Raw genomic sequence first — 57,671 nt, 5'->3', positions numbered from 1 at the left:
ATAGGAAAAATATCTTTGATGCTAGCTGGTGGAATCTTGTCAGATATATTTGGTCGTAAACTTTTTATCTATTTAGGTATGGCATGTTATGTAATCTTTTTTGTAGGCATGACTTTTTGCACTGACATTCATATCGCCTTTTGTCTTGCTATTGCTATTGGTGCTGGAAACTCATGTTTAGATACTGGCTCTATGCCTACATTAACTGAGTGTTTTCCTCGATCAGCAGGTTCTGCTAGTGTATTGATTAAAGCGTTCATTTCAATTGGAACATTAATATTACCTTTTATCGTTACCTTTTTTGGTGAATATCATATCTGGTATGGTTGGGCATTTCTTTCTTTTGCTGCATTTTTAATAATCAATGGAATATTGCTTGCACCAACCCAATTTCCTTCTAAAAAGATTGCTATTACGGGGTGTGAAGGAACTGATAATTATTTTAAAGATACCCCAAAATTTGCTATTGAAGGTGTGCTATTAATCATCATGGGGTTTACCACCACAGCAACATTTTTGGTCATCTCACAATGGTTGCCAACCATAGCGGTTCAAGGTGTGAATATGGATGAATTTGAAGCTAACCAGTTGATTAGCTATTATAGCGGAGCATCAATTATTTCTGTGTTTGTTACTGCATTTATAGTCAAATATTTTTTAAAGCCAATAGATTGCATCATTATTCTTCCTGCTCTATCCGCTCTTGTGCTCATTCTTTTCTATTTCAATATCTCTTCGGAGATGTGTTTTTTTGTTGCTATTGGAATGGGGTTTACTGCTGCAGGTGGCGTACTTCAATTAACGTTAGTTGTCATGCAACAATTATTTCCAACACGTAAAGGTATTGCCGTTGGTTGTATGTATACTTTTAGCGGATTCTCTTTTACTGTTATTCCATTGATAGTGCCTAAATTAGCGAAAATTGATGTACGTTATGCCATTTTAACCGATTTTGTTATTGCGCTGACTAGTGTGGTATTAGCGCTGATTGTCTATTTCCGTTTTAACAAAGTGATAGATATGAAAAAAATTTAAAACTCAATGTTATTTACATGATGAGTAAAATTTATTTTAGTGTTTTGAAAATTAATTTATACAGGAAATAATAAATGAAAAATAGATATTTAGGCACTTCGATCTGTTTATATATAAACTACTTTGTGCATGGAATGGGGGCAATAATACTTGGTTTGAATATTGATTATTTAGCTGCTCAGTTTAATCCTGAAATTGCTTACTTATTTAATATTGCGCAAGATGCACTTACTCCTGAACAAACTGACTTAATAGGCAAGGCAAAAAAGAGCGTTTATGATGTCATGATGGGGTTAGGCGTGGGGCGCTTGTTAGTCCTATTTGTTATGGGAACGTTATCCGATAAGTATGGGCGAAAACCTTTCATTGCGTTAGGCGGATTATTTTATATTGGTTTTTTAGTTGGTATTTTGGTTAGCCCAAGTTTTGAAATTGCCTTTATGTTTGCGGTGTTAGGCGGTATTGCTAATTCAACACTTGATGCTGGTACTTATCCTGCATTAATGGAAGCTTTTCCAAAATCGCCTGGTTCTGCATCGATATTAACTAAAGCAGCGATTGCCGCAGGTCAATCGGTACTACCTATCATTATGGGTATTATTATGGCGAGTGAAGGATATTACGGTTGGTCATTTATCTTATGTTGTATTATTCTCGCATTAAATGCATTAGTTGTACTGAAAATGCCATTCCCAAATCATAAAATCACACCAGAACAAGAAGAAAAAGATTTACAAACGATTACTGAAGAAGCGCCAACTTTAAAACATAAATCAAATTTTTGGATTGAAGGTATTTGTTTTATTGTGATTGGTTTTACCTCTACCGCAACATTTTATCTGGTTTCTTCATGTTTAAAGGATTTCTCTCAAACTGTCGCTGGTATGGATGCAGCAGGAGCGGTTAAGGCATTCTCTTCGTATGGTCTAGGTACCCTTGCTAGTGTCTTTTTAACTTCAATATTAGTCAAAAGTTTAATTAAACCTGTATATATTGTGGTTGTCTATCCGCTGTTATCTATGTTAATGCTTATCGGATTGTATCTCAATCCAACACCAACAATGTGTATTGTCGGAGGATTTGTGCTTGGTTTCACTGCTGCAGGCGGTGTATTACAACTTGCATTAACGACCATGGCTGAATTTTTTCCATCTGGAAAAGGTAAAGTATTGGGCATTTTCTTCACTTCATCGAGCGTTGCAACGACAGTCATTCCCTTTTTAATTGGCTGGATATCTACAAATTTTGGTTTAAGATATATCATGTTAAGTGATGCAATCATTGCAGGTTTAGGTACATTACTAGCGGTTGTCGTATTAATGCGCTATCGCATGATCTTTAATATTAATAAATAACCGATTTAATAAAAATTTAAGGGATGTTGATATTAATTATGACAAAAAACGATGAATAAATAATACTCGTTTTTTAGTGCATTACTTAAATTTATTCTCAGTTTAAAAAGCATACAATAATGGTATGCTTTTTTTATACGTTGATTTTGTTTGTTGTTACCACTTTTAATAAAATTTTGATAAACAACACACTGTTGAATACAGGTTTTTCTTTTGGTACTTAACTTGTGATTTTATCTTGTCAAAATTTTATCAAATATTGCTTGCTTATTGTTCGCAAATAAATAAAAATACAAAAAATATGAATAAATATTCAATTTGGGTGATTGCGAAAATGAAAGAGCGAACAACCGAGTTAGTTGAAGGATTAAGGCATTCCGTACCTTATATCAATGCTCATCATGGAAAAACTTTTGTTATCCTATTAACAGGAGCTGTGCTAAAAAGTAATAATTATTCAAGTATTATTAGTGATATTGGATTACTGTATAGTCTTGGAATCAAATTGGTTATTGTCAATGGAGCACGCAATCAAATTGATGAATCACTTAAAAATCACAATATTGAGCCGAAATACCACAAAAACACCCGAATTACAGATGCCGTTACTTTGGATATTATTAAGCAAGTAACAGGCATGTTACAACTGAATATTACTGCCAGTTTATCAATGAGTTTGAATAATACCCCATTACAAGGTGCTCATATTAATGTTGTCAGCGGTAATTTTGTTATTGCTCAACCCTTAGGAATAGACGAGGGAATTGATTATTGCCATACGGGTAAAATTCGTCGTATTAATAGTGAGGCAATTGATGAGCAACTCAATCGTGGTTCGATTGTGCTATTAGGGCCGGTTGGTGTATCGGTGACAGGAGAAAGCTTCAATTTAGCTTCAGAAGATGTTGCTGCCGAAGTGGCGATTCGAATCAAAGCTGATAAGTTAATCAGCTTTTGTGCTGAGCAAGGTGTGCTTGATGAGCAAGGTAAAGTCATTACGGATCTTTTTCCAATCGATGCTGACAACTATGTCAATTGTAAACAGCAATTAGGTAAATATCTATCCAGTGAAGCTCGCTTTTTGAAAGCTGCTTCAAAAGCCTGTCGAAATGGCGTTAGGCGTAGTCATTTAGTTAGCTATCTAATTGATGGTGCTATTTTACAAGAACTATTTTCACGTGATGGTATTGGTACCCAAGTTGCTAAAGAGCATTCTGAACAAATTCGCTTAGCGACCATTAACGATATTGGTGGTATTTTAGAATTGATTCGTCCGTTAGAAGAACAAGGTATTTTAGTTAAGCGTTCACGAGAGCAGTTGGAAATGGAAATTGATAAATTCACGATTATTGAGCGTGACAATATGACTATCGGTTGTGCAGCGCTTTATCCCTATCAAGAAGAAAAAATGGGTGAAATGGCGTGTGTTGCCATTCATCCTGATTATCGCAATTCATCCAGAGGTGATTTGTTGATTAGCACGGTTGCAAGTAGAGCACAAAATTTAGGACTTAATAAAATCTTTGTGTTAACAACGCGTAGTATTCATTGGTTTAGAGAAAAGGGATTTAACCCAGCTGAAGTTAATGATTTACCGATTAAAAAAAAGCAACTTTATAATTATCAACGTAACTCCAAAATTTTAATGCTTGATATTATTTAAATTCTTTTCTTAGAATCAGGATGATAGTATTAGTAAGTAGCGTTGTGTAAAATTTGCTTGGTGAAAGACTTTTTAAGATAGAAGCCACGTGGACGTGTTAAAATAGTTTGACCATTTTCTCCTACCGCTTCGGTTAAAGCTTTACCGTTTGCTGCTTTAGGTCTTATTTGTAAATATGTGCCATAATGTGCTGTAATTTTTTCAACATGACCTAATGCAATCATATCCATCAGTTCTTGCCAATCTTGTTTGAGTTGCTGTTCTTGTTCTTTTGTGGGTATCCATAAAATAGGACTGCCAACTTTACGATTGGCAAGTGGGATAGATCTTTCCCCTTCGATTGGGATCCAAAGTACTTTAGATAATTTATATTTCACATGGCTTGTTTCCCAAATCACACCATGATTTGCCATTAATGGTGCTACACTGACAAAGGTCGTTTCTAATGGTTTACCATGCATATCAATTGGAATTGTTTTTAGTTCGATGCCCAAATTACTAAAATCTCGTTCAGCTTTACTACCGGCATTGGCTCCCAAAAACGTTTCAATAAGATTGCCAACCCATCCTTTTTGTTTAGTCAAATTGTCAGGAATTGGCATGCCTAAATATTGAGCAATTTCACCAAATGTATATCCAGCAACAAGTTTTGCTCGATCTAATAACTCTTGTTCGTTGCTTGGAAAAAATATTGCCATTTATAAACGCTATCATCTAATAATTATGCCTACCTAAAATGATAAAGGATTAGCTTAATTTTTCAACCCATACTGCGTAAGCTTGAATAATTGATGAAAGAAATTCTCGGGTTTTTTCTGAAATATTGCCATTCGCATCGAAAGCGGCACTGATACCACCAATATAAGCTTCAGGCTGTTGTAAGGTTGGCATATCTAGAAAAACTAGTGACTGACGTAGTTGATGATTAGCACCAAAACCGCCAATTGCACCTTGTGATACCGAAATCACTGCGGCTGGTTTTTTTGCCCAGACATTTTTACCATAAGGACGTGAGCCGACATCAATTGCATTTTTGATCACAGCAGGCAAACCTCGGTTATATTCAGGTGTGACAAAAATCACGCCTTGGCAATCCGCTATTTCGTTGCGAAACAAAGTGTAAGATGCTGGTGGGGTATCGGTATCAATATCTTCATTATAAAAGGGAAGATCGCCAATTTCGATTAAATATAAGGAAAGTGAAGAAGGGGCAATTTCTTTAAGGATTTTGGCTACTTTTAAATTATATGAACCTTTACGTAAACTACCAACGAGTACTGCAATTTTTTTACTCATTTTGGGTCCCCTTAAATTGAAATTAAGAGACACATTAAGTGTCTCTTAATTATAATACCAAAAAATTATTACAGTTCTTTAATGTCCTGATGAATCCAATTTACGTCCTGTCTCAAATAGGAACCAAGCTCGTCTTTCTGATTGGTCAATCCATTCTTCAATTAAGCTTGCTGTTGCTGAATCATTGTATTTATCACAAATATCATGAGCAACACGCATTCGTTCTGTTAATCTAATATTATCTTGACAAAGTTCAGCAAGCATATCAGACGGCTCAACAAAATCTGCATTATTGTCAGAAATACTTTGTAATTTAGAGATGTGACTAATTGAACGCAAAGTTGTTCCGCCCAATTTACGTACACGTTCAGCAATAGGATCAGTCATTGCAAATAGTTGATCACCATGATCGTCTAACATTAAATGGTAATCACGAAAATGTGGACCACTGACATGCCAATGGAAGTTTTTAGTTTTTAAATACAAAGCAAAGACATCGGCTAATACAGAATTCATTGCTCCAGAGATATCTTTAGATGCTTTTTGACCTAAATCAGTTGGAAATAAAATAGCAGATTGTTGTAGTTTTTTTGCTGCAGCCGTATTTTTAGCAGATAACGGTTTTTTTGTAGTCGTTTTTTTGGAAGTAGTACTTTTAGCCATCTAATATTCTCCTATAGGTGAATTGTAAAATTGCTTAACTTTCCTATACCAAATTACGCCAAGTCTTAACTAAAGTCCAATCAAAATGAGCTGTTTTTGGCTATTACTGCTATTTCAGCAGTCTATGGTTCATTTTTTTATTATAAATATCGTTTCTTTTGAAATATTTTCTTTCACAATAAAAGAAAATATTTCAAATTGTGACTTGGTTAAAAGTTTTGCGCTTTTGAAATTGATAATCTTTGTTTGAAGTTTAATTAATGAGGAGAAATTATGATTGATACAATTTCATATGGTGCCGAATGGTTTATCGGTTTATTTCAAGAGGGTGGGAAAGTGTTTATCGGTATGGTCACGGGAATACTGCCCCTGTTAATTTCACTGTTAGTGGTCATGAATGCCGTAATCAAATTTATTGGGCAAGACCGTATTGAGCGCTTAGCACAAGCCTGCGCTGGCAATCCTATCTCACGTTATTTATTGTTACCTTTAATTGGTACATTTGTTTTTTGTAATCCGATGACACTAAGTTTAGGGCGTTTTATGCCCGAGTTTTATAAACCTAGTTATTATGCGGCATCTTCTTACAGTTGCCATTCAATGAATGGGCTATTTCCTCATGTTAATCCCGGTGAACTTTTTGTTTATTTAGGTATCGCAGCTGGATTAACAACCTTAAATCTTCCTTTAGGGCCATTGGCAGTAAGTTATTTTTTAGTTGGCTTATTCACCAACTTTTTTAGAGGTTGGATTACTGATTTTTGTACTGCCATTTTTGAAAGAAAAATGGGCATTAAATTAGATCGAAAGGTACATCTATAACAAAAATAAATAAACAAGGAAATGAATATGATGAAATTTATTCGAATTGAAAAAGGTGAAGCCGGTTGGGGTGGGCCTTTAGAACTGCCAATTATAGCAGGTAAAAAAATCGTCTACATTGCAGCAGGCACTCGACCAGCAATTGTTGATACTTTAGAAAAATTAACGGGTTGGAAAGCTATTGATGGTTTTAAAGAAGGGGAACCGCCTAAAGATGAAATTGGTGTTGCTGTCATTGATTGTGGTGGCACATTACGATGTGGTATCTATCCTAAAAATAGAGTGCCTACGATTAATATTCATGCGACAGGTAAATCTGGGCCACTTGCTCAATATATTTTAGAAGACATTTATGTGTCAGCGGTAAAACCCAATAATATTAGAGTGATTGAAAAAGAGATGGATACTGACATTCAGGAAGCATCTGTTACAAACAATTCATATCAAAAAGCGCCAGCAAATAATTTTAAAGAGTATGACAGCAGTAAAAAAATTACCGAACAAAGTGATGGTTTATTAGCAAAAATCGGTATCGGTATGGGCTCAGGTGTTGCCGTGTTCTTTCAGGCAGGTCGTGACACGATTGATACTGTGCTTAAAACTATTTTACCGTTTATGGCATTTGTATCGGCCTTAATTGGTATTATCATTGCGTCAGGATTAGGTGATTTAATTGCTCATGGCTTAGTTCCATTAGCCGATAATCCACTTGGTCTGGTTATTTTAGCGCTTATTTGTTCTTTCCCATTACTTTCACCATTTTTAGGGCCTGGTGCGGTTATTGCACAAGTCATCGGGACATTAGTTGGAGTTCAAATTGGACTTGGTAATATTCCACCGCACTTAGCTTTGCCTGCTTTGTTTGCCATTAATGCACAGGCTGCCTGTGATTTCATTCCTGTCGGTTTGTCACTTGCCGAGGCAAAACAAGATACCGTGCGTGTCGGTGTTCCCGCTGTTTTAGTTAGTCGTTTCTTAACTGGCGCGCCAACTGTTTTAATTGCGTGGGCAGTATCGTTATTTATTTATCAATAAGCAAACGAATAGAGAAGGTTAATGATGTCGAAAATTATCTATTATTCAAAAATTAGACAAATTGGTGATTTTGCCAAAGAAGCATTGGCAGATGGTATGTTAATCCTGTTTAACGAAGGGGCGCCATCTGATTTAGCGGATTATTGCTTTATACATAGCCATGGTGAGTTAAGGCAAAATCTTAAAATAGGGCAATGCATTCAATTGGGCAAGCACGCTTTTCAAATTACTTCAGTCGGTGATGTCGCAACGACTAATTTTAAAGAATTAGGTCATATCACATTAAAATTTGATGGGAATTGTGATGCAGAATTACCAGGGACTGTCCATGTTGTAGGTGAAATACCCAATCAACTTAATATCGATGACGAAATTATAATTTTGACTATTTAAGGAGCTGAAGATGAAACAAGTAGCAGTCATTATAGGTGGAGGACAAACCTTAGGGGCTTTTTTATCTGAAGGTATTGCCGATGCTGGATATAAAGTTGCCGTTGCAGATTTAAATATTGATAATGCAAATAAAGTAGCTGAAACAATAAACAACAAGCATGGTGTGGGAACTGCAAAAGGTTTTAGGGTGGATGCAACCGATGAAGAAAGTGTGCGGCAGTTGGCTGACGAAATTGATAATACATTTAAACGAATGGATTTAATGGTCTATAGTGCTGGCGTCGCTAAAGCTGCTCCAATTACTCATTTTGTATTGAAAGACTTTCAATTATCCGTCAATGTTAATCTTACCGGTTATTTTTTATGTGCACGTGAATTCGCTAATTTGATGATTAAATATAAAACTGCCGGTCGAATTATACAAATTAACTCTAAATCCGGCAAAGTGGGTAGCAAACACAATTCAGGGTATAGCGCCGCAAAATTTGGTGGTGTTGGATTAACACAATCTTTAGCACTCGATCTTGCTGACTATGGAATTACGGTTAATTCATTGATGCTGGGTAACTTATTAAAATCGCCAATGTTTCAATCATTGATTCCACAATATGCTAAAAAACTTGGTATACCAGAAAACCAAGTTGAACAACTTTATATTGATAAGGTGCCACTCAAACGAGGCTGTGAATATCAGGATGTGCTTAATGTATTGTTATTTTATGCAAGCGATAAAGCATCATATTGTACAGGACAATCAATTAATATTACGGGTGGACAAGTTATGTTTTAACTCAATTTGGTGCGAAGGTATAGCGATGCCTTTCGCACATCTCTTTTCTGGTCTGGTAAAAAGGAGATAATAATGAATATGACCACTAATTTAGCCATATTCGCTCTAATTGCTTGGAGTTTACAAATAATACTTGGCTGGTTTCAAATTCGTCGTTTTAATCGAGCATTTTTATCGATGAAGAAAGGCACTTACTTAGGTATTGGTCGTAGCCAAACTCAACGTTTTAAACCGAAAGTTTTAATCGCGCTATCATTAGATCACGATAAAAAAGTGATTGATTCAGTATGGATGAAAGGGGTGACCGTTTTTGCATTGCCAAAATCGATACCACAATTATACGGACTAAATATTACTGATATTATGCCTGAAACAATTTTCCCGAATGATATTGCTTCACAAAGCGCCTTGATTCTTGCATTAAAAGCAAATAAATAATCACTATCTTTTATTTTGAAAAGTATTTTCTTTCATGATGAAGTATAATATTTTATACAATAAATTAATTCTATTAATGAACAGTAATAGTGGACTTCAATCATGAAAGTAAGGCAACGACAAACAGCGATCTTAGAATATCTGCAAAAAAATGGGCAAGTGAGTGTTGATGAGTTAGCTACCCATTTTCAAACAACCGGTACCACTATTCGAAAAGATCTTTCTCAGCTCTATGAGAGTGGACTTGTGCTACGGACTTATGGTGGTGCAATGTTAAATCGAGAAATTGGTGACCGAGCAATCGATCACAAAACTTATATTAATACGGCACAAAAAAAAGCAATAGCCCAAGAGGCCGCAAAACTAATTCATGATGGTGATTCTGTTATTTTTGATGCAGGTAGTACCGTTGCACAAATGATTCCTATGTTAGCTCAATTTAATAATTTAACTATCATGACCAACAGTTTATATATGGTGAATGAACTCGTTGCTAACGATAATGATCAAAATATTATATTAACGGGTGGCACATTTCGCCGTAAATCTGCCTCGTTTCATAGTAATAATGCTTCAGCAATTGCAGCATTTGAATCCTATTCATTTGATAAGCTGTTTATGGGGGCTGATGGTGTTGATCTGGTAGGTGGAGTAACCACCTTTAATGAAAGTTATCATGGTAGTGTGGCAATGAGTAAAGCAGCTGCGAAACTGGTTTTATTAGCGGATTCTTCAAAATTTGGACGACGAAGCCCAAATGTGGTTTGCGATTTAAATGCAGTCGATACTATCATTACCGATGATAATTTAGACGATAAATATTATGATGCTTTGATACAACGGGGTATCAATGTAATTAAAGTGAAAGTAGTCGATAATTAAACTAATATAAAATTTGATAGCATTTGAAACTTAATTCAATAAATATTTGGCTTCTTTTGTAATCTTAATGCACATTGCCATATTTAAATACATTAGAAACCAAATCTAATTACCAATTAGCTTATCATAGATTATTTTCTTTAATAATTAAAATAACAATCTAGCTCTAATAGTCCCTGCGACATTTTTGAGTTTAATTAATAACTCTTCAGCTTTACTTTGTTCAACTCTATCGATATCAATGACTACATAGCCAATTTTAGGATCCGTTTGTAGGTATTGAGACGAAATATTTAGACCTTGTTCGGCAAAAAGAGTATTGATTGCGGTTAATACACCTGGTTGATTATGGTGAATATTGATAAATCGACTCGAACCTTTAGCCGGAATAGGTAAAGAGGCTTCAGGAAAATTGACAGCTGACAAGGTCGCACCTGTGTCGGAATATTTAGCCAATTTAGTTGCCACCTCGATACCAATGTTTTCTTGAGCTTCGCTGGTAGAACCACCTATATGTGGAGTGATAATGACATTATCGAATTCACATAATGGCGATTCAAATGGATCATTATTACTTGCTGGTTCGGTCGGAAATACATCAATGGCGGCACCACTAATTTTATTGGCTTTTAAAGCATCAGTTAATGCATCAAGATCGATAACTTTACCGCGTGATGCATTAATTAATATCGCACCTGATTTCATTTGATTGATCTCATTTTTGCTGATCATTCTGATTGTCGTCGGGTTTTCAGGGACATGCATACTGACAATATCACTCATTGCGAGTAATTCATTCATGGTTGCTATCTGTTTTGCATTACCTAAAGGTAATTTAGTCTCAATGTCATAAAAATAGACATTCATTCCCAATGATTCTGCTAATATACTTAATTGGCTACCAATGTGACCATAGCCAATAATACCCAAGTTTTTACCTCTAGCTTCATGGGATCCGGTGGCTATTTTATTCCATTTACCTTGGTGAGCTTGAGCATTAGCTTCAGGTACCCGTCTAAGCAATAATATGGCTTCGGCTAAAACAAGCTCAGCAACAGATCGGGTATTGGAAAATGGAGCATTAAAAACAGGAATACCTTTAACAGTTGCAGCATCTAGATCAACTTGATTGGTTCCAATACAGAAACAACCAATACCGGCTAATTTAGGTGCTGAGTTAATAATATCTTCGGTTAAATGAGTTCTTGAGCGAATTCCAATGAAGCGGACATCTTTTAAGGCTGTTTTAAGTTCGGTAGGCGATAAGGCGCTTTTAAGATATTCTATATTTGTAAAACCAGCGGATTTGAGTACCTCAACTGCACTAGGGTGAACACCTTCAAGTAATAAAAACTTATTTTCATCTTTGGTTAAAGCCTGAACGACCATCTTTTCCTCTCTTTCCATATACCACATCAATGCATAAAACTTTAATAATAACACTCAATTTAATTTGAACAACGGTTTAATGTTAACTCTTTAACACCTGAACTTGAACCGACTAATGCAATGTTTGCACCTCGGTTAGCAAACAAACCAACTGTGACGACACCCGGAATGTTATTAATATAATTTTCTAATTCAATTGGGTTTGTGATGACTAAATCATGAATGTCTAAAATTACATTGCCATTATCAGTCACAACGCCTTGACGGTAAATAGGTTTTCCACCCAATTTAAATAACTCTCGAGCAACGTAAGATCTAGCCATTGGGATGACTTCAATAGGTAAAGGAAATTTACCTAATACATTGACTACTTTAGATTCATCAACAATACAAACAAACTGTTTAGCTAATGCTGAAACAATTTTTTCGCGCGTGAGTGCAGCTCCACCACCTTTTATCATCTGCATCTGATAATTAATTTCATCTGCGCCATCAACATAAACATCCAAACTATCGACTTCATTACAATCAAGTACGGGAATACCATAGCTGAGTAGTTTTTGGGTAGAAGCTTCAGAACTTGAAACCGTTCCTTTAATTTGACCTTTAATCGTTGCTAAAGCATCAATAAAATGTGCGGCTGTTGACCCGGTTCCAACTCCGACTAAAGAGTTGGGTTTTACAAACTTTAAAGCAGACCAGCCGACCGCTTTTTTTAATTCATCTTGCGTCATGATATCACCGTAGTTTTAGATAATTTTTATTCAAAAAAATAAAATTTTGAAAGCAAAATTACTGAAGATATGGCATAGTAACCGTTTGGAAGGCAAAAATCATTAGTATTTTGATAAAATATATTAAGTTTTAGATCTATTTAATAAATTAGCCTGATCTAAAAGGTTTGAGAATTCAAGCAAAGATTCAATTATTCGTAAAGAGATTATGAAGCGTCCAGATTATAGAGCATTACAAGCATTAGATGCAGTAATAAAAGAGCGAGGTTTTGAAAGAGCAGCCGATAAATTGTGTATTACACAACCGGCGGTTTCACAACGCATCAAGCAACTTGAAAGTTTTTTTGGTCAACAGCTTTTAGTCAGAACCATTCCTCCAAAAGCGACCAAGCAAGGCGAACATCTTTTAGGATTATTGCATCAAGTAGAATTACTTGAACAGCAATGGTTAGGCGATAACGATCAAAATCCGACACCATTGTCGTTATCGATTGCAATCAACGCGGATTCGCTTGCAACCTGGCTTTTACCAGCGCTAAAACCTGTGTTAGATAAAAATATTTTACGTTTTGATATACAAGTTAAAGATGAAGAACATACATTAGAATTATTGCGACTTGGTACGGTTGTGGCTGCAATCAGTATTCAAGCCAATCCATTACCGGGTTGTTTGTCAGATATGTTAGGTGCCTTAGACTATATTTTTGTTGCGTCGCCTGATTTTGCAAAAAAATATTTTCCTAATGGCGTTACTCGTTCTTCTTTGTTGAAGGCGCCTGCGGTAGCGTTTGACCATTTAGATGATATGCATCAAGCTTTTTTACAAGAGAATTTCAATCTTACGCCGGGAAGTGTCGTTTGTCATATAACCAGTTCCTCTGAAGCATTTGTTCAGTTGGCTAAACAAGGTTCGGCTTGTTGTATGTTACCAAAACTTCAAGTTGAACAAGAGTTAAAAACAGGTGAGCTTGTCAATTTGACTGAAGGTCTTTATCAAAGACGAATGCTTTATTGGCATCGATTTGCCCCAGAAAGTAGTGTAATGCAAAATATTTCTGAAACATTGATTCGTTATGCACAAAATGTGCTCTCTCAACCTCATAAATAATCGATTATATAAGCATATAAGATGCTAAAATAACATGTTAACTTTAAACGTTTGGATCAATTGTCATAACAACTAAAAGAGTCGATGCTATGTATCAACTAAAAAATGATCGTTATTTACGAGCTTTACAGTGTTTACCTGTTGATTACACGCCTGTATGGATGATGCGCCAAGCTGGGCGTTATTTACCTGAATATCGTGATTTAAGAGCTAAAGCAGGGGATTTTATGACGATGTGTCAAACTCCCGATTTAGCTTGTGAAGTGACTTTACAGCCACTGAAAAGATTTGATCTTGATGCCGCCATTATTTTTTCTGATATATTAACTATTCCTGATGCAATGGGTCTTGGTTTGTATTTTGAGACGGGAGAAGGTCCTAAATTTAAGCAATCAATTCAGTGTCTATCTGATATTCAGCGACTTCCCATTCCTGACCCAGAGCAATCATTAAGATATGTGATGGATGCCATTCGGCTAACCAAAAAAGAACTTGCCGGAAAAGTACCATTAATTGGATTTTCGGGTAGTCCGTGGACACTTGCTACTTATATGATTGAAGGTGGTAGCAGTAAAGCTTTTACTAAAATAAAAAAAATGCTATATAGTGATCCTAAAGCACTGCACCTATTACTTGAAAAACTGGCTAACAGTGTCGCTATATATTTAAATGCCCAAATTGAAGCCGGAGCGCAGTCGATAATGATATTTGATACTTGGGGTGGGGTACTGAGTCATCAAAGCTATCAAATGTTTTCATTAGATTATATGAAATTAATTCTATCGCAATTAAAACAAGGTAAAAAGAGTCAAGATATCACTTCTTATGTACCTGTAACCTTATTTACTAAAGGTGGCGGATTATGGTTAGAAAGTATTATAAACTCGGGATGTGACGCGATAGGTGTTGATTGGACGGTTGATCTAAGTAACGTGCCACAAAAAGGACAAATAGCGGTACAAGGTAATCTTGATCCTTCAGTCTTATATGCTGATAAGCCAATCATTGAAGCGAATGTAGATGCTGTGTTATCGGAATTTGGCTATCATAATGGGCATGTTTTTAATTTAGGGCATGGTATTCATCAAGATATTCCGCTAGAACATGTACAATATTTAATTGACGCGGTTCATCGTCAATCAAAAAGGTTTCATCATGATTAAAAACCCAATTCAATTAAGAATGGAAAAATTGCCTGAATGGCAACAACGATTATTTATGGTTTGTTTGTGTGAACGAATGTACCCTAATTTTGTTTACTACTGCAAACAAGTTGAAAATCAAGAAGATAGCAAAAATTACAAAAAAATACTTGATTTAATATGGGAATCCTTATTAGTCTATGATGTAAAAATAAACTTCGATTTACAGCTAGAAAAATTAGAAGCTATCATTCCGGTTTTTACTAATGAAAGCCCTTATATGGTCTATCCTGCTATTGATGCATGTCAGGCACTTAGCGAGTTGTTACACTCGTATTTAAGTGGTGATATTGCTGAACACACCGCTAAAGTAAGTAGTATATCAGCGACAACCGTTGCTGAATTTGAGATGACTAAGAACAATGTTTTACTTACTGAAAACGAACAAGAGCTTTTACCGACTGTGAAAGATGAATTTGATTTGCAATGGGACATTTTTCGTTTATTGCGTGATGAAAGTAACTCACCAGTAGATTTGATCAAAGGTCTTAAAACTGAAATTCGGATGGCAAAAATTAGTAATATTGGTGTTTTTTTGAGCGATTAAAGCGTTCAAGCCATGATTTTTTTACTTTTTAATAAATTTTTCTTTAATATTAGAGCAATATAGACTACATTTAACAATAATGTAACCTAAATGCTGTTTACAGGAGAAAAGTTAGTAAGTAGCTTTTCTTAATTATGTTAACTTTAACAATAAAATAAATATGTAAGGATATTTCCATGAATAAAACAGAACTTGTCGACGCAATTGCTAGTAAAGCAGATATTACTAAAGTTGCAGCTAAAACTGCGTTAGAAGCTACATTAGCGGCTATCACTGAATCATTAAAAGCTGGTGAACCAGTACAATTAGTGGGTTTTGGTACTTTCAAAGTTAATTCTCGTAAAGCACGCACTGGTCGTAATCCTAAAACAGGAAAAGAGATCAAAATTGCTGCAAGCAAAGTACCTGCTTTTGTATCAGGTAAAAGCTTAAAAGAAGCGATTAAATAATTCTCTTCTTTTCCTTTCTATCAATTTCATTGATGGAATTTGTCTTAAGGTCATAAAATTTTTTATGACCTTAATTGTTGGATATGCAACACAAGATTTAATCCGCCTGTAAACCTAGTATTTCCTTTAATTTTCAATTTTGTTGTATGTTAAACTGATCAAACTATAAGGTCGACTAATTTAGCATTTAATACATTGAGCAAATTTTGGGGAGTAATTTCAATTTCTAAACCGCGTTTTCCACCCGATACAAATACTGTATTGAATTGATTTGCTGTTAAATCAACAAGTGTCGGTAATAGTTTTTTTTGTCCAAAAGGACTAATTCCACCGACTAGATAGCCTGTTATTTTTTGTGCTAAATTGGGATTGGCTAAATCCACTTTCTTACAATTTAATGCCTTTGCTGCTTTTTTCAGATCCAAATGATATTTAACAGGTACAACACAAACTGCCAAAAATTTATCATTTCCATTTAAACAAACAACTAATGTTTTAAATACCTGCTCTGCTACCACATGTAAGTTAGGATCAAGTTTATTAATAGCTTCTAGTCCATATTGAGTCTCATTAGGAGCATGTTCATAATGATGAACATTAAATTTGATTTTTAACTTTTTTAGCAAACTGATAGCTGGCGTCATTATTATTATCCAAATGGTTAACCTTAGAAACTATCCCTACCAACTAAGTTGGTAGGGAAAAGTAATATTAAACAATTAAACCGTTATTACCATTTTGATTGTCATTTTGTTGTGGTGTGAATTGCTCATTTTGATTAACTGATAAAAAATAAATACGATAGAAAAAGCTAACCAAAAATATTTGTAAGAAGCAAGAATAGATGCTGAAAATGATACCTAATACTGTCATAACTATGAATGAAAATATTGATGTAGTGGCGATTTTATATAGGTATAAAGATAAAGCTAAAATAACAAAATATGATATTAAAGCAATTATGGTAATAAGTTTATTTTTAAATACTAACTTAAAGCTTATACTCATTTGTTCAAACCAACTTTTTTGTTGATTGGGATCGATAAGAGTAGTACAAAAGTAAATTATAAATATACTCAAAAAGATAAATAAAACTATAAATATAAGAGCTATTAAAAATAAAGTTAATTGTTTATTTAATATCAGGCTTAATACAAGAGATAATATTGATATAATAATAGAAGCCATTATCGTTATTACAATCATAGCTAAAAATGTCAGAAGAATTTTTATAAAGTTAGAAAAAAATTTCTCAATAAAAAATTTTGAATCAAATTTTTGTCCAAGATTAAAATTAGAAATGCCAGCACAAAATGCTGCCATCTGAATGCTAACCATTAAAAAAATAACAACGAAGAATGAACCATTGACTTGGTTAGGCTGAAAAGATATAGCATCAAAATTAAATAATGTGCTTGTAACAAAATAACTCATTAAAATAGCAAATAGCGTATATACTACTGAAAAAATTAGAAATTGTTTTAAACGATTTCGCATAAATGTAGTAGTGTCTTCTAACAAAGAAAAGAAACTTAAATTTGTTTTTAATTCCATGAAAAATACCTTATAGTTGGCTTATGTTATTAACATAATCGATATAAAATGTTAAATCCTTTTATGATTGTAAAATTGAAATATCAGCAACACGTAAAAATAACTGTTGTAGAATTTTCAATAAAGCAAGACGATTGAGTTTTACTTTTTCATCTTCAACCATGACCATCACAACCTCGAAAAAAGCATCAATTGGTGTTTTAAGTGCTGCAAGTTCAACTAAAATATCTTGATAACGACCTTCGTTGAAATATGGAGCTAACTTATCTGACAAGATTGCAATTTGTTTTGCTAATTCTCCTTCTGCACCAGCTTCAAGCAGTGAAGCATTGATCGTATCAGGAATTTCTACGTTCGCTTTAGACAGTATATTCGATACCCGTTTATTTGCTTCTGCTAATGAAGATGCTTCTGGTAGTGTTCTAAAATGTGTTACGGCTTTTACACGCGCATCAAAATCGGCTGGTTTAGTAGGATTAATAGCCAATACGGCTTGAATAGTATCAATGGTGAAACCAAGTTCTTGATACCAAGCACGAAAACGACCTTGCATAAAACTAACAATATCGGTTACAACATTTTGATTGTTTAATTTATCACCATATAGTGAAGTGGCAAATTCAGATAATGCAATAAGATCTAAAGGTAAGTTTTTTTCCACAATGATTCTTAAAACACCAATAGCCGCACGTCGCAGCGCAAAGGGGTCTTTGTCGCCTTTAGGGTGTTGTCCAATACCAAAAATACCGGCTAAAGTATCCATTTTTTCAGCGATTGATACAGCGCTTGAAACAGGCGTACTTGGTAACTCATCACCTGAAAAACGAGGTTTATACTGTTCTTCTATAGCGGTAGCTACTTCAACACTTTCACCATCTTTAAGCGCTAAATAACGTCCCATAATCCCTTGCGTTTCAGGAAACTCGAAAACAGTGTTCGTGACTAAATCGCATTTAGTCAATTTTCCTGCACGTTTTGCTTGCGCTACATCTGCACCAATTTGCTCAGCAATGAAACCTGCCAATGATTCTATACGTAATGCTTTATCTTTTACTGTACCTAATTGTTGTTGAAATAACACTGTTTCAAGGCGAGGTAAGCGATCTTCTAAACGCTGTTTTAAATCTGTTTTATAGAAAAATTCGGCATCGGCTAAACGTGGACGAACCACTTTTTCATTACCGGCAATGACCACTTGCGGATCTTTTGACTCAATATTGGCAACAAAAATAAAATTCGGTAGTAATTTTCCTTGTTTATCATAAACAGGGAAGTATTTTTGATCGCCTTTCATGGTATAAACAAGTGATTCAGCAGGGACATCTAAAAATCGTTCTTCAAATTTTGCTGTCAAAACAACTGGCCACTCAACCAATGAAGAGACTTCTTCTAATAAACTGTCTGTTAAATCCGCTTTACCATTGAGTTTTGCCGCTGCAGCTTCTGCTTGTTGTTGGATGATTAATTTACGTTTATCATAATCAGCAATAACTTTACCGCGTTGTTCTAAAATTTCAGGATATTGATCGGCATTATCGATAGTAAACTCTTGTTCACCCATAAAACGGTGTCCACGGATCACCCGTGCGGAATCAATGTCTAAAATAGTACCAGGTACCAGTTCATCACCATATAACATCGTCACAGTATGGCTTGGGCGAATAAATTCAACTTGACGGGCTGCCCAGCGCATTGGTTTTGGTATTGGTAATTTGTTTAAAGCATTTTTCACCATATCACATAACAAATTGACAACCGGCTGTCCTTTTTGATTTTGTGTATAAGAAAGCCATTCCCCTTTATCTGTTTGTATTCGTTCTGCTTGATCAACCGTGATACCACAACCACGAGCCCAACCTTCTGCGGCTTTTGTTGGATTTCCTGCTTGATCGAATGCTGCACTTACTGCCGGGCCTCGTTTAACGATTTGACTATCAGGTTGAGTATCATTCAGATTTAATACTTTTAACGCTAATCGTCTTGGTGATGCATACCAAAGGACTTCACCGTGTTCTAAATTTGCATTATCCAGTTGTTCGATAAAATTAGCCGCAAAACTTTCAGCCAAAGTGCGGAGCGATTTTGGTGGTAACTCTTCTGTACCAATTTCCACTAAAAATGTTTTTTGCATAATATATATTCCTACTTAGATGATGCACTTTCGTTTGAAGGTGAATTTTGGCACATAGGGAAACCGAGCGCTTCACGTGATGCATAATAAGCTTCGGCGACCATTTTAGTTAATGTTCGGATACGTAATATATAGCGTTGTCGCTCAGTAACCGAAATGGCTTTACGAGCATCAAGTAAATTGAAACAGTGAGCAGCTTTTAAAATACGTTCATAAGCTGGTAAAGGGAGTGGCTTATCTAACTCAAGCAAAAATTTTGCTTCCTTTTCATGTTGTTCAAAACAGTAAAATAAGAAGTCAGTATTCGCATATTCAAAATTATAAGTTGATTGCTCAACTTCGTTTTGATGAAAAACATCGCCATAGGTCGTTTTACCGAATACTCCATCACTCCAAATCAAATCGTAAACACTATCGACGCCCTGAATATACATGGCTAGTCGTTCCAAACCATACGTTATTTCACCTGTTACTGGCTTACATTCAAGTCCACCGACTTGTTGAAAATAAGTAAATTGGGTTACTTCCATGCCATTTAACCACACTTCCCAGCCAAGCCCCCAAGCACCTAAGGTTGGGTTTTCCCAATTGTCTTCAACAAAGCGAATATCATTGATTGTTGGATCCAGACCAAGCTCTTTTAATGAACCTAAATAAAGTTCTTGGATATTATCGGGTGAAGGTTTTAAAATAACTTGGAATTGATAATAATGTTGAAGCCTATTTGGATTTTCACCATAACGACCATCAGTAGGGCGACGAGAAGGCTGTACATAAGCAGCATTAATTGGCTCAGGTCCAAGCGCACGTAAACAGGTCATTGGATGTGATGTACCAGCACCCACTTCCATATCTAAGGGTTGAATCACCGTACAACCTTGATTAGCCCAGTAATCTTGTAACGTAAGTATTAAACCTTGAAAGGTTTTGACATTAAACTTTTGCATGATGTTGTCTTTATGGTTGAATTGATTTTTTCGATTTTTAAAACAGTGCTGTATTTTATACTTTTTATTGATACTTGTGAAAGCCTAATTATTTCATCTTCCAATTATGTTATTTAACTATCTTAATATAGTTTACATTTTGCATCTTTACCCATTTGTAGGTATAGTGACACTATCATTATTGCTTGGTAATAAATCAAAAATAAAACGCCATGTCTATTTATCAAAAAATCATAGTTATTATTTTTATTGCGTTAATAAATGTTAAGTTTTCATATGCCGATGATAATCAGCGGCTTGAATCTGTGCGTCGTTCTATTGAAGAACAGGAAAATCGTATAGCACAACAAAATAAACAACGTATTGAGTTAGTCAAAGCACTTAAAGATCAGGAAACTGAAATTGCCAACTTACTGGTTTCAATAGAAAAAAACGACTTAACTTTAAAAAAACTGAGTCAAGAAATTACCGAGTTGATTAAACAGATTGAGGAACTTAATCTTAAACAACAACAGCAACGTGATGTGTTAGCAAAACAGTTAGTGAATGTATTCAAAATAGGTAAAACATCCAGTTTAGAACTCGTTTTCTTGGGTGAAAAAAGTGAACGTAATGAACGTATCATAAATTATTACGGATACATTAATCGAGCAAGAGAAGAATTAATCAATGATTTAAAAAATACCCAATCACAGCTTGCCGAAAAAAAAGTTTCACTTTTGAAAAAGAAATCTTCCAAAAAAGCATTACAAGATAGACAAAAACAAGAACAAGTAGGTCTTGAGAAAAATCACCAAAATCGTAAAAAAACAATTAGTTCGCTTGAATCGTCAATGCAACAAAATCAACAAAAATTGGCACAATTACGCGAAAATGAAACAAAGTTACAAGCGAAAATTGCTCAAGCAGAAAGAGAAAGCCAACGTATTGCTGAAGAGGAAGCAAGGCAAGCAAAGGATATTCAAGAAAAACAGAAAAATGCTAATTACACGCTAAATTCTGATGAGCGAGCATTGATGGCAAGAGTCAGTGGTATAGGCAAACCACAGCATCAATTCAATTGGCCTGTAAATGGTAATGTTAAACATCGATTTGGTGAATCATTACAAGGCGAGTTATATTGGAAAGGTTTAGTCATAGATGCAAAAGAAGGCGTCAAAGTAAAAGCAATTACAGATGGAAGGGTATTGCTAGCGAGTTGGTTACAAGGATATGGTTTTGTGGTAGCACTTGAACATGGTAAGGGTGACATGAGTTTATATGGATATAATCAACGTGTTTTAGTCGAAGTTGGAGATAAAATTCAAACAGGGCAACCCATTGCTATTGTTGGTTCAAGTGGAGGACAAAATACTTCAGGGCTCTATTTTGAAATTCGTCGGGATGGTAAAGCCCTTGACCCAAGTGGATGGTTGAAATGATTAGTCGTATTATTATTTTAATAATTTTCAGTTTATTTGTTCTTAATAGCCCATTGGTTTGGGCATCAAATCTTGTAATTGTTATTGATGATTTTGGATATCGTCAACATAATGAAGAACAGATTATTTCCTTTTCACCCAATATAACGGTTGCGGTTTTACCGCATTCACCGAATGCTAAACGAATTGCTACGTTGGCTAAACAAAATGGTAATGATGTAATTATTCATTTACCAATGGCTCCCTTGGGTAAACAGCCATTAGAAAAAGATACCTTATATCCAAGTATGAATCAGGATCAAATCAGCCGAATAATTGATGATGCTGTTAAAAACGTTCCTTATGCGATAGGTGTCAATAATCATATGGGTAGTTTGATGACATCAGATTTAAAGGGCATGGAGCAGGTTATGGACGTGTTAAGCCATTATTCGTTATTTTTCTTGGATAGTAAGACTATCAGCAAAACACAAGTAAAACGAGCAGCAAGTAAGTATAACATTCCTGTCGTTGAGCGTGATGTTTTTTTAGATGATGAACAAAACGAACAAGCAATTACTCATCAACTTGATCAAGCCATTTATCTTGCTCGAAAGAATGGATTTGCAATTGCAATAGGCCATCCTTACCCTCAAACAGTTAATGTATTAAGAAAAAAATTGCTGAATTTACCTGATGATATACAGCTTATGAAACTTAGTCATTTAGTCAACGCTACAGTTTTACATGAAGGATCTCAAATAACGTTTAAAGAGCTTCTGGAAAAATATCAACGATTATTTTATGAGATATACTATTTTTATATCTTGCAAGAATAATTATCTTTTTTCTAAAGTGCGATGACGAGTTTGAACTTGTTTATTTTTAGCTCGAAAAAACTCAGCTAATTGCTCTGCAATAAATACAGAACGGTGTTGACCTCCAGTACAACCAATGGCAATAGTTAAATAACTGCGATTATTTTTTTCTAACAATGGTAACCAATTTTCTAAATATTCCGCAGTTTTATACGTAAAATTGCTCACTTCATCATGTTTTAAAAGATAGTTTTTTACTGACTCATCTAATCCAGTTAGCGGTCTTAAAGTTACATCCCAATGAGGATTAGGTAAAAAACGAACATCAAAGACAAAATCTGCATCCACCGGTAAACCATATTTAAAACCAAATGATTCAAAAATCATGGTTAATTCACGTTCTTTTTTACCTAGAATACGTGATCTCAATATATCTGTTAATTCATGCACAGAAAGATTATCAGTGTTAATCAATAAACTTGCATGGGATTTTAACGGTTCTAAATACTTTTCTTCCAGATCGATGGCTTCTTCAAGCGAAAACTGTTGATTAGCTAAGGGGTGAATGCGTCTTGTTTCACTATAACGTCGTATAAGTGTATTACGGCTGCAATCAAAAAAAAGAATTTCTGGAGAAACAGAATGCGGTAAACGTTGAAATATATCTTTATCGAAATCAAAATTGATAGGTAAATTTCGGATGTCGATACTAACAGCAACAGGGGTTTTATTATTTTTAAGTGAATCAGCTAATTGTGGTAATAAAGCAACGGGAATATTATCGACACAATAAAAGCCCATGTCTTCTAATGCTCGTAATGCAATCGATTTTCCTGAACCTGAGCGGCCACTTACTATTAGTAGGATCACAATATCAACTCCAATATAATTGATGCATTAAGTATATAACGTTTTCGTAAACTTGCAATTTAGAATACAAACAATAACGCAATAAACTAAATATTTTTTAATATTTCGCGTTTATTTCTTTAATCAATTGTTTAAGAGCTTGTCCTCGGTGTGAAATGTTGCTTTTCTGTTCTTTAGTTAGTTCTGCTGCGGTGCAATTTAATTCTGGTATGTAAAATAATGGATCATATCCAAAACCACCTTTACCTTTTAGTTCATTCAAGATTAAACCATTCCATTTACCTAAACAGATAATGGGCGTAGGATCTTTTTCATGTTGTATGAAAACCAGTGCACAATAAAAATAAGCAGAACGTTTTTCTTTAGGAATGGGTTGTAATGCTTGAAGTAATTTCTGATTATTACTTTCATCATTTCCGTGCTCACCTGCATAGCGTGCAGAATAGATACCCGGTTGACCATTGAGTGCCTCCACAACTAATCCTGAATCGTCGGCTATGGCGGGTAATCCCGTTAATTTTGCGGCATATCTTGCTTTTATTATGGCATTTTCGACAAATGTTAAACCTGTTTCATCGGCATCAGGGAGATTAAACTGACTTTGTGCAACGATATCAAAACCCGCATCAGCCAGCAAATTTTGTAGTTCATTGACTTTGCCTTGATTATTGGTTGCTAAAACTATTTTTTGCATAAAAGGTTCCTTAACCTATTGGCTTAATATTCAATCTGATTTATTAAATTTAATTTAGTGTTGTTAAATTCATTTATTAAAATTCAGGATCACAAGTAAAAGTCATGTTTTCACCTGTTTTAGGATGATTAATTGTTAATAATTGTGCATGCAATAGTAATCTTTTTGACATCGAGAATGCTTCAGGATGAGCATAAAATTTATCCCCTAAAATTGGATGACCAATAGCTTGCATATGCACACGCAGTTGGTGAGAACGCCCCGTAAATGGGAATAATTTAATGCGAGTTGTATTATCGGGGTTTCTTGTAATAACTTGATACTCTGTTAATGCATGTTTGCCATTTTCCATATCTACCATTTGTCTAGGTCGATTAGGCCAATCACAAATCAGTGGTAATTCAACGGATCCGTTGTCTTGCTCAACATGCCCATGTACAACCGCTATATAGGTTTTTTTAGGAATACGTTCTCGAAATTGTTTTTTAATTTCTCGATCGGCAAGTTTAGATAATGCAGCAACCATAATGCCACTGGTTGCCATATCTAAACGATGTACCGATTCAACATAACTAAATTTTTGCTGCAAACGATGAATGATACTATCAATAAATTGTGGTTTATTACCAGAAACCGATAAGATTCCCGGTTGTTTGTTGACAACAACGATATGATCATCTTGATATAAAATTGACAGCCAAGGATCAGTAGGGGGATGATATTCCAAAAGCATTTAAATATGACAATTAATAACTAAAATTGCCACATATTCTAACAAACTCAACAAAAAGTGCCAGTTCTATAAATAGCTTACTTATGCCATGTTGATTCTTTAGGTGTAAATAGCTGTATAAACAATATTATAAGCCCAACAATAAGATAACACGCAAAAATAATGATCATCCATTGTGACATTTCAATCGTTAAAAAAGACCAAATTTTTTCTGAACAAGAACCATAAGCATTAAATACCTCTGGTAACCAAGTATCTAAAGGTAGCCATGATGGAAATTCAGCTTTAATTGAACAAGTATCTCCAAAACTAGGTTCGAATTGTAGGTGTGCATGGAATTTAGCTAACTGGAACCCTTGAAGTGCGCTAATAAGCCAAACGAAAATGCCAACTAAGCGAAAAGAGGTTTTGCGTGGAGCCAGAAATCCAATAATACTTCCTAACATTATGCCAAAAATCGCGCAACGTTGGTAAATACATAAAGTGCAGGGTGCAAGACCTAAATTATATTGGAAATGAAGTGCTGTTAATTCAAAAATAACGGTTGAAAGAAACAGTAAAAACCAAGCAAATCTTCCACGTGAATATTGATTAAGCAGTGATAACATACTATTTTATTCCTTAAGAATCCGTTATAATTGATTATCTTTTAATATAACGAAAAAAACCATCTCTTTATCATTAAGAATAGTGTAGATTATTTAAGATTAATGTAAACGACTTTTACTCATAGTTATGATTATCCAGATTTAAAAAAGACACGAAAAAAACTGAAAAGGATAAAGAATCACTTATTTTTCAAATAGATTAGGAAAACGAATTTATCCTCCTAATTTCTGATAAAGAAGAATCAAACATCAACTTTAGCAAATTAAATTATTTTATAAAGGTAATTTTATTAAAAAAAAACATAACAGTGATTTAAAAAATAAATTAAATAGTGAAGCGCCAGAAATACTATTTAATATAGGTTTACTAAATTTTAAATTAAATTCACAAAGACAACTAATCATTTGAATAATAATTAATTAATTTCTGGTAATAGTGAAATTTGAAAGATAATATAATATTACAACTAAGTAAGTTTGTTTATATTTTCCTTCAAATGATAAAAACATGATATTAAATATTGAATTGTTCAGTTTCTATTACTATTCATTATAAAGAATTATTTCTAAATAGAAAAATGATGATAATGATAGAGCAAGTTATTTTAATGATTTTGAAAAAAATGAATAGATTAAATAATAATTATGAAAGTTTAGATTATTATTGGGAAGTAATTATAGAAGAGTTATAACTAACATGCACACAAACTCCCCTCAAAAAAAATTGAATGTTACTTTTGTGACGATATCTGAAGAAAATGCGACTCAACGTATTGATAACTTTTTAGTCACCTATTTGAAAGGTGTACCAAAAAGCATGATCTATCGTATATTACGCAAAGGTGAAGTGCGGGTAAATAAAAAACGTATTAAACCAGAGTACAAATTAAATATTGGCGATGAAGTTCGCATTCCTCCAATTCGAGTTGCTGAAAAAGCCACACCCGAAATCTCAACAAAATTAAATAAAGTGGCTGAATTAGAGAAGGCAATTATTTATGAAGATGAGGTAATTTTAGCTATCAATAAACCTTCGGGAATTGCTGTGCATGGTGGCAGTGGCTTAAGTTTTGGTGTGATTGAAGGATTACGAGCATTAAGACCTGAAGCAAAATTTTTAGAGTTAGTGCATCGAATCGATCGTGAAACATCAGGGGTGCTGCTAATTGCTAAAAAACGCTCTGCATTAAAAGCGTTGCATGAACAGCTTCGTCTTAAGCAGATGCAAAAAAACTATTTGGCATTAGTGAAAGGTAATTGGTCTTCTGACTGTAAAGTGATTCAAGCACCATTGCTGAAAAATGTGCTTAAAAGTGGTGAACGCGTTGTGAAAGTTGATAAAGAAGGGAAACCTTCAGAAACGCGTTTTAAAGTTGAAGAACGATTTGAGTTTGCCACTTTGATAAAAGCCAGTCCGGTGACAGGCCGAACCCATCAAATTCGGATTCATACCCAATATGCTAATCATCCGATTGCTTTTGATGATCGTTATGGTGATCGTCAATTTGATGCATTATTATCACATACTGCACTTAACCGTCTATTTTTACATGCGGCGAGTGTTAAATTTATTCATCCTAAAACTCAGCAAGAAATGTTATTACAAGCCCCAATGGATGCCACATTGCAAGCTTGTTTAACTCAACTTAGAAAAGATAAATTTAAATAAGCATAATTTAAAAAATAAATAAGGTAGTTAGCACCAATGAAAGATATCAATTTATATTTAATTAGACACGGTCAAACGGAATGGAATATTAAAGATCAAATGCAAGGATCACAAAATTCTCCCTTAACCGAAGAAGGAATTTTGGGTGCAAAGGTAACAGGAAATTATCTTAAAAATGTTCCTTTTATACAGGCTTATTCGAGTAACCAACAGCGTGCAATGGAAACTCGAGACTATATAATTAATGAAAATGTAAATCTTATTCCAACTGCTGAACTTCAGGATCTATGTGAAATGGATTTTGGTATTTGGGAAGGGAAACACGTGCCAACATTGAAAAAAACGTTTCCTGAATTTAACACTTATCTCACCGATCCTGCTAATTTTGATGCATCAGTGAATAAAGGTGAAAATTACCAACAAGTTTTAGCACGTATGGAGCGGGCATTAAACACAATTATCGAAAATACAAAGCAAGATACTGGTAATATTTTAGTTGTTTCACATGGAACGGTTTTAAGAATTTTGCTTTGTGTTTTAAACGGTGGAGATTGGCGTTTACATCGAAATGAAGATTACTTCCCTAGAATGTTAAATACGAGTATTAGTTTAGTAAATTATAAACAAAACGATAATCAATCAAAAGGGGAATTTACAGTCAAATTTTTCAATAATGTTGATCATTTAGCGTGAGTTGAAATAAGAGCTTAAACTAAACTAAGCTAATCTGACTAATGTAGATAATAACATTAGTCAGAAATCATTAAAATATTCTATCTTTTATAAACACTATAACGCTTTTGTAGTTGTTTTAATTGATTAATCCGTGCATTAATCTTAGCGGTCATTATTTGGTCGCCTTTTGCTTTGTTTTTAGTACTTTCAAGTAGGTTGATGGCTTCTTGAAATTTACCATCTAAAGCAATTTGCTCAGCTCGTGCACTCATTTGTTGTACTACTGATTTTAAACCGCCATAAGCTTTAATCAGCTCTTCCCAACCATTTTTATCATCGTTATGATCATGAGTGTATCGATGAAGCAAGCTAACAGCTTGTTGATAATTTCTATTCTTTATATATGCAGCGGCTAGATTTAACTGTAACGTGGTACTGTTAGGGGATTTTTTTAATGCATTTTGTAAGCGAGTAATTGCCACACTACTATTATTGAGTTCTAAATCTATATCTGTCATTAAATCGATAAACCAAATATTACTAGGATCGTTATTTAATAAAGGTTCAAGTTGCTGTTTGGCCTCTTTATAATTTCCTGTTTTATATTTGGAAAGAGCAGCGCAATAGACTAAAGCTATGTTACTCGATTCATTATTTAATTTTTTATAATCTTCGACTAACAGTTTTGCAGTATTTCCATTTTTACCAAATAAAATAGCTAATCGTGCCTTAGCAAGATAGTAACTAAGAGAAGATTTGATATTTTTTTTACTATACTGTAGTGAACGATTGCGAATATCAGTTAAACGACTATTTGGTAATGGGTGTGTCAATAAAATTTCAGGAGGCTTGCTGCTAAAACGTGTTTCGTCAGCAAGTTTTTGCAAAAATTCTGAAGATGCATAAGGATCGAATCCTGCTTTTACCAATGTTCTGAGACCAACCCGATCTGCCTCTTGTTCATTACTTTGAGTAAAGCTAATCATACTTTGTGCAGAACCGGCTATTGTACTGGTCATTGCTGCCATACCTGCTTCTGGGCTTGCTAAAGTTAATAGTATAGAACCTAAAGTTGCCCCCCAAACATAGGGACTATTTCGGTTTTGAGCTTCCATTGAACGGGCTAAATGTCTTTGTGTAACGTGACCGATTTCATGAGCCATAACTGAAGCAAGTTGACTTTCATTGTCCGTATCTAGTATTAATTTAGAGTGAACGACAACATTTCCACCAAAAAAAGCAAAAGCATTAAGAACATCGCTTCGCATAATATAAAAATGAAAAGGAGTTTGTACCGAATCTGCTTTTGAAACTAATTTATAACCTAAATCATTGATATATTGGTTTAAAACTGGATCGTCTAGAATAGGGGCATCTGCGCGTAACATTCGCATATAATAATCACCCATTTCCAATTCTTGACCTATAGTTAACGTGGACACAGCAGCTGTACCAATATCAGGTAAGCTAATGTTATCCGCATAAACGAATGATGCATTTTGCAATAATAATGATGTCGATAATAAAAATGCGATTGTTTTTTTTAACATTATTTTATTCCATAGGGATAACAAAATCGATTAACAATTATTTTAGCTGAAAAAAAAGACAATATCACTTTGTATTTTCGATTACTTATTATATAAATTAAATGTCAATAACATGATTTTATGCGATGTAAAATTTGATCTTAAATTATAATTAGCTATTGAAATACGGCAGAGCGAATTTTTTCGATATCAACCGTTTCAAGATATTTTTTGATATTGGGATAAACATTGTAGTGATGACCGAATTCAGCTTGCATTAACTCATTAATTGCTTGAGATTTAGTCCAATTTTCAAAAACCAAACGGTACATAGCAATAGTGACACCGGTACGATCACTGCCTTGCCAACAATGGATTAATATTGGTTTAGGGGAGGTATGAATTGCTTTCATTACTTGGATCATTTTCTCATCAGTAATATCACCTGCACGCATTCGAATCCAAACTTCTGACATCTGTGTATTTTCGACTAACTCTCGATCGCTGTGAAATAGCCGTAAATTTATAATGGTTTTGAAGCCAAGTTTATCAAGATATTTAAATTCAGTTATTGAAGGTTGTTCTGAGCGAAAGATATCGTTAGACACTTGATGAAAATTATCTGGTAATGGATATTCAGAATTAGGCTTAGATTGACAGCCAATGAGATTTAGACTCATACAACACAGCAGTAGTAGACTTATCACAATCGTTGTAATACGGTTATGACCCATTTTTAACTGTTGTGTTGTATTTTGCATAACTAATTATCTGAACATGTTTATTTAAACAATTTGAAGACGTTCTTTAATAAATGTCATCAATTCATCGATTTTTACTAGCGTTTTTTCACCACCAGCACGGTGTTTATATTCGACTTCACCATTTTCAAGATTGCGTTCACCGATGACAAAAGTATGCGGAATACCAATGAGTTCGGCATCAGCAAACATCACACCCGGTCGCTCTTTACGATCATCAAAGAGTACTTCAATACCTGCTGATTGTAGATCTGCATAAAGCTTTTCAGCAGTGGCTTGTACTTTTTCAGATTTATGCATATTCATTGGAATTATGGCAACAGTAAAAGGCGCAATTGCGTCAGGCCAAATAATCCCTCGATCATCATGGCATTGTTCAATTGCAGCGGCAACAATTCGGCTAACCCCAATACCATAACAGCCCATAATCATGACATGGTTTTGACCATCTTCCCCCTGAACAGTGGCTTTCATCGCTTGAGAGTATTTGGTGCCTAATTGGAAAATATGTCCTACTTCAATACCACGTTTAATCTGTAACGTTCCTTTACCATCAGGGCTAATATCGCCTTCAACCACATTACGAATATCTTCAATACGAGGTAAAGCGACATCTCTTTCCCAATTGATGTTAAAGTAATGTTTATGATCAATGTTGGCACCAGCACTAAAATCACTCATCACTGCGACATCTCGGTCAATGATGATTGGCATATTAAGGTTTACCGGTCCTAATGAGCCTGGCCCTGCATTCACTATCGCACGAATTTCATCTTCAGTTGCAAATTCAAGCGGTGATGCCACAATATCAATTTTTTCCGCTTTGATTTCGTTCAACGTATGATCACCACGGACTAATAAAGCCACCAGTTGGTGCCCACTCTCTTTAGTCGCCTTAACCATGAGTGTTTTAACTGTTTTTTCAATGGGTAAATTAAATTGTGCAACTAATTCATCAATCGTTTTGGCATTAGGTGTATTAACCAGTTCCATCGCCTTAGTTGGTGCAGATCGGCTTTGCGTAGGTGCTAATGCCTGTGCCATCTCAATATTAGCGGCGTAATCAGATTCAGTTGAAAAGACAATATCATCTTCACCACTGTCGGCTAATACTTGGAACTCATGCGACCAGTTGCCGCCAATAGAGCCCGTATCAGCTCGTACCGCTCTGAAATTTAAGCCTGCACGAGTAAACACTGCACTGTAGGCTTTATACATATCATCATAGGTTTCTTGTAAAGATTCTTGTGAAGTATGAAACGAATATGCATCTTTCATAATAAATTCACGAGAACGCATTACACCAAATCGAGGGCGGACTTCGTCACGAAATTTGGTTTGAATTTGATAAACATTAAGCGGTAACTGTTTGTAAGAACTCACTTCATTGCGTAGTAAGTCAGTGATCACTTCTTCATGGGTTGGACCTAATACAAAATCACGATCTCCCCGGTCTTTGATACGTAATAATTCCGGACCATATTGTTCCCAACGGCCACTCTCTTGCCAAATATCAGCAGGTTGCACAACAGGCATTAACACTTCAATTGCTCCTGCTTTGTTCATCTCTTCCCGAACAATATTTTCAACTTTTTTAAGTACACGATAACCAGTGGGCAGCCAAGTATATAATCCTGCGGCAACTTTACGGATCATGCCGGCACGTAACATTAATTGATGGCTTATCACTTCAGCATCTGCTGGAGTCTCTTTTAATGTAGAAAGAAGATATTTACTGGTTCGCATAAATTTATCCTGAAAAAAATAATGTACTAATGAATATACTAAAATGTGAGCTAGTTTAGCAGTCCGTCGCGTAACACTAAAGTAATTTTATGCGTAATTGTTGTAATCGACAAAAATTATTTATAAATTTAAGCAAATAAACAGAGATAAAATGAAAATTAATAACCTGACTCAGGTGCATATCTTCGTTTGGCAAAATTTTTTACGATTTAAATTGAAAGCTTGATTCTATACTTGATTATGCCATGGTTAACGCCATAATATAGCCATTATCTTTGATCAAATTGTTATTCTTACTTTAATCGACGTTAACCGTATAAAGGAAACAAATGGCTTCAGTTTTTGAGATATTTAAAATTGGTATAGGTCCTTCAAGTTCACATACTGTTGGACCAATGCGAGCAGGCAAAGCATTTATCGATGAGTTAATTGATAATGGTCAAATGCCTGTTGTAACTAAGATTATTGCCGATGTCTATGGTTCATTATCTTTGACAGGTAAAGGGCATCATACTGATATCGCTATCATTTTAGGGTTAGCGGGTGAAAAACCCGATACCGTTAATATCGATGACATTCCTATTTTGATTAAAAATATGAATCAAAATAAACGGTTGCCTATCTATAATGGTCGTTATGAAATAGCGTTTTCAAGTGAAAATATTCTATTTCATTCTACTTTTTTGCCTAAGCATGAAAATGGTATGACTTTAACGGCTTATCAAGGTGAGCAAATACTTGCTCAAACCACTTATTATTCGGTCGGTGGTGGTAAAATTGTAGAAGATACGCAGTTTGGTCAACAAGATCAAAACACGATTGCCTTTCCTTATCCTTTTTCTTCGGCAGCTCAACTTTTGCAACACTGCGATGAAAACTCACTATCGATATCAAGCATTCTGTTTAAAAATGAGTTACAACTCCATTCGCAACAGGAAATTATCAACTATTTTACGTTGGTTGGACAAACCATGTTAGATTGTATTAAGCGAGGTATCCACACCGAAGGTTTATTACCGGGTGCATTAAAAGTACCTCGTCGAGCGAATGCACTTTACCGACAATTATCAACCAGTAAAAATGATAATGATCCGATGATTATTATCGATTGGATAAATATGTTTGCTTTAGCGGTCAGTGAAGAAAACGCCGCAGGGGGGCGGGTAGTGACAGCGCCAACTAATGGGGCTTGCGGTATTATTCCTGCGGTGCTTGCTTATTATGATAAGTTTATTGATCCTGTATCTCCTGATACCTATGTTCGGTACTTTTTAACCTGTGGTGCAATTGGGCTTTTATACCAAAATAATGCTTCTATTTCGGGGGCTGAAGTAGGTTGTCAAGGCGAGGTGGGAGTAGCGTGTTCAATGGCGGCAGCTGGACTTGCGGAATTACTGGGTGGCAGTCCTGAACAGGTGTGTATGGCGGCTGAAATTGGTATGGAACATAATTTAGGTTTAACTTGTGACCCTGTTGATGGTCAAGTACAAGTCCCTTGTATTGAACGCAATGCGATTGCTGCTGTAAAAGCGATTAATGCGACTCGTATGGCATTAAGACGAACAACTGCCGCAATTGTATCTCTTGATAAAGTAATAGAAACCATGTATGAAACGGGTAAGGATATGAATGCTAAATATCGTGAAACCTCACGTGGAGGGTTAGCAATAACGGTACATTGTAGTTAATATTTAAATTCTTTATAAAGTAGAGATCTTAATTTAATGATATAACTATTAAATGTATATGTAGTAGCATGGTTACGCTAACGATGTAATAGTATTTTTGTAGCAATTCTGCAAGTAAATGCAAAGCGTAAAACTGAATTAATTAGGAGAGTGTTAAGGTAATATCGTATATAAAAACAGGGAATGTATTTTATGCTTGTTTGGTAGACAATGTGAATATCCATACCTAACAAGCATAAAAGTTTACTTAGATTAAGTCTTGATCTTCTTGCTCTTTTAATTGTTGTTTTGCTAATCTGTCCAAAATCTTTTTATGAATACCACCAAATCCACCATTGCTCATAATTAATATTGCATCTGTTGGTTTTGCTGACTTAACAATCATTTCGACTAATAAATCAATATCTCCTGACCAATAAGCGGGTTGAATACAAGCATCAACAACATCAACGACTAACCAAGGTAATTGTTCTGGTTGAAAGATGAAAACTTCATCAGCACGACCTAAGGACGGCGCTAATTCATCTTTTGATATGCCTAATTTCATCGTGTTTGAGCGTGGTTCTAAAACAGCCAAAATACGGCGATTAGCACCAATTTTACTGCGAAGTGCTTCTAACGTTGCTAAAATAGCCGTAGGATGATGAGCAAAATCATCATAAATTTCAATATTATTGAATTCACCACAAAGTTCTAAACGGCGTTTAGCATTAACAAATGAGCTTAGTGCTGAACAAGCATCAGCCGGTTGAATACCGACATTATGGGCAGCAGCAATTGACATGAGTGCATTATGCATATTGTGTTCACCAACCAAAGAATACTCTACTTCGCCGACTTTTTGACTATTGTAATAAACAGCAAAGTGACTTGCATCATGGTTAATTCTTTGGGCTAACCAACCTGTTTCTGATTCAGTAAAGGTTTGCTCACTCCAACAACCTTTGGCTAAGACTTGTTTTAAATTCACATCATCTTGTGGGGAGATAACTAGCCCTTTACTTGGCACTAAACGTACTAAATGATGAAATTGTTTTTGAATCGAATTGAGGTCATCAAATATATCAGCATGATCAAACTCTAAATTGTTCATAATAAGCGTTTTAGGGCAATAATGCATGAACTTAGAACGTTTATCAAAAAATGAACAATCATATTCATCCGCTTCAATAACGAAGAATTTGCCGTCGCCTAATCGAGCTGAAACATCAAAGTTACCGGGTACTCCACCAATAACGAAACCTTGCTGATATCCCTGTTTTTCTAAAATCCAATTGACCATCCCCGCAGTAGTCGTTTTTCCATGAGTTCCGGCTACTGCAATAACCCAGCGATCACGTAATACATTATCGTGTAACCACTGTGGCGCAGATATATAAGGAATATTATTATTAAGGATGTACTCAACACAAGGATTGCCTCTAGATAATGCATTACCCACAATGACTAAATCCGGAGTAGGGTTAGTAAGTTGTGATGGATCATAACCTTCAATGATATCAATATGCTCTTTTTGTAAAAGCGTGCTCATAGGCGGGTAAACATTTTTATCCGAACCGGTAACTTTATGACCAAGAGAACGGGCTATTAATGCAATTCCTGCCATAAATGTACCACAAATCCCAAGAATATGAATATGCATTTTTAGTCCTCAATCTCTACAAATTATGTTAATAAAATAGTTTTCAATCTTTATCACATCAAAAGGTAATTTGATGTAATTGTTAGATATTCTGTGAATTATAATCGATTTTGATCACTTATGCGATAGGCCACAAATATCTAATCAGTAATTTTGCTGCTTGATTTCCACGAAACTCATCTATATCTAAATGATATACAATTTTGGCTTGTTTAATGGAAAAATCAGGCCATTCAAGCCGATTAACATTAAAAGCAATACCATCAATGATTGGTCCACCATTTTTAGGTTCTAAAACCAATTTAAGATGTTTATCTGCTAATAAACGTTGTTGATGAATAATAAATTCACCGTCAAAAAGGGGTTCTGGAAAACCTTCGCCCCAAGGACCTGATTCTTTTAATTGTTTGGCAATAGAATAATTGAAGTCTTGCTCATTTATTTCGCCATCTGTTTCAATAATGGATTCTAATAACTCATCATTTATTCGTTTAAGTAGTAATGCTTCAACACATGCACTAAATTGTGATAAGTTTTTCTCATGTATTGTTAATCCCACCGCCATCGCATGCCCACCAAAACTTACCATCAGGTCTGGATGTGTATGGTGTAATTCATCAAGTAAATCACGTAAATGAATACCTTTTATCGAGCGTCCGGAGCCTTTCAAAAAGCCATCTTGAGTAGAAGCAAATGAAATAACTGGGCGATAATATTTATCTTTTAAACGGGAAGATAAAATCCCAATAATACCTTGATGCCACTCAGGGTGATGAACGACTAAAAAATGAGGAATTGATGTTTTTTTCTTCTCCATTTTTTCGATAAAAGACAACGCTTCTTTATGCATTGTCTGCTCAATTAACTTACGGTCATTATTTAGATTATCGAGGTCGGTAGCTAAATTAAACGCTTTATCATAATTGTCGCAAAGTAACAGATCTACACCAAGAGACATATTATCCATTCTTCCTGCTGCATTTAATCTTGGTGCAATGTAGAATGCTAGATCTGTAGCACTTAACGTACTCCCTTCTTTTTTGGCGACCTGCAATAATGCTTTAATGCCTTCACAGCAATGACCAAAGCGAATTCGACTTACTCCTTGGTGAACTAAAATACGGTTGTTATGATCCAATTTAACAACATCGGCGATGGTGCCCAACGCAACTAAATCTAGTAAATTTGCAATATTATATTCAGTTATCTGATTATCATTAAACCAGTTTTCTTGCCTTAATTTTGCTCTCAGTGCTAGCATAAAATAGAATGCGACACCGACCCCAGCCAAATGTTTAGATGGAAAGGTACAATTAGGTAAGTTAGGATTAACAATGGCATTAGCCAGAGGTAATTGTTCAGGACATAAATGATGATCGGTAATAATGACTTTTAAATTAGCTTGTTTAGCAAATTCGACTGCTTCATAAGCTGAAATGCCATTATCAACAGTAATAATCAAATCTGTTTTTAATAAAATCGCTTTTTTTACCACTTCTATGCTTAAACCATAACCATCTTCAAATCGATCTGGGATAATATAATCAACAGATTGGCATCCCATCTGCTTTAGTGCTCTGACAGTCAATGCAGTACTTGTTGCACCATCAGTATCAAAATCACCAACAACCATAATTCGTTGCTGATTTTTCATGGCAGAATAGACAATCTCAACAGCATCATCCATGCCGTTTAATTTATCATAATTATATAAATTCCGAGTGGCATAATCGATTTCTCTACTTGATGACACACCGCGTAAAGCATAGATCCGTTGCAATAATGGCGGTATATCTTTCGAAAATTCGGGAAGTAATTCGGGTAATTTACGATGTATTATTTTAGTTTTATTCATATTTTCAATGTTAGCGCCAATGCGCTAACATACTTTTCTATAATAAATTTAAGCTATAATTTTTTACGATTAGTTATCAGTTTTCTTCAAAATTTCGATTAATTTATCTGCAGGCACATAACCAGCAACAAGTTGTCCATTAGGTAAAACAATTGAAGGCGTACCACTTATACCTAATTGTCGACCAACATTAAATTGCTGAGTGACATAAGGTACTTTGCTAGCTGCTGGTGTAATTGCTTCGCCTTTATACGCTTTATCAAAAGCAGCTTTACGCTTACGATTCGTTACACTCCATATTGATTGCATGTTTTTGCCAACATCACTTTCTGCACCGGCACGAGGAAAGGCAAAATAGTGCACAGAAATGCCTTTATCTAAATATTGATTTATATTTTCGTGCAATAATTTACAATAATGGCAAGTATAGTCAGTAAATACATAAATCACATATTTTTCATTTTTGGCTTTATAAACAATAGCATCTTTTTCAATTGTTTTAATTAAATCCAAATTACTGCTATTAGCAATATTTTTAGGCTCATTTCCTTCAACATTATAGATAGGTCCTTGAGTCAAATATTTACCATCGTCAGTGATATAAAAGATTCCTTCAGGAGTCAAAACACTTTTTAATCCTTCTACTGGACTATTCGTGATTGTTATATCTTTGAATCCAAAACCGAGTTTACTCATGGTATTAGCTATTTCATTATTACCTGCTAACACCGAACTTGAAATTAACGCTAAACCTAAAACTAATTTTTTCATTTACTTACCCTTATTGATTAATTCCTATGCTCGAGGATGATGTTTGCTATGTAATTGCTTTAATCTTTCTGTTGCAACGTGAGTATAGATTTGTGTTGTCGATAGACTACTATGACCCAATAACATTTGAACAACGCGCAAATCAGCCCCATGATTAAGCAAGTGAGTAGCAAAAGCATGACGAAGTACATGAGGTGAAAGTGCTTCAATATTTATATCAGCTAGTATGGCATAATATTTTATTCGATGCCAGAATGTCTGTCGTGTCATTTTTTTTCCAAGTCTACTTGGAAAAAGCACATCGACTGGCCCCGATTTAAGTAAATCATCGCGTCCATATTTAAAATAGTATTCTAACCAATAAATAGCCTCTTCACCAAGTGGTACCAAACGTTCTTTATTCCCTTTACCTATTACCCGAATAACACCTTGTCGTAAGCTAATGTCACTAATTTCTAAACTTACTAATTCTGTTACCCGTAAACCTGTCGCATAAAGAACTTCTAACATAGCTTTGTCTCGAAGCTCTATTGGATCTTGAGCATTAGGAGATTCGAGCAAAGCTTCAACTTGTGATTCGGTTAAATCTTTAGGTAATTTTTTTGGTAATTTAGGTGAGGATAGGACAGCTGAAGGATCATCAGTGCGATAATTCTCTTGATATAAGAATTGAAAAAAACGTTTTGTTGCACTCATCAGTCGTGCGGTGCTACTTGCTTGATAACCATCGGCAACTCGTTGCATTAAAAAATCTTGCAAATGAGTTGTGTTTGCAGTAATAAAATTCACATTTTTCAATTGTAGCGATTGATTGAGTGCCAATAGATCGAGTTTATAAGATTCTATGGTATTTTCCGCTAAATTTCGTTCTAACCATATGGCGTTGAGAAATTCTTCAACAAGCTTTTCATTGTGAGGTCGAATGTGGTCTTTGGACACCAAAATTATCTCTACGTTTAAAATATAGAAAATATTATATACTAAATTAGCGATAAGTTGCAGTATCGCTCACATTGAATAATGAATATCACATTATCGATTTTAACGTAAAATAGTAGGTTACTTGATAGGTTTAATATATACTTATCGTTTTATCAAATTTTTAGATGTATTAATATGTTAAAGCGAAACATTTACCTTTTCATCGCTGTTTATACTTTATTTGTCATTGGTATTGAAACATATGTTTATTGGCATGCTCGACTTCGTCCATGGCAACCGGGTACACCGATTGGTCGAATAATATTTTATTATAGTTTTTTTACTGTTCTTTCCAATCTAATGTTAGCGATAAGTTGTCTATTTTTAACCTTTAAACCTAACTGTAATCGTTATAGCTTTAATGTTATTCGGTTAAATGGTTTGGTCGGTGTGATTATTACCGCAATAATTTATAACTCAATTTTACGCGGTATTCATCAGCCGCCAAATAGTTTATTGCGATTTACAAATGAAAGTTTACATGTTGTTATTCCTATATTAGGTATTTTGAGTTGGCTTATTTGGGGACCATTCAGACGTATCAACACCAAAGTTATTATTGGTTCGATATTATCAATGATAACGTATGCTATTTACATCTTCGTTCGAGGTTATTTTACACATCAATATCCATATCCATTTATCAATATTGATAAAATAGGTTATATAAAAGCATTATATAATGTGAGTAAAGTGCTATTATTATTTGGAGGATTAACTTTCTTATTATGGTGTATTGACCGTTTAAGGAGATAAAAATGAAACTATATATTTATGAACATTGTCCTTTCTGTGCACGAGCAAGAATGATTTTTGGTTTGAAAAATATACCAGTTGAAGAGCACATATTACTTAGTGATGATTCGAAAACACCTCAAAGTATGATCGGCGAAAAAATGGTTCCGATTTTGCAAAAAGATGACGGTAGCTATATGCCGGAAAGTCTAGATATTGTTCATTATATTGACAATAATTTTGGAGACAAACCAATTTTAGTTGGGTCACAATCTTCTGAAATATCAGCGTTAATTAAGCAATTACAACAATATGATTATAAATTAGAGTGTCCTCGCTATATTAAACTCGGTTTAGCGGAATTTGCAACACAACATGCCATTGATGATTTTGTTACTAATAAAACCAAAAAAATAGGCTCATTTGATGAGTGTCTTGAACAAACCGATGAATTAGTCATGTCCGTATCAAAGATTCTAGATAAACTAGCACCACTGATTGTTTCCTCAGTTGCTTGTAATGGTCGTTTATCGTTAGATGATATCTTATTATTTCCTGTATTACGTAATTTAACTTGTGTAAAAAGTTTGACCTTTCCATCTAACATTAAAGCTTATCTGGAATCGATGTCAAAACAGAGTAAGGTTAATCTATTTTTTGACAAAGCCGTATAATTGCTAATATTTTGAAGCAAAAAACTCATTAACCTAGGTTAATGAGTTAATAATTAGAATAATAGGAATGCCACAATTATTAATCCATGCTAACAACATGATAAATTGTTGTTAGCATGTTGAAACAGATCGATTAATTACCTAATTTAAGATCAATGATTTCAATGTGGTCTTTACCGCCGTATATGTCATACCATGGCGTAGCATATTGTTTTAAAATCTTATTGAGTTCTTCAACGTTTTCCCGTCCGATGGTATCTAACCAGCGTTTTAATCCTTCTTTGCCTTCCTTCGCATAAACGGCAACGCCTTCAAACCAAGTGGCACGACCACCTAAAATACCGCTATATTTAGCACCATTTTCACCAGCAAAGATTAACTCTTGATGGAATGTTTTGGTAGGAACACCAGCACTTAAATAAATAAAAGGACGAGTGGCGGCATCGCTAGCTTGTTTAAAATAATCCGCTGCTTGTTTTTGTGAATAAACCACAACATTATTATCGTTAAAGCCTTCAACATGTTTAAATAGTACGGGGACTTCTACTTTTAAAACATCGATGTAATAGTGATTTTTCGTGAATTCTTTAATGGTATTGATCACTTTTTGCGGTTTAATTTTGGCAAATTCAGGACTTTTATCATCTGTCACCGCGTTATCATACACGATAGGTTCAACAAAAAGGGGAATATCAGCCGCTCTTGCTTCGTCTCCAATTCGTTCTAAAAAAGCATGTTTTTTATCTAAAATATCTTGTGGATCATCTGGGTTGTAATAGACCAAAACCTTGGCAGCATCAGCCCCTTTTTTCAATAAACGTTGCAAAGAGTCTTCTGGTAATACGTCAGGTAATCGACCTGGCGTGTTAGCGTCATAGCCTGTTTTTTCATATGAAATGATTAAACCTGCATTTTGATTTTTTTTCGCCATACCTTTAAAGCCATACTCTTCATCTAACAAAATTGCACTGACATATTTTGTTAATTCTTGAGAAACAAGCTCTTTGAATTCATACACCATATCAACATGATAACGATCTTTGCCAACGGCGGTTTCCATCATTTTAACCATTGAACCTCGCTGATCGATTGCTAAAGCCGCAATAATACCGTCTTGGTTTGATAGTTGTTGCATACGGGTGAATTTGCCACGAGAAATACGTTTTATAGCCATTTTACAACTCTCCATTTTAAAAGATTTTTCATTGTAGATTTATTATGTGACGATTTATTAGTCATTTAGTGCTAGTTTTGATTAAAGCTAAAAATGATTAAATATCAGTTTATTAGTTGCCTTTCTGGATAGTCATAAAATGTGATATTTTGAAAGTATTTTTTAGAACAATCGTCAATATCTTTCAATAATATGATGCAATTGCAGCTAAATTAACGCTAATATGCATTCTTTTTTTATATTATATATTTTGTACTAATTAGTAATCCCAAAACAAATAACTCATACTTTATCAATCGTTACTATTTAAAATAAAAATGCAAATTCTCAATAGTGAGATTATTTATTGTTATATATTTCTATGCAATATCAATATATCAAATAGGATATAAAATTTTTTAAAACTTTGAAGCTGCGCATATTTTTTCATAAAAATAAGATTAAAATAAATACAAATATGAATTAAATTTTAATTATTCAGGAGAAAGAAATGAAAGCTGCTGTTATAAGAAATACGTGCGATGGTCAAGTCGACATTAAAGATATTCCAATTCGTCCATTAGAAGCAGGCGAAGCTTTAGTTGAAGTAGAATATTGCGGTCTTTGCCACACGGATCTTCATGTTGCTTCGGGCGATTTTGGAAAAAAGCCGGGGAGAGTAATTGGTCATGAAGGTGTCGGTATTGTGACTAAAATTGCACCTGATGTAAAAAGTTTAAAAGTCGGCGACAGGGTTAGTATTGCTTGGTTTCATGCAGGTTGTGGAACTTGTGAATATTGTATATCAGGTAATGAGACATTCTGTCGTAGTGCATTGAATTCGGGTTATACCGTTGACGGAGGTATGGCAGAATTTTGTATTGTTAAGGCTGATTATGCCGTTAAAGTTCCGGAAGGACTAGACCCCGCTCAAGCAACCAGTGTAACGTGTGCCGGAGTCACTACTTATAAAGGCATTAAAGTTGCGGATACAAAACCGGGGCAATGGCTTGCTGTATTTGGTATTGGTGGCTTAGGTACATTGGCAGTTGAGTATGGTAAAAAAGTATTTAATAACAAAGTGGTGGCAATTAGTAATAGTGACAGTCAATTAGAATTGTGTAAAAAACTGGGCGCAGATTTAGTGGTTAATCCTAAAAAAGTAGCGGATGTGGGGGCATATATCAAACAACATACGGGCGGTGGTGCGCATGGCGCTGTAGTAACGTCTGTGACTAAAACCGGTTTTAATCAGGCTGTTGAATCTGTTCGTCCATTAGGGCGTGTAGTCGCATTAGGTCTACCGTCTGAAACGATGGATTTAAGTATTCCTAAAACAGTATTAGATGGTATTCAAGTTTTAGGCTCGCTTGTAGGTACCCGGGAAGATCTTGCTGAAGCATTTCAATTTAGCGCAGAAGGAAAAGTTGTCCCAATCGTAGAAAAAAGACCATTAGAAGATATCAACGATATGATCGATGAAATGAAAGCAGGAAAAATTCAAGGGCGTATGGTCATTGATATGAAAATGAAGAAAAGGACGTAAATGGTTTCGACTTGTATGTTTAAGTCAGCTTAATGCTGACTTTTTTTATTCATAAAGTAAAAATCCCATAATTTGTATGAATTTAATTCTTTTTCAGATAGTTAACAGTATTCTTTCTTGTGTTTTATTCATAAACTTCTATTATAAATAAATTTTCCCAAATACATTATTATTACTCAAAGAGGACGTTTATGTCAGATCACAATTTAGAAAATAAATTGCGGAAAGATCTTGGTCTAGTTTCTGCATTATCACTGGTTGTCGGTATGGTTCTAGGAGCAGGGGCTTTTATGAAACCACCCGCAGTGTTAGAAGTCGCTGGTGATTATAATTATGCATTACTAGCGTGGATAATTGGTGGTGTTTTTTCTATTTGTGGTGGGCTAACATTATGTGAATTAGGGGTGATGTTTCCTAAAACTGGAGGAATGTTAGTCTATTTAGAAAAAATATATGGCGCAAAAGTATCTCATCTTTATGGTTGGATGATTACCGTACTTTTTGCACCTTCATTGGTCGGGGCACTTGTTGGCTATTTTAGCTCTGTTTTTTGCTTGTTATTTAATATTGATGATACTTATCGCATGGCGGTTAGTGCAGGGGTGTTAGGCTTCATCGCCTTGATTAATGCCATTGGTGTTAAAGAGGCCGGTTACTTACAAACCATAGCAACGATTTGTAAACTTGTACCTATCCTTTTATTAGCTATCTTTGGACTTTGGAAAGGTAATGGACAAGTTGCCGTATTTAGTGCAAGTGGACAAGGTATTGAAACCTACGCACCTTTTGCGGTTGCCATTCTTGCGACACTATTTGCTTATGACGGTTGGGCGCAAGTCGCCTCTGTAGCGGGCGAAATCCGAAATCCATCAAAAGTGTTACCCAAAGCCATTATCCTAGGCATTATATTTTTAGTAATAGTTTATGCATGTATTAATATTGCATTATTTAAAATATTTCCTGTAAAAGAAATGGTTACGCTTGGACATGATGCATCTGCGGTGGCTTCACAGCGCATGTTTGGAGAATTTGGTGGAAACTTGGTTGCCGTTGGTATTATGGTCTCAATTCTTGGTGGCATTAATGGTTACATCATGACGTTATCTCGAACTATTTTTAGTATGGCTGAGCGAGGCACGATTATTGGGGCGCGTTTTTTAAGTACTATTGATGAGGATAGTCGTTCTCCAGTTAATGCCATTATTGTCTTGGTTATTTTTTCATTTTTATATTCGATCTTGCTAGATGCTGATCGGTTATCTGAGATTTCGATGTTTGCGATTTGGGTATTTTATCTACTGACTTTTATCGGTGTGATGATTGCCAGAAAAAAATATGCTGACGTGCCAAGACCTTACAAAGTTATTGGATACCCTATTATTCCTATCGTGGCCATAAGTGGAGCAGCTTACGTAATTTATGGTATGTTGATTTATCAAACTGTAAATGGGATTGCTTCAATCTGTTTGACGCTGATTGGGTTACCTTTGTATTACTATTATCACAAAAAAAATCATAATAAAGAGCTTTCGCTTGGTGAAATGAAAAAATACCGTATCAAAACACAATATTTTATTGCTTGTGCATCTTTAATCATCATTGCGACATTAATAGTATATGGTTATATGATGCGTTGAAAACAAGCATTATTGGTTGATAGTTATATCATTTTTATATATACATTCAATAAACCGGCACTTGTCGGTTTATTTTTTTAAACTTAGATATAACTTGAAATTAAGCTATAAATATTTTGATCATAATAGGTGCCATTAAGATATTCTGCTTGTTTAAGTGTTCCTTCATAATCAAAACCACAACGCTTAGCGACTTGATTACTTTTTAAATTAGTGACAGAACATTTAATGACAAAACGTTTAATAAGTTTTTTTATCGCATAATAATGTGTGAGTGCTTGGATAGCTTGTGTAATAATACCCCTTCCTTGTGCTTTGCTATCTAGCCAATAGCCTATATAGGCTGTTTTATTACTTTTATCAATGTGATTAAAGGAAAGTAATCCAACTGGTATGTTATTATTTAAAATGACATAGGTTTTAGTTTCATCTTGTTGATGTTTGATAAAACAATCTGCTAAAAAGTTAGCCGTATCTGACTCACATTTGACAAAGTTTGGCCATGCCATTAATTGACTGAACAAAACACGATTTGAATCAATAATATGATATAACGCATTGGCATAATGAGTCGTTGCGGTTTTTAGATAAATATCTTCAGTGACATAAATTCCATTTTGTTGGTTATCATTCATTTTTTATTCCTTTGAAAAATAACTATTAATGACTATTTTTATGATATTGCCAGACTGAGTCGTCTGGCAAATTAGATTTTAACTATTACAAGGTTGTACATTAATCATTATGGCTATCGCTTTTTGGTTTAGCCACATAGTTATACACAACTAATAAAGCAAAGATAGCAACAATAATCATCATGATAACATCTTTATTAAACCATTTTGCCATATTACCTAGTAAAATGCCTACACCACAAAAATCGACATCAGAAAACGTGGTATTGGCAAAACCAAGTGATCCTAATACAGGTAACAATACCACGGGTAAAAATGTCACTAATAAACCGTTAGCAAATGCACCAAGCATTGCACCTCGACGTCCGCCCATTGCATTACCAAATACCCCAGCAGTTGCACCACAGAAGAAATGTGGAACCACGCCCGGTAAAATAAGTACTGCGTTAAGTTGTCCTAAAACAAATAATCCCACTAAACCACCCAAAAAGCTAAATAAAAAGCCAATCAATACCGCATTAGGGGCATAAGGAAATACGACAGGGCAATCTAAAGCGGGTTTAGCATTCGGGACTAATTTTTCTGAAAATCCTGTAAATGCAGGGACAATTTCAGCAAGTATTAAACGTACACCTTGTAGTATAATAAAGACACCTGCTGCAAAAGTAATCGCCATAATAATGGCATAAACTAAATAATTATCTTTATTGCTAAGATTGCTTTCAACATAATCTGAACCGGCAAATATGGCTAAAATTAGATAGATAATCATCATAGTTAAAGAGATCGAAATTGAGCTGTCACGTAAAAAGCTTAAGTTTTTTGGCAAACTCATCTCTTCGGTTGAACGGGAGCCTTTGCCTACGGCCTTACCAAGCCAACCAGCTAAAACATAACCTAGCGTACCAAAGTGACCGAATGCAACGTCATCGTTACCGGTAATTTTGCGCATTTGTGGTTGAGCTAAAGCAGGGAAAAACGCCATAATTAACCCTAAAACCAGTGCGCCGGTGAAGACTAATTGCCAACCTTGAAACCCTGAGACGGTTAGAATAATACTAATCATACAAGCCATATAAAAAGTATGATGACCGGTTAGAAAGATGAATTTTAATCGCGTAAATCGAGCAACAACAATATTGGCAATCATACCAAACGCCATAATTAATGCCGTTGCTGTGCCATACTCATTTAATGCCATGGATACAATAGCTTCATTATTAGGAACGATTCCTTGAAGTTTAAAAGCCTGTTCAAACATGATACCTAATGGTGTAATTGCGCTAATAAGTACTGTTGCACCACCACCTAATACCAAAAATCCTAAAATAGTCTTAATGGTTCCTTTTACCGTATCGGCAAATGATTTACGTTGAGCTAATAATCCTACCATTGCGATTAAGCCAACAAGCACCGCAGGTACTTTTAGGATATCAACAATAAATTTTACTATTTCCTGAATCATAGTAACTCCTTAAAGATTTGCTCAGCTCTTAGCAAAATGCTCAACCAGTTTTTGTTCTAAATCGTTGATATCAATGATATTATTTAATACCACTAATTTGTCGGCGGGAATCCCAGAACTGGTGGCTAAATCTTTTGTCATGACAAACAGATCAGCTTGATCGGGTGTTGCTGAAGCTAAATCTGCATGTGTAACTTCTGCATCAATATTTAATTTTTTTAGGACTTTTTTGATATTCATTTCAACCATAAAACTACTACCAAGACCTGAACCACAAACTGCCATAATTTTCATATTGTTTATCCTTTTACTAATTTTTATTTAATTTAATATTGATTAATCACAGCCAAGATTTCATCACGATGTTGTGCTTTAAAAATAGTCTGCATATCGTTTGATTCACCGAAAAGTGTTGCTAATTGCGTTAACATTTCAATGTGACTGGTACTATCATTGGCTGCTAATAGAGTGACTAAATAAACGGGGTCATTATCTTCTGAATTGAATTTTACACCTTGTTTCACTAACAGCATTGATAATCCTAATTGATTTACTCCTTGTTCAGGTCTGGCATGTGGCATAGCAATACCCGGTGCCAAAACGTAGTAAGGTCCTATTGATTCATGTAACTGAAAAATAGCATTAATATAATTTTGTGAAATGGCATTATTTTTTAATAATGGTGTGGCACAAAGTTGTATCGCTTCTTTCCAGTCTTTAGCCGAATCAATAATATTGACTGTTTGGTTGGTTAACCATTTACCTAACATTTTTCCTCCATTAAAAACCGATATCTTGATGTATGTTAAAAAATTAACACAAAGTGCAATAATGGAAATTAAAAAAATACTAGAAATGTGATAACGCTATCAAAGTTAATATAAAATTTATCTGTTTTGTGATACAGATAACATTTTTAGTGAATGGATAAAAAAATTTTTTAGAGTACGAATATTATATCGATAATAATGATTAAAAAACAGCTTAAACAATCCCCCCTCTTAATTGATAGCCATACTTAAATTCATTTCATAGTTTTGGAATAAATAACCAGTGAATAATAAGGTTAATGTTAGTAATTACTAAATGTGACATAAATCAGACTATTAAAAATCGGGTATTTTTAATTTTTGAGATTAAGATTTCTTCTTATACCAAGGTGCAGAGCTATGTAAAAAACAGGTAATGTAAATGAGTTATTGTGTTATGGTTTGGTAAATTAAAATAAATTTATTGCTATAAAAAACAGATAATTAAAGTTTTTTTAGTTTATTTTTTGATTTATATGGTATAGTATTAATTGTTAAGAATTTGTTAAGCAAAAGTGTGGTAATGAGTAAAAAAATTGCTGTAATGGGTGATGATACTACAACTGGCGGTAAAATTATTTCGTCGTCAGTTCAGGGTTTTAACTGTCTCGATGCTATAGCATGTTTAGGCGATTATGCTTCATGTCCTAAGTGTAAAGGTTCTGGAAAAATTATTGAAGCGACAGATAAACTAATTATTGAAGGCAAACCAGCTGCTTATGATGGGTGTATTATTGCTTGTGGTTGTCGACCTATAGGTGTTAATCGAATTATTGCAACCAAAAGTCTGATATTTGTTGATGTGGCAACTTCTTATCATACAAATAAGTCAAATCATATTAATAAAACATTTTCAACAATCGCGCAAAATGATATTCCCACACAAATTAATTCATTAGTCGCATCAAATGAAGATAAAACAAAGATTCGTCTTGACGCTCAAAATTTACTTGATTGTGCGCATGAAGTTTGTGAAAAACACCTTTACCATGACAATATAAAACAAGATTTTATTGATGATATTGATAATTTCGCCACGCACATTGTAAATCAAGTCGAAAGCGGAGCGATGAGTTATGAACAAGGCTCAAAAGCGATAAATTCTGAAGAAAAGAGTTTATTGGATCAAAGTATTCAATGGGCTGCTAGGGGACTAAGTGTTTTAGGTGGTGCAGGCTTGATAGTGATGGGAGGGGCAATGTGTACAACTGGTGTGGGTTGTATACTTGGCACATTTGTTGCCGCGCATGGTGTTAATAGTATTCAAGAAGGGTATACCGGCGAGGATGGTTTTTTAAAATCTGCGTATCAAGATGCGGCGGTAGGATTAGGAATGTCTAAAGAGACCGGTTCTTTAGCTTATGATTTAGTTGATATAGGTATATCTTTACATGGTAAACTTAAATTAGTTCCTAAAATTGATAAAAGTTTTGCAATTAATCAATACAATCGTGCTAATTCAGAGAAATTTAAATTATTTCATTATGGTAGAAAGGATTTGATACAAGCATTTAGACAGATGAATAAATGGCTATTAGGTTCTGAAATAGTAAGTGATGTTTTTTCTTTAAGTGAAATTTATGAAAAAAGCAAAAATATTTTATTTAAAAACAATGAGCTTAATGAGACAAATTTATATATTTCAAATCCCGAACAGATTGATAATATAGAGAAAATTGTAGATAGTTGTGCAATAGTAATACGTGTTACAGGTAATGAATCTGATGCAGATGATCAACCTAATTATTCATTGTGCACGCGCTTGGATGGTACTACATATCGGCAATATTTTGACGGTCATATTGAAGAAGATTCTATGGAGTAAAAGGAATAACACAGATGATTATATTGATTTACATTGCGTATTACTTTTTTTCAATTATGCCTATTATTATTGCTTATCGTTTTAGAAAATATACAGTAAGTGATTATCAATATAATAAAAAGTTGAAATGGCAAAGGCGCATCATGTTGGTTTTAAATTATATTGTTGCTTTTATCGAGGCGTTTATTGCCGGGCATAGAAAAACAATCCATAATTATAGTTCTGACTATGACCTCTTACTTTTCTCATCAGGAATATTTATGTGTATTTACATTTTTAGCATAGGGTGGTTAGAAAGCCCAAAAGAGTATTTAAAAAAGAAAAAAAAATGGAAATGATATGAATTAAGTGAAGTAAGCTTTCCACCATTATCGACTAGAAAAATAACACAGATGATTATATTGATTTACATTGCGTATTACTTTTTTTCAATTATGCCTATTATTATTGCTTATCGTTTTAGAAAATATACAGTAAGTGATTATCATTATAATAAACGTTTGAAATGGCAAAGGCGTATCATGTTGGTTTTCAATTATGTTGCTTTAGCTGCTCAAATTATAATTGTATGTAAACTTAAAATTATAGTTCGTTCTAATCCAGATTATGGTCCTCTTTTATTATCGGGATTTATATTTTTAATTATTTATAATTTTTTTTCAATATCCTGGGTAGAAAGCCCGAAAGAGTATTTAAAAAAGAAAAAAAAATGGAAATAATAATGAATTTAGTGAAGTAAGCTTTCCACCATTAACAATTAGAAAAATAACATAGATGATTATATTGATTTACATTGCGTATTACTTTTTCTCAATTTTGCCTATTATGATTTCTTATCGTTTTAGAAAATATACAGTAAGTGATTATCATTATAATAAACGTTTGAAATGGCAAAGGCGTATTATGTTGGTTTTTAATTATGTTGCTTTAGCTGTTCAAATTATAATTGTAAGTGAACTTAAAATTATAGTACGTTCTAATCCAGATTATGGTCCTCTTGCATTATCAGGAATGATATTTCTAATTATTTATAGTCTTTTTCCAATATCCTGGTTAGAAAGCCCGAAAGAGTATTTAAAAAAGAAAAAAAAATGGAAATAATAATGAAGTTAGAGAAGTGAGCTTTACACCATTATCGACTAGAAAAATAACTAAGATGATTATATTGATTTACATTGCGTATTACTTTTTTTCAATTATACCTATTATTATTGCTTATCGTTTTAGAAAATATACAGTAAGTGATTATCACTATAACAAACGTTTGAAATGGCAAAGGCGTATCATGTTGGTTTTCCATTATATTGCTCTGGTTATTCAAGTTATAATTGCATGTAAACTTGAACGTATCGTTCGTTCTAATCAAGACTATGGTCCTCTTTTATTATCAGCATGTATATTTTTAATTATTTATAACTTTTTTTCAATATCCTGGTTAGAAAGCCCGAAAGAGTATTTAAAAAAGAAAAAAAAATGGAAATGATATGAACTTAGTGAAGTGAGCTTTCCACCATTAACAATTAGACAAATAACATAGATGATTATATTGATTTACATTGCGTATTACTTTATTTCAATTATGCCTATTATTATTGCTTATCGTTTTAGAAAATATACGATAAGTGATTTTCAAAATAATAAAAAGTTGAAATGGCAAAGGCGCATTATGTTGGTTTTAAGTTATATCGTTGCTTTTTTCGAGGCGTTTATTGTCGGGCAAAGAAAAGCAATCCATAACTATAATTCTGACTATGAGCTTTTACTTTTCTCATCAGGAGTTTTTACTTGTATTTATATTTTTAGCATAGGGTGGTTAGAAAGCCCGAAAGAGTATTTAAAAAAGAAAAAAAAATGGAAATAATAATGAATTTAGTGAAGTAAGCTTTCCATCATTAACGACTAGAAAAATAACTAAGATGATTATATTGATTTACATTGCGTATTACTTTATTTCAATTATGCCTATTATTATTGCTTATCGTTTTAGAAAATATACGATAAGTGATTTTCAATATAATAAAAAGTTGAAATGGCAAAGGCGCATTATGTTGGTTTTTAATTATGTTGCTTCAGTTGTTCAAATTATAATTGCATGTAAACTTGAACGTATCGTTCGTTCTAATCAAGATTATGGTCTTCTTTTATTATCAGCCTGTATATTTCTAATTATTTATCCTTTTCCAATATCTTGGTTAGAAAGCCCTAAAGAGTATATAAAAAAGAAAAAAAATGGAAATAATAATGAATTTAGTGAAGTAAGCTATCCACCATTAACAACTGTCGCATTACCTTACAAAAAATTGGATAATATATAGCGACGTTGATATCACATCAATTAAATAAGAACACAGATTTGGGGGAGCTAAAATTATCTCCATTAGTTCAAGTGATTCAATCACGAGTAAGTTCATAGTTGTTTGTGTTAAGTAAGAGAATATAAGACGCAATTTTTATTTTTAAAATGCTGATAGCAAAAAGCCTACTCAATGAGCAGGCTTTTTTTTGAAATTGGTCGGCGAGAGAGGATGACTCGCATTTCATGCTCGCCCTTCGGGTCGTTGCAAAAGCAACGTTGTCTCGCTACGCTCGGCTCGAACCTCTGTCGGTTCTCATCCTTTAAACTGAAGCGAATAATAAAAAAGCCTACTCAATGAGCAGGCTTTTTCTAAAAATTGGTCGGCGAGAGAGGATTCGAACCTCCGACCCACTGGTCCCAAACCAGTTGCGCTACCAAGCTGCGCTACTCGCCGTTAGGATGCGCATAATACTGCGCTAACCTCGATGTGTCAAGAGTTACCCCTAAAAATTATGATGATAATTTTTTATTTTGTGAAAGGGGCAGGTGTTTTGCCAATACGTTGATAAAATTCTGTAACAAATTCTTCATAACGTTTGTTAGCAACCGCTTCTCGAATCTCTGCCATTAAACGTTGATAATAGCGTAAATTGTGAATAGTGTTGAGTCGAGCACCTAAAATTTCACCACATTTATCTAAATGATGAAGATAAGATTTTGTGTAATTTTTACAGGTATAACAATCACACTCAGGATCAAGTGGTGTTATGTCATCTTTATATTTGGCATTACGAATCTTAATAACGCCGTTGGTTACAAAAAGATGTCCATTACGAGCATTTCGGGTTGGCATGACACAGTCAAACATGTCGATACCACGACGTACGCCTTCAACTAAATCTTCAGGTTTGCCAACGCCCATTAGATAACGCGGTTTATCAGCCGGTAATTGAGGGCAAGTGCCTTCTAAGATACGATGCATATCCGCTTTGGGTTCACCAACGGCTAATCCACCCACAGCATATCCGTCAAAGCCTATTTCGGTTAATCCTTTAATGGATATGTCACGTAATTCTTGATGTATACCACCTTGAACTATACCGAATAATGCATTTTTATTACCAAGTTCATCAAAACGTTGACGGCTTCGTTTTGCCCAACGTAATGACATTTCCATCGATTTTTTGACATAGTCCCACTCCGCAGGAAAAGGCGCACATTCATCAAAAATCATCACAATATCAGAACCAAGATCGTATTGAATTTCCATTGAAATTTCAGGCGATAAAAAGATCGAATCGCCATTAATTGGATTACGAAAATAAACGCCTTCTTCTTTAATTTTGCGAATATCACCTAAACTAAAAACTTGAAACCCACCAGAATCGGTTAAAATAGGGCCATGCCATTGCATAAAATCATGTAAATCACCATGTTTACGCATAATCTCTTGCCCTGGTCGTAACCATAGATGAAAGGTATTACCTAATAAGATTTGGGCACCAGTTGCGGCGACTTCTTCAGGTGTCATCCCTTTTACGGTACCATATGTACCAACAGGCATGAATGCTGGGGTTTCAACGGTGTATTCGACGCCACGGCGATCGAATTTCATACGTCCTCGACGAGCAAGTCCGTCTGTATTATCTAATTCAAATTTCATATTTTGTTAACCTCGTGCGACCAAATAAACAGTTTGGCGCAAATTATTGATATAATACGTCATCGTATTACTAAATTTCGGCGCCTAGTTTATCGTGATCACTTACAATAGACAACATTTGGAAAGATTTTAAAAATTTTGAAATACATTATTTTATCATTGTCATTTTTAATTTTATTCATGATAACAGGTTGTCAAAGCCAACTTAATAAACCGCAATTTATTCTTTCTTCTCAACAAATTGACGCGTTATCTGAGCAAGATATCCTAAAATTTAATGAACAAATTTGTCGTGATGAAGATAAACAATCTATTGTTCTTGCTAATGATCATGCAATAAGTCAACGACTTAATCGCCTTATTCAATATCTGCCTAACACGATTAATAATATTCAATTAAATTATAAAGTTTATCTCAATACAACGCCTAATGCTTGGTCATCAGCAAGTGGTTGTATACGCCTAAACAGTGGGTTAATTAAACAATTATCCGATGATGAGTTATTGGCTGTAATTGCTCATGAACAAGGGCACATTGCGCTAAAACATGCGATAAACTCATTCCAACATGCCCCTTATATTGAAATTTATGATAAAGCGAATCAGACTGTTGTGATGATAAAAAAGGAGACCGCTCAGCAAAATGAAATTGATGCAGATAATTATGCGATTGAGATATTACGTAAACAAAAATTAAACCCTACCGCACTTATTAGCATGCTCATGAAAATGCCGGTACATAATGACGTCGATCTAACATCGCATCCTGCAATATCAAAACGAATTAATCATATTTCACAAAAACTGAAGAATATTAAGTAATAACGTTTTCTTAGTTTGCCAATCAATGGGTAAATGGTTACTACTTTGATTGGCAAATTTTAAAAATTGACCAATTAAATTTGTTTGCCTGTAATAAACATCGCATCACCATAGCTAAAAAAACGATATTTTTCGTTAACGGCTTGTTGATAAGCATTCATTGTATTTTCATAACCAGCAAAGGCTGAAACTAACATAATTAAAGTCGATTCGGGTAAATGAAAATTTGTGATTAATGCATCGATCACATTAAATTGGTAGCCGGGATAAATAAAAATCTGAGTGTCGGCAAAAAAAGGCGCAATAGTGCCTGTTTTTTGGGCGGCACTTTCAAGTGCTCTAACCGATGTTGTGCCCACGGCAATGACTTTATTACCACGAGCTTTACACGCTAACACTGCCTCAACGACGGTTTCGGGGACTTCTGCATACTCGGCATGCATTATATGCGATTCAATATTTTCAACTCTTACGGGCTGAAATGTACCTGCACCAACATGCAAAGTAACAAAAGCCATTTCAACGCCTTTATCTTTCAATTTTTCTAACAATGGTTCATCGAAATGAAGCCCAGCAGTAGGTGCAGCAACCGCACCTGGCACTTTACTGTAAACAGTTTGATAAACTTCACGGTCTTGTTCATCATCAGGGCGATCAATATAAGGAGGTAAAGGAATATGACCAATTTTATTTAAAATAGTCAATACATCATCAGGAAATTGAAGTTCAAATAAAGTATCATGTCTTGCCACCATAATCACTTTAATTGAATCATCATCTCCTAATAAAAGTTCGGTACCTTCTTTAGGTGATTTTGATGCTTTTATATGGGCAAGGGCACGATTATCATTCAAAATTCGTTCAACTAAAATTTCAATTTTTCCTCCCGATACTTTTTTACCAAATAAACGGGCAGGAATAACTTTAGTATTATTAAAAACAAGTAAATCACCGGGATTAATTTTATTGATAATATCGGTGAAAATTCCGTGTTCAATCTTTCCTGTATGACCATTTAAAGATAAAAGTCGACAGTCACTTCTGGTTTGAGAAGGGTGCTTTGCAATAAGTTCTTTCGGAAGAAAAAAATCAAAATCGGATAGCTGCATAATCATCGTACCTGAAAAAATAGGGACTAGTCTAAATCTCATAATATGACTAAGCAAGCAATTATTTATTGATTATTATTAAAGTTCAGTTAAAATTTGTTTTAGCTAACGTAAGTTAGTGAAATATGTATTATTATTTATATAAGGAAAAAAGTATGAAAAAACATCAAAAAACATTGCTTGTTGCTCTTCCTCTTGTGGCTGCAATGTCTTTAGTAGGTTGTAAAAGCATGAGTGTAGATGGTTTAACAGATCTTGGGATGAAAGGGCTTAAAGCTGCAACACTTAGTGATAGCGAAGTTAAATCATTAAGTGCGCAATCATGTGCTCAAATGGATGCCCAATCTAAGATTGCTCCAGCTAACAGTGCTTATTCTAAACGTTTAAAAAGAATTGCTAAAAAACTTGGCAATAATTTAAACGGTACACCTATTTCATACAAAGTCTATATCACCAAGGAAGTGAACGCATGGGCAATGGCGAATGGTTGTGTTCGTGTTTATAGCGGCTTGATGGATATGATGACTGATAATGAAATTCAAGGCGTTTTAGGTCATGAATTAGGTCACGTTGCTTTAGGTCATAGTAAAAAAGCAATGCAAGTAGCTTATGCAACTGAGTTCGCACGTGATGCAGCTGCTGCATCAGGTAATTCTACATTAGCCTCAATCTCTAACTCTCAATTGGGAGATTTAGCTGCTGCTGTTATTAATTCTCAATTCTCACAAAGCCAAGAAAAAGATGCAGATAACTACTCTTTTGATTTCTTAGTGAAGAAAAAAATCAATCCAGCAGGTCTTGCAACAGCATTTGAAAAATTAGGTGGTGGAGATGCTTCTATTTTAAGTACACATCCTTCTTCATCTGAACGTGCTGCAAATATTCGTGCAAAAATTGCAAATTTGAAAAAATAAAATTTGCCTAAAATTAAAATAAAAAGCACCGAATATGGTGCTTTTTTATTGTCCATTCGTTAAATAAATACGATTAATAATAGCTAAAAAAATTTATTAATAGATATAAGCAATATTATTAATCGATTACATCTTATGCCATTTCTTTAAATTCTTTGTTCACAAGGTTAATTTATCTTTATAAAAAATTTAAACAATTAAATTTTGGTAAATGCTATTTTTGTAGGTCTTCCCCGCACTTTTATCGTTTTTATTTTCAATTAATTCAAAGTATTACCTTTTTATCAAACAAATAAAACGGTTATCAAAAAAAATTATTTAATAAGCATAGGATGTAGCGATCAAAACAATTGGTATTGATCGTTTATTGCGATCAATGTATTATTATGTAAATATTCGGAAAATGTTTTAATAAAAAATATTTTATTTTGTAATTTTTTTGGCGGGTTGGTTAGCTAACTTATTATTTATCAATAAAGGTTAATTGAGATTGCTTATCGGTCTTTTTTTAAGGTTTATGGATAAATTTTGATGTTGAATTGAATTATTAAAATAAAAAATATAATTGATCTTATAAGAAAGGAAATAAATTAAATGAAAAAACATAACTGGACCCGGCATCCACTTTGCCTGGGTATTAGTGCTGCTTTTTTACTTGGCTCCAATAGTGTTTATGCAGGTAGTACAAATGTACCTAAATTAAATATTATTCGGGATGAGTTTAATGCAGAAGAAAAGCTTAATTTAAGTATCTATAACCCAAAAGTGAAGTTAACGTCACAAGGATTGTTTACGACACCGATGGGGCTTTATATTTACACTAACTATCCTACTAAAATTGCTGAATATCAAATCACCATTTACCGCCAATCGGATGTAGATAACCGTCAGCCGTTAAAGACCTTACGATTTAAAGAAATCAGTCCGTATGAAGCGGTGTTATGGCATGGTGATACCGATAATGGCGAGCCGTTATCGACAAATAGCGAGTATAAAGCGATTTTAACTACCACCAGTTATGACGGTTTAAAAGACAGTGTTTATGCGACATCGTTTAAGACCTTAGGTCAGGGCACAGCAGACTCTGGCAGTGATTTTATTTCCTACAACAAGCCCGACAATCAATCGGGCTCAGGTCATTTATTCTTTGGTAAATTGAAATCAGAGAGCACGATACCGGGATTTGGCGAAAGCCGGATAGACCATCAGGGTATTGTGAGTGATGCTCAGGACCGGAAAGTCGTTATTCAGATGGCGGGCTTAAAAGGTAAACAAGGGGTGATGCTTAATGGCGAGCCTTTAGTAGTGGATGCCGAGGGCCGTGCGATGCGGGAGATGATTTTATCGCCGGGTGAGTATCAGTTTAATTTAAGCTGGCAGGATGAATCGGGTCAGAAACAATCCCAACAGGAAAAGTTGGTGGTTGAAAAGAAAGATGACATTTTTTATGTGGGTATCGTGGATGTGACGTATGCGCAAAACAATGTCAGCGGAGAAGGGCGTTCGATACTGGAA

The 57,671-nt window shown here is 34.4% G+C and carries 59 protein-coding genes, 1 tRNA gene and 1 other RNA gene (1 of these 61 running past the window's edge); 32 read left to right on the top strand and 29 right to left on the bottom strand.

The genetic code is table 11. The features are described from left to right. The 3 genes from ACKJXD_RS10490 to argA all read left to right on the top strand — a co-directional run. Positions 1 to 1,035 carry the 3' portion of an MFS transporter gene (locus tag ACKJXD_RS10490; protein ID WP_220215949.1) on the top strand. It extends 165 nt beyond the left edge of the window, so only the last 1,035 of its 1,200 coding nucleotides appear in the window; the start codon falls outside the window, past its left edge; its stop codon occupies positions 1,033 to 1,035. A gap of 74 nt (positions 1,036 to 1,109) precedes the next feature. Next, complete coding sequence (locus ACKJXD_RS10485) at positions 1,110 to 2,390, top strand: MFS transporter (RefSeq protein WP_294828168.1); 1,281 nt, start codon at positions 1,110 to 1,112, stop codon at positions 2,388 to 2,390. A gap of 334 nt (positions 2,391 to 2,724) precedes the next feature. Beyond that, on the top strand, positions 2,725 to 4,053 hold the full coding sequence (argA, locus tag ACKJXD_RS10480) for an amino-acid N-acetyltransferase (RefSeq protein ID WP_430876268.1): 1,329 nt from the start codon (positions 2,725 to 2,727) through the stop codon (positions 4,051 to 4,053). A 29-nt stretch (positions 4,054 to 4,082) separates the two neighbouring features. On the opposite strand, the gene mutH is transcribed toward argA, so the two are convergent. From mutH to ACKJXD_RS10465, 3 genes are all read right to left on the bottom strand, one after another. Further along, the gene (gene mutH / locus ACKJXD_RS10475) at positions 4,083 to 4,751 is read right to left on the bottom strand and encodes a DNA mismatch repair endonuclease MutH (RefSeq protein ID WP_430876262.1); all 669 of its coding nucleotides are present in this window, start codon (positions 4,749 to 4,751) and stop codon (positions 4,083 to 4,085) included. Positions 4,752 to 4,800: 49 nt separating this feature from the next. Next, entirely contained in the window at positions 4,801 to 5,349 is a 549-nt protein-coding gene (locus ACKJXD_RS10470; RefSeq protein WP_411590631.1) for an NADPH-dependent FMN reductase, read from the bottom strand. A 78-nt stretch (positions 5,350 to 5,427) separates the two neighbouring features. After that, positions 5,428 to 6,012: a Dps family protein gene (locus tag ACKJXD_RS10465; RefSeq protein ID WP_220215944.1), complete on the bottom strand. Its 585-nt coding sequence runs from the start codon at positions 6,010 to 6,012 to the stop codon at positions 5,428 to 5,430. Between the two features lie 273 nt (positions 6,013 to 6,285). On the opposite strand from ACKJXD_RS10465, the gene srlA reads away from it, so the two are divergent. The 6 genes from srlA (at position 6,286) to srlR (ending at position 10,372) form a co-directional block, all read left to right on the top strand. Further along, positions 6,286 to 6,834, top strand: coding sequence for a PTS glucitol/sorbitol transporter subunit IIC (gene srlA / locus ACKJXD_RS10460; protein ID WP_220215943.1), 549 nt, complete (start codon positions 6,286 to 6,288; stop codon positions 6,832 to 6,834). 21 nt (positions 6,835 to 6,855) lie between these two features. Then, a complete protein-coding gene (gene srlE / locus ACKJXD_RS10455; protein WP_430876261.1) occupies positions 6,856 to 7,869 on the top strand; it encodes a PTS glucitol/sorbitol transporter subunit IIB in 1,014 nt (337 codons plus the stop codon). A 21-nt stretch (positions 7,870 to 7,890) separates the two neighbouring features. Next, positions 7,891 to 8,262: a PTS glucitol/sorbitol transporter subunit IIA gene (locus ACKJXD_RS10450; protein WP_294828154.1), complete on the top strand. Its 372-nt coding sequence runs from the start codon at positions 7,891 to 7,893 to the stop codon at positions 8,260 to 8,262. A 10-nt stretch (positions 8,263 to 8,272) separates the two neighbouring features. Further along, positions 8,273 to 9,052, top strand: coding sequence for a sorbitol-6-phosphate dehydrogenase (srlD, locus tag ACKJXD_RS10445; protein WP_220215941.1), 780 nt, complete (start codon positions 8,273 to 8,275; stop codon positions 9,050 to 9,052). 72 nt (positions 9,053 to 9,124) lie between these two features. Beyond that, on the top strand, positions 9,125 to 9,490 hold the full coding sequence (locus ACKJXD_RS10440; RefSeq protein ID WP_294828151.1) for a transcriptional regulator GutM: 366 nt from the start codon (positions 9,125 to 9,127) through the stop codon (positions 9,488 to 9,490). A gap of 102 nt (positions 9,491 to 9,592) precedes the next feature. Beyond that, complete coding sequence (gene srlR / locus ACKJXD_RS10435) at positions 9,593 to 10,372, top strand: glucitol operon DNA-binding transcriptional repressor SrlR (protein WP_220215939.1); 780 nt, start codon at positions 9,593 to 9,595, stop codon at positions 10,370 to 10,372. Positions 10,373 to 10,519: 147 nt separating this feature from the next. On the opposite strand, the gene serA is transcribed toward srlR, so the two are convergent. Then, positions 10,520 to 11,761 carry a phosphoglycerate dehydrogenase gene (gene serA / locus ACKJXD_RS10430; protein ID WP_220217310.1) on the bottom strand — a complete coding sequence of 414 codons (1,242 nt, stop codon included), beginning with the start codon at positions 11,759 to 11,761 and terminating at the stop codon, positions 10,520 to 10,522. A gap of 59 nt (positions 11,762 to 11,820) precedes the next feature. After that, the gene (rpiA, locus tag ACKJXD_RS10425; protein ID WP_220215938.1) at positions 11,821 to 12,495 is read right to left on the bottom strand and encodes a ribose-5-phosphate isomerase RpiA; all 675 of its coding nucleotides are present in this window, start codon (positions 12,493 to 12,495) and stop codon (positions 11,821 to 11,823) included. Between the two features lie 208 nt (positions 12,496 to 12,703). Between rpiA and ACKJXD_RS10420 the strand changes: the two genes are divergently transcribed. From ACKJXD_RS10420 to ACKJXD_RS10405, 4 genes are all read left to right on the top strand, one after another. Then, positions 12,704 to 13,603, top strand: coding sequence for a LysR family transcriptional regulator ArgP (locus ACKJXD_RS10420; protein ID WP_065558410.1), 900 nt, complete (start codon positions 12,704 to 12,706; stop codon positions 13,601 to 13,603). An 89-nt stretch (positions 13,604 to 13,692) separates the two neighbouring features. Continuing rightward, entirely contained in the window at positions 13,693 to 14,766 is a 1,074-nt protein-coding gene (gene hemE, locus ACKJXD_RS10415; protein WP_294828139.1) for a uroporphyrinogen decarboxylase, read from the top strand. Continuing rightward, the gene (locus tag ACKJXD_RS10410) at positions 14,759 to 15,352 is read left to right on the top strand and encodes a YjaG family protein (RefSeq protein ID WP_220215936.1); all 594 of its coding nucleotides are present in this window, start codon (positions 14,759 to 14,761) and stop codon (positions 15,350 to 15,352) included. The genes hemE and ACKJXD_RS10410 overlap by 8 nt, the downstream gene beginning before the upstream one ends. A gap of 176 nt (positions 15,353 to 15,528) precedes the next feature. Then, positions 15,529 to 15,801: an HU family DNA-binding protein gene (locus ACKJXD_RS10405; protein ID WP_034946923.1), complete on the top strand. Its 273-nt coding sequence runs from the start codon at positions 15,529 to 15,531 to the stop codon at positions 15,799 to 15,801. Positions 15,802 to 15,959: 158 nt separating this feature from the next. Here the strand turns inward: ACKJXD_RS10405 and ybaK are convergent, their stop codons facing one another. The 4 genes from ybaK to glyQ all read right to left on the bottom strand — a co-directional run bounded on the left by ybaK (position 15,960) and on the right by glyQ (position 20,433). Continuing rightward, entirely contained in the window at positions 15,960 to 16,445 is a 486-nt protein-coding gene (gene ybaK / locus ACKJXD_RS10400) for a Cys-tRNA(Pro) deacylase (protein ID WP_220215935.1), read from the bottom strand. A 67-nt stretch (positions 16,446 to 16,512) separates the two neighbouring features. Next, complete coding sequence (locus ACKJXD_RS10395; protein WP_430876260.1) at positions 16,513 to 17,355, bottom strand: hypothetical protein; 843 nt, start codon at positions 17,353 to 17,355, stop codon at positions 16,513 to 16,515. A gap of 61 nt (positions 17,356 to 17,416) precedes the next feature. Next, entirely contained in the window at positions 17,417 to 19,489 is a 2,073-nt protein-coding gene (gene glyS / locus ACKJXD_RS10390) for a glycine--tRNA ligase subunit beta (protein ID WP_430876267.1), read from the bottom strand. Positions 19,490 to 19,497: 8 nt separating this feature from the next. Next, positions 19,498 to 20,433: a glycine--tRNA ligase subunit alpha gene (glyQ, locus tag ACKJXD_RS10385; RefSeq protein ID WP_220215932.1), complete on the bottom strand. Its 936-nt coding sequence runs from the start codon at positions 20,431 to 20,433 to the stop codon at positions 19,498 to 19,500. Between the two features lie 212 nt (positions 20,434 to 20,645). On the opposite strand from glyQ, the gene envC reads away from it, so the two are divergent. Together envC and ACKJXD_RS10375 are read left to right on the top strand one after the other, a co-directional pair. Then, positions 20,646 to 21,854 (top strand): murein hydrolase activator EnvC, encoded by a 1,209-nt coding sequence (gene envC, locus ACKJXD_RS10380; RefSeq protein WP_430876259.1) that lies wholly within the window; start codon positions 20,646 to 20,648, stop codon positions 21,852 to 21,854. Then, on the top strand, positions 21,851 to 22,672 hold the full coding sequence (locus ACKJXD_RS10375; RefSeq protein WP_430876258.1) for a divergent polysaccharide deacetylase family protein: 822 nt from the start codon (positions 21,851 to 21,853) through the stop codon (positions 22,670 to 22,672). The genes envC and ACKJXD_RS10375 overlap by 4 nt, the downstream gene beginning before the upstream one ends. Here the strand turns inward: ACKJXD_RS10375 and rapZ are convergent, their stop codons facing one another. The 4 genes from rapZ to dsbB form a co-directional block, all read right to left on the bottom strand. Further along, on the bottom strand, positions 22,673 to 23,521 hold the full coding sequence (gene rapZ / locus ACKJXD_RS10370; RefSeq protein ID WP_430876257.1) for an RNase adapter RapZ: 849 nt from the start codon (positions 23,519 to 23,521) through the stop codon (positions 22,673 to 22,675). Between the two features lie 97 nt (positions 23,522 to 23,618). Next, positions 23,619 to 24,215 (bottom strand): XTP/dITP diphosphatase, encoded by a 597-nt coding sequence (locus tag ACKJXD_RS10365; RefSeq protein WP_430876256.1) that lies wholly within the window; start codon positions 24,213 to 24,215, stop codon positions 23,619 to 23,621. A gap of 76 nt (positions 24,216 to 24,291) precedes the next feature. Next, positions 24,292 to 24,948, bottom strand: a complete 657-nt coding sequence (gene rluA, locus ACKJXD_RS10360; protein ID WP_430876255.1) for a bifunctional tRNA pseudouridine(32) synthase/23S rRNA pseudouridine(746) synthase RluA — start codon at positions 24,946 to 24,948, stop codon at positions 24,292 to 24,294. Between the two features lie 77 nt (positions 24,949 to 25,025). Further along, the gene (dsbB, locus tag ACKJXD_RS10355; protein WP_220215926.1) at positions 25,026 to 25,556 is read right to left on the bottom strand and encodes a disulfide bond formation protein DsbB; all 531 of its coding nucleotides are present in this window, start codon (positions 25,554 to 25,556) and stop codon (positions 25,026 to 25,028) included. Between the two features lie 697 nt (positions 25,557 to 26,253). Between dsbB and rluC the strand changes: the two genes are divergently transcribed. Further along, the gene (gene rluC / locus ACKJXD_RS10350; RefSeq protein ID WP_220215925.1) at positions 26,254 to 27,225 is read left to right on the top strand and encodes a 23S rRNA pseudouridine(955/2504/2580) synthase RluC; all 972 of its coding nucleotides are present in this window, start codon (positions 26,254 to 26,256) and stop codon (positions 27,223 to 27,225) included. A gap of 36 nt (positions 27,226 to 27,261) precedes the next feature. Continuing rightward, positions 27,262 to 27,918, top strand: coding sequence for a histidine phosphatase family protein (locus tag ACKJXD_RS10345; protein WP_220215924.1), 657 nt, complete (start codon positions 27,262 to 27,264; stop codon positions 27,916 to 27,918). Between the two features lie 80 nt (positions 27,919 to 27,998). On the opposite strand, the gene ACKJXD_RS10340 is transcribed toward ACKJXD_RS10345, so the two are convergent. From ACKJXD_RS10340 to proS, 3 genes are all read right to left on the bottom strand, one after another. Beyond that, positions 27,999 to 29,450 (bottom strand): beta-barrel assembly-enhancing protease, encoded by a 1,452-nt coding sequence (locus ACKJXD_RS10340; RefSeq protein WP_220215923.1) that lies wholly within the window; start codon positions 29,448 to 29,450, stop codon positions 27,999 to 28,001. 155 nt (positions 29,451 to 29,605) lie between these two features. Beyond that, positions 29,606 to 30,190, bottom strand: coding sequence for a tyrosine-protein phosphatase (locus ACKJXD_RS10335; RefSeq protein WP_430876254.1), 585 nt, complete (start codon positions 30,188 to 30,190; stop codon positions 29,606 to 29,608). 24 nt (positions 30,191 to 30,214) lie between these two features. Next, positions 30,215 to 31,936 (bottom strand): proline--tRNA ligase, encoded by a 1,722-nt coding sequence (gene proS, locus ACKJXD_RS10330; RefSeq protein WP_430876253.1) that lies wholly within the window; start codon positions 31,934 to 31,936, stop codon positions 30,215 to 30,217. A 329-nt stretch (positions 31,937 to 32,265) separates the two neighbouring features. On the opposite strand from proS, the gene ACKJXD_RS10325 reads away from it, so the two are divergent. Beyond that, on the top strand, positions 32,266 to 33,624 hold the full coding sequence (locus ACKJXD_RS10325; RefSeq protein WP_430876252.1) for an L-serine ammonia-lyase: 1,359 nt from the start codon (positions 32,266 to 32,268) through the stop codon (positions 33,622 to 33,624). Positions 33,625 to 33,871: 247 nt separating this feature from the next. On the opposite strand, the gene mpl is transcribed toward ACKJXD_RS10325, so the two are convergent. From mpl to xerD, 4 genes are all read right to left on the bottom strand, one after another. Beyond that, positions 33,872 to 35,266, bottom strand: a complete 1,395-nt coding sequence (gene mpl / locus ACKJXD_RS10320) for a UDP-N-acetylmuramate:L-alanyl-gamma-D-glutamyl-meso-diaminopimelate ligase (protein ID WP_220215919.1) — start codon at positions 35,264 to 35,266, stop codon at positions 33,872 to 33,874. A gap of 118 nt (positions 35,267 to 35,384) precedes the next feature. Continuing rightward, positions 35,385 to 37,121 carry a single-stranded-DNA-specific exonuclease RecJ gene (recJ, locus tag ACKJXD_RS10315; protein WP_430876251.1) on the bottom strand — a complete coding sequence of 579 codons (1,737 nt, stop codon included), beginning with the start codon at positions 37,119 to 37,121 and terminating at the stop codon, positions 35,385 to 35,387. A 69-nt stretch (positions 37,122 to 37,190) separates the two neighbouring features. Next, positions 37,191 to 37,892 carry a bifunctional protein-disulfide isomerase/oxidoreductase DsbC gene (dsbC, locus tag ACKJXD_RS10310; protein ID WP_220215917.1) on the bottom strand — a complete coding sequence of 234 codons (702 nt, stop codon included), beginning with the start codon at positions 37,890 to 37,892 and terminating at the stop codon, positions 37,191 to 37,193. A gap of 24 nt (positions 37,893 to 37,916) precedes the next feature. Further along, complete coding sequence (gene xerD, locus ACKJXD_RS10305; protein ID WP_065558436.1) at positions 37,917 to 38,816, bottom strand: site-specific tyrosine recombinase XerD; 900 nt, start codon at positions 38,814 to 38,816, stop codon at positions 37,917 to 37,919. Positions 38,817 to 39,008: 192 nt separating this feature from the next. Between xerD and ACKJXD_RS10300 the strand changes: the two genes are divergently transcribed. Both ACKJXD_RS10300 and grxB read left to right on the top strand, forming a co-directional pair. After that, positions 39,009 to 39,629, top strand: a complete 621-nt coding sequence (locus ACKJXD_RS10300) for a Pr6Pr family membrane protein (RefSeq protein ID WP_220215915.1) — start codon at positions 39,009 to 39,011, stop codon at positions 39,627 to 39,629. A 2-nt stretch (positions 39,630 to 39,631) separates the two neighbouring features. Continuing rightward, a complete protein-coding gene (gene grxB, locus ACKJXD_RS10295) occupies positions 39,632 to 40,282 on the top strand; it encodes a glutaredoxin 2 (RefSeq protein ID WP_430876250.1) in 651 nt (216 codons plus the stop codon). Between the two features lie 133 nt (positions 40,283 to 40,415). Here the strand turns inward: grxB and ACKJXD_RS10290 are convergent, their stop codons facing one another. Beyond that, entirely contained in the window at positions 40,416 to 41,450 is a 1,035-nt protein-coding gene (locus tag ACKJXD_RS10290) for a tagatose 1,6-diphosphate aldolase (protein WP_370632182.1), read from the bottom strand. A 496-nt stretch (positions 41,451 to 41,946) separates the two neighbouring features. Between ACKJXD_RS10290 and adhP the strand changes: the two genes are divergently transcribed. Beyond that, entirely contained in the window at positions 41,947 to 42,981 is a 1,035-nt protein-coding gene (adhP, locus tag ACKJXD_RS10285) for an alcohol dehydrogenase AdhP (protein WP_220215912.1), read from the top strand. Between the two features lie 191 nt (positions 42,982 to 43,172). Beyond that, the gene (locus ACKJXD_RS10280; RefSeq protein WP_430876249.1) at positions 43,173 to 44,618 is read left to right on the top strand and encodes an APC family permease; all 1,446 of its coding nucleotides are present in this window, start codon (positions 43,173 to 43,175) and stop codon (positions 44,616 to 44,618) included. An 83-nt stretch (positions 44,619 to 44,701) separates the two neighbouring features. On the opposite strand, the gene rimL is transcribed toward ACKJXD_RS10280, so the two are convergent. The 4 genes from rimL to ACKJXD_RS10260 all read right to left on the bottom strand — a co-directional run bounded on the left by rimL (position 44,702) and on the right by ACKJXD_RS10260 (position 47,488). Then, a complete protein-coding gene (gene rimL / locus ACKJXD_RS10275) occupies positions 44,702 to 45,253 on the bottom strand; it encodes a 50S ribosomal protein L7/L12-serine acetyltransferase (protein WP_430876248.1) in 552 nt (183 codons plus the stop codon). 100 nt (positions 45,254 to 45,353) lie between these two features. Continuing rightward, positions 45,354 to 46,718, bottom strand: coding sequence for a PTS ascorbate transporter subunit IIC (locus tag ACKJXD_RS10270; protein ID WP_220215910.1), 1,365 nt, complete (start codon positions 46,716 to 46,718; stop codon positions 45,354 to 45,356). Positions 46,719 to 46,739: 21 nt separating this feature from the next. Further along, a complete protein-coding gene (locus ACKJXD_RS10265) occupies positions 46,740 to 47,012 on the bottom strand; it encodes a PTS sugar transporter subunit IIB (RefSeq protein WP_220215909.1) in 273 nt (90 codons plus the stop codon). Between the two features lie 32 nt (positions 47,013 to 47,044). After that, positions 47,045 to 47,488 carry a PTS sugar transporter subunit IIA gene (locus ACKJXD_RS10260; protein ID WP_430876247.1) on the bottom strand — a complete coding sequence of 148 codons (444 nt, stop codon included), beginning with the start codon at positions 47,486 to 47,488 and terminating at the stop codon, positions 47,045 to 47,047. Positions 47,489 to 48,050: 562 nt separating this feature from the next. Here ACKJXD_RS10260 and ACKJXD_RS10255 point away from each other — a divergent pair. The 7 genes from ACKJXD_RS10255 (at position 48,051) to ACKJXD_RS10225 (ending at position 51,667) form a co-directional block, all read left to right on the top strand. Further along, positions 48,051 to 49,352, top strand: a complete 1,302-nt coding sequence (locus ACKJXD_RS10255) for a PAAR domain-containing protein (protein ID WP_430876246.1) — start codon at positions 48,051 to 48,053, stop codon at positions 49,350 to 49,352. A gap of 14 nt (positions 49,353 to 49,366) precedes the next feature. Continuing rightward, complete coding sequence (locus tag ACKJXD_RS10250) at positions 49,367 to 49,690, top strand: hypothetical protein (RefSeq protein ID WP_430876245.1); 324 nt, start codon at positions 49,367 to 49,369, stop codon at positions 49,688 to 49,690. A gap of 183 nt (positions 49,691 to 49,873) precedes the next feature. Further along, on the top strand, positions 49,874 to 50,071 hold the full coding sequence (locus tag ACKJXD_RS10245; protein ID WP_430876244.1) for a hypothetical protein: 198 nt from the start codon (positions 49,874 to 49,876) through the stop codon (positions 50,069 to 50,071). Positions 50,072 to 50,255: 184 nt separating this feature from the next. After that, positions 50,256 to 50,453 (top strand): hypothetical protein, encoded by a 198-nt coding sequence (locus ACKJXD_RS10240; RefSeq protein WP_430876243.1) that lies wholly within the window; start codon positions 50,256 to 50,258, stop codon positions 50,451 to 50,453. A gap of 55 nt (positions 50,454 to 50,508) precedes the next feature. Further along, entirely contained in the window at positions 50,509 to 50,835 is a 327-nt protein-coding gene (locus tag ACKJXD_RS10235; protein ID WP_430876242.1) for a hypothetical protein, read from the top strand. A 183-nt stretch (positions 50,836 to 51,018) separates the two neighbouring features. Next, entirely contained in the window at positions 51,019 to 51,213 is a 195-nt protein-coding gene (locus tag ACKJXD_RS10230) for a hypothetical protein (RefSeq protein WP_220215904.1), read from the top strand. Positions 51,214 to 51,268: 55 nt separating this feature from the next. Further along, positions 51,269 to 51,667, top strand: a complete 399-nt coding sequence (locus ACKJXD_RS10225; protein ID WP_430876241.1) for a hypothetical protein — start codon at positions 51,269 to 51,271, stop codon at positions 51,665 to 51,667. A 194-nt stretch (positions 51,668 to 51,861) separates the two neighbouring features. Here ACKJXD_RS10225 and ACKJXD_RS10220 read toward each other — a convergent pair. The 3 genes from ACKJXD_RS10220 to tgt form a co-directional block, all read right to left on the bottom strand. After that, positions 51,862 to 51,986, bottom strand: a non-coding RNA gene (locus tag ACKJXD_RS10220) — RtT sRNA. Between the two features lie 39 nt (positions 51,987 to 52,025). Then, positions 52,026 to 52,102, bottom strand: a tRNA-Pro gene (locus ACKJXD_RS10215). A 72-nt stretch (positions 52,103 to 52,174) separates the two neighbouring features. After that, positions 52,175 to 53,311 carry a tRNA guanosine(34) transglycosylase Tgt gene (tgt, locus tag ACKJXD_RS10210; RefSeq protein WP_430876240.1) on the bottom strand — a complete coding sequence of 379 codons (1,137 nt, stop codon included), beginning with the start codon at positions 53,309 to 53,311 and terminating at the stop codon, positions 52,175 to 52,177. A gap of 138 nt (positions 53,312 to 53,449) precedes the next feature. Between tgt and ACKJXD_RS10205 the strand changes: the two genes are divergently transcribed. Then, complete coding sequence (locus ACKJXD_RS10205; protein ID WP_430876239.1) at positions 53,450 to 54,133, top strand: M48 family metalloprotease; 684 nt, start codon at positions 53,450 to 53,452, stop codon at positions 54,131 to 54,133. Positions 54,134 to 54,207: 74 nt separating this feature from the next. On the opposite strand, the gene queA is transcribed toward ACKJXD_RS10205, so the two are convergent. Further along, positions 54,208 to 55,242, bottom strand: a complete 1,035-nt coding sequence (gene queA, locus ACKJXD_RS10200) for a tRNA preQ1(34) S-adenosylmethionine ribosyltransferase-isomerase QueA (protein ID WP_220215897.1) — start codon at positions 55,240 to 55,242, stop codon at positions 54,208 to 54,210. 155 nt (positions 55,243 to 55,397) lie between these two features. On the opposite strand from queA, the gene ACKJXD_RS10195 reads away from it, so the two are divergent. Continuing rightward, the gene (locus ACKJXD_RS10195; RefSeq protein WP_220215896.1) at positions 55,398 to 56,156 is read left to right on the top strand and encodes a M48 family metallopeptidase; all 759 of its coding nucleotides are present in this window, start codon (positions 55,398 to 55,400) and stop codon (positions 56,154 to 56,156) included. A gap of 594 nt (positions 56,157 to 56,750) precedes the next feature. Then, on the top strand, positions 56,751 to 57,671 hold a 921-nt coding region (locus ACKJXD_RS10190), incomplete at its 3' end, for a hypothetical protein (RefSeq protein ID WP_430876238.1).

Source organism: Gilliamella sp. G0441, assembly GCF_050589305.1.
Lineage (GTDB): Bacteria > Pseudomonadota > Gammaproteobacteria > Enterobacterales > Orbaceae > Gilliamella.
Note: the sequence above shows the minus strand (reverse complement) of the source record. Positions and strands in the feature narration are given on the sequence as shown.

Bases quoted from the DNA above. Each gene is read 5' to 3' on its own strand.
- ACKJXD_RS10485 (WP_294828168.1), top strand. From the start codon at position 1,110: ATGAAAAATAGATATTTAGGCACTTCGATCTGTTTATATATAAACTAC.
- argA (WP_430876268.1), top strand. From the start codon at position 2,725: ATGAAAGAGCGAACAACCGAGTTAGTTGAAGGATTAAGGCATTCCGTA.
- mutH (WP_430876262.1), bottom strand. From the start codon at position 4,751: ATGGCAATATTTTTTCCAAGCAACGAACAAGAGTTATTAGATCGAGCA.
- ACKJXD_RS10470 (WP_411590631.1), bottom strand. From the start codon at position 5,349: ATGAGTAAAAAAATTGCAGTACTCGTTGGTAGTTTACGTAAAGGTTCA.
- ACKJXD_RS10465 (WP_220215944.1), bottom strand. From the start codon at position 6,012: ATGGCTAAAAGTACTACTTCCAAAAAAACGACTACAAAAAAACCGTTA.
- srlA (WP_220215943.1), top strand. From the start codon at position 6,286: ATGATTGATACAATTTCATATGGTGCCGAATGGTTTATCGGTTTATTT.
- srlE (WP_430876261.1), top strand. From the start codon at position 6,856: ATGAATATGATGAAATTTATTCGAATTGAAAAAGGTGAAGCCGGTTGG.
- ACKJXD_RS10450 (WP_294828154.1), top strand. From the start codon at position 7,891: ATGATGTCGAAAATTATCTATTATTCAAAAATTAGACAAATTGGTGAT.
- srlD (WP_220215941.1), top strand. From the start codon at position 8,273: ATGAAACAAGTAGCAGTCATTATAGGTGGAGGACAAACCTTAGGGGCT.
- ACKJXD_RS10440 (WP_294828151.1), top strand. From the start codon at position 9,125: ATGAATATGACCACTAATTTAGCCATATTCGCTCTAATTGCTTGGAGT.
- srlR (WP_220215939.1), top strand. From the start codon at position 9,593: ATGAAAGTAAGGCAACGACAAACAGCGATCTTAGAATATCTGCAAAAA.
- serA (WP_220217310.1), bottom strand. From the start codon at position 11,761: ATGGTCGTTCAGGCTTTAACCAAAGATGAAAATAAGTTTTTATTACTT.
- rpiA (WP_220215938.1), bottom strand. From the start codon at position 12,495: ATGACGCAAGATGAATTAAAAAAAGCGGTCGGCTGGTCTGCTTTAAAG.
- ACKJXD_RS10420 (WP_065558410.1), top strand. From the start codon at position 12,704: ATGAAGCGTCCAGATTATAGAGCATTACAAGCATTAGATGCAGTAATA.
- hemE (WP_294828139.1), top strand. From the start codon at position 13,693: ATGTATCAACTAAAAAATGATCGTTATTTACGAGCTTTACAGTGTTTA.
- ACKJXD_RS10410 (WP_220215936.1), top strand. From the start codon at position 14,759: ATGATTAAAAACCCAATTCAATTAAGAATGGAAAAATTGCCTGAATGG.
- ACKJXD_RS10405 (WP_034946923.1), top strand. From the start codon at position 15,529: ATGAATAAAACAGAACTTGTCGACGCAATTGCTAGTAAAGCAGATATT.
- ybaK (WP_220215935.1), bottom strand. From the start codon at position 16,445: ATGACGCCAGCTATCAGTTTGCTAAAAAAGTTAAAAATCAAATTTAAT.
- ACKJXD_RS10395 (WP_430876260.1), bottom strand. From the start codon at position 17,355: ATGGAATTAAAAACAAATTTAAGTTTCTTTTCTTTGTTAGAAGACACT.
- glyQ (WP_220215932.1), bottom strand. From the start codon at position 20,433: ATGCAAAAGTTTAATGTCAAAACCTTTCAAGGTTTAATACTTACGTTA.
- envC (WP_430876259.1), top strand. From the start codon at position 20,646: ATGTCTATTTATCAAAAAATCATAGTTATTATTTTTATTGCGTTAATA.
- ACKJXD_RS10375 (WP_430876258.1), top strand. From the start codon at position 21,851: ATGATTAGTCGTATTATTATTTTAATAATTTTCAGTTTATTTGTTCTT.
- ACKJXD_RS10365 (WP_430876256.1), bottom strand. From the start codon at position 24,215: ATGCAAAAAATAGTTTTAGCAACCAATAATCAAGGCAAAGTCAATGAA.
- rluA (WP_430876255.1), bottom strand. From the start codon at position 24,948: ATGCTTTTGGAATATCATCCCCCTACTGATCCTTGGCTGTCAATTTTA.
- dsbB (WP_220215926.1), bottom strand. From the start codon at position 25,556: ATGTTATCACTGCTTAATCAATATTCACGTGGAAGATTTGCTTGGTTT.
- rluC (WP_220215925.1), top strand. From the start codon at position 26,254: ATGCACACAAACTCCCCTCAAAAAAAATTGAATGTTACTTTTGTGACG.
- ACKJXD_RS10345 (WP_220215924.1), top strand. From the start codon at position 27,262: ATGAAAGATATCAATTTATATTTAATTAGACACGGTCAAACGGAATGG.
- ACKJXD_RS10340 (WP_220215923.1), bottom strand. From the start codon at position 29,450: ATGTTAAAAAAAACAATCGCATTTTTATTATCGACATCATTATTATTG.
- ACKJXD_RS10335 (WP_430876254.1), bottom strand. From the start codon at position 30,190: ATGCAAAATACAACACAACAGTTAAAAATGGGTCATAACCGTATTACA.
- proS (WP_430876253.1), bottom strand. From the start codon at position 31,936: ATGCGAACCAGTAAATATCTTCTTTCTACATTAAAAGAGACTCCAGCA.
- ACKJXD_RS10325 (WP_430876252.1), top strand. From the start codon at position 32,266: ATGGCTTCAGTTTTTGAGATATTTAAAATTGGTATAGGTCCTTCAAGT.
- mpl (WP_220215919.1), bottom strand. From the start codon at position 35,266: ATGCATATTCATATTCTTGGGATTTGTGGTACATTTATGGCAGGAATT.
- recJ (WP_430876251.1), bottom strand. From the start codon at position 37,121: ATGAATAAAACTAAAATAATACATCGTAAATTACCCGAATTACTTCCC.
- dsbC (WP_220215917.1), bottom strand. From the start codon at position 37,892: ATGAAAAAATTAGTTTTAGGTTTAGCGTTAATTTCAAGTTCGGTGTTA.
- ACKJXD_RS10300 (WP_220215915.1), top strand. From the start codon at position 39,009: ATGTTAAAGCGAAACATTTACCTTTTCATCGCTGTTTATACTTTATTT.
- grxB (WP_430876250.1), top strand. From the start codon at position 39,632: ATGAAACTATATATTTATGAACATTGTCCTTTCTGTGCACGAGCAAGA.
- adhP (WP_220215912.1), top strand. From the start codon at position 41,947: ATGAAAGCTGCTGTTATAAGAAATACGTGCGATGGTCAAGTCGACATT.
- ACKJXD_RS10280 (WP_430876249.1), top strand. From the start codon at position 43,173: ATGTCAGATCACAATTTAGAAAATAAATTGCGGAAAGATCTTGGTCTA.
- rimL (WP_430876248.1), bottom strand. From the start codon at position 45,253: ATGAATGATAACCAACAAAATGGAATTTATGTCACTGAAGATATTTAT.
- ACKJXD_RS10270 (WP_220215910.1), bottom strand. From the start codon at position 46,718: ATGATTCAGGAAATAGTAAAATTTATTGTTGATATCCTAAAAGTACCT.
- ACKJXD_RS10265 (WP_220215909.1), bottom strand. From the start codon at position 47,012: ATGAAAATTATGGCAGTTTGTGGTTCAGGTCTTGGTAGTAGTTTTATG.
- ACKJXD_RS10260 (WP_430876247.1), bottom strand. From the start codon at position 47,488: ATGTTAGGTAAATGGTTAACCAACCAAACAGTCAATATTATTGATTCG.
- ACKJXD_RS10255 (WP_430876246.1), top strand. From the start codon at position 48,051: ATGAGTAAAAAAATTGCTGTAATGGGTGATGATACTACAACTGGCGGT.
- ACKJXD_RS10250 (WP_430876245.1), top strand. From the start codon at position 49,367: ATGATTATATTGATTTACATTGCGTATTACTTTTTTTCAATTATGCCT.
- ACKJXD_RS10245 (WP_430876244.1), top strand. From the start codon at position 49,874: ATGTTGGTTTTCAATTATGTTGCTTTAGCTGCTCAAATTATAATTGTA.
- ACKJXD_RS10240 (WP_430876243.1), top strand. From the start codon at position 50,256: ATGTTGGTTTTTAATTATGTTGCTTTAGCTGTTCAAATTATAATTGTA.
- ACKJXD_RS10235 (WP_430876242.1), top strand. From the start codon at position 50,509: ATGATTATATTGATTTACATTGCGTATTACTTTTTTTCAATTATACCT.
- ACKJXD_RS10230 (WP_220215904.1), top strand. From the start codon at position 51,019: ATGTTGGTTTTAAGTTATATCGTTGCTTTTTTCGAGGCGTTTATTGTC.
- ACKJXD_RS10225 (WP_430876241.1), top strand. From the start codon at position 51,269: ATGATTATATTGATTTACATTGCGTATTACTTTATTTCAATTATGCCT.
- tgt (WP_430876240.1), bottom strand. From the start codon at position 53,311: ATGAAATTTGAATTAGATAATACAGACGGACTTGCTCGTCGAGGACGT.
- queA (WP_220215897.1), bottom strand. From the start codon at position 55,242: ATGCAGCTATCCGATTTTGATTTTTTTCTTCCGAAAGAACTTATTGCA.
- ACKJXD_RS10195 (WP_220215896.1), top strand. From the start codon at position 55,398: ATGAAAAAACATCAAAAAACATTGCTTGTTGCTCTTCCTCTTGTGGCT.